The organism is Gilliamella sp. GillExp13 (assembly GCF_001690815.1).
GTDB classification, from domain to species: Bacteria; Pseudomonadota; Gammaproteobacteria; order Enterobacterales; family Orbaceae; genus Gilliamella; species Gilliamella bombi.
In genome coordinates, this window is sequence record NZ_LZHJ01000163.1 from 1 (window position 1) to 42,209 (window position 42,209).

At 35.2% G+C, this 42,209-nt stretch carries 35 protein-coding genes; 21 read left to right on the top strand and 14 right to left on the bottom strand.

Features of this window, described 5'->3' with window-relative positions; translation table 11 throughout:
• Positions 1–232 (top strand): IS30 family transposase (locus tag A9G37_RS11720; protein WP_141671209.1); only part of this gene is annotated, 232 nt, incomplete at its 5' end.
• Between the two features lie 352 nt (positions 233–584).
• Here the strand turns inward: A9G37_RS11720 and A9G37_RS11725 are convergent.
• A complete protein-coding gene (locus tag A9G37_RS11725) occupies positions 585–1,613 on the bottom strand; it encodes a hypothetical protein (protein WP_065575596.1) in 1,029 nt (342 codons plus the stop codon).
• 670 nt (positions 1,614–2,283) lie between these two features.
• Here A9G37_RS11725 and A9G37_RS11730 point away from each other — a divergent pair.
• Positions 2,284–4,605, top strand: coding sequence for a zinc/cadmium/mercury/lead-transporting ATPase (locus A9G37_RS11730; RefSeq protein WP_065575597.1), 2,322 nt, complete (start codon positions 2,284–2,286; stop codon positions 4,603–4,605).
• A gap of 73 nt (positions 4,606–4,678) precedes the next feature.
• Here the strand turns inward: A9G37_RS11730 and birA are convergent, their stop codons facing one another.
• From birA to murB, 3 genes are read right to left on the bottom strand one after another with little or no spacing between them, the layout of a single operon-like run.
• Entirely contained in the window at positions 4,679–5,632 is a 954-nt protein-coding gene (gene birA, locus A9G37_RS11735; protein ID WP_065575598.1) for a bifunctional biotin--[acetyl-CoA-carboxylase] ligase/biotin operon repressor BirA, read from the bottom strand.
• Complete coding sequence (locus A9G37_RS11740; protein ID WP_065575599.1) at positions 5,607–6,749, bottom strand: MFS transporter; 1,143 nt, start codon at positions 6,747–6,749, stop codon at positions 5,607–5,609. The genes birA and A9G37_RS11740 overlap by 26 nt, the downstream gene beginning before the upstream one ends.
• A gap of 58 nt (positions 6,750–6,807) precedes the next feature.
• Complete coding sequence (gene murB, locus A9G37_RS11745; protein ID WP_065575600.1) at positions 6,808–7,818, bottom strand: UDP-N-acetylmuramate dehydrogenase; 1,011 nt, start codon at positions 7,816–7,818, stop codon at positions 6,808–6,810.
• Positions 7,819–8,583: 765 nt separating this feature from the next.
• Here murB and A9G37_RS11750 point away from each other — a divergent pair.
• Both A9G37_RS11750 and ruvC read left to right on the top strand, forming a co-directional pair.
• Complete coding sequence (locus tag A9G37_RS11750; protein ID WP_034914149.1) at positions 8,584–9,327, top strand: YebC/PmpR family DNA-binding transcriptional regulator; 744 nt, start codon at positions 8,584–8,586, stop codon at positions 9,325–9,327.
• Positions 9,327–9,815 carry a crossover junction endodeoxyribonuclease RuvC gene (gene ruvC, locus A9G37_RS11755; RefSeq protein ID WP_034914152.1) on the top strand — a complete coding sequence of 163 codons (489 nt, stop codon included), beginning with the start codon at positions 9,327–9,329 and terminating at the stop codon, positions 9,813–9,815. The genes A9G37_RS11750 and ruvC overlap by 1 nt, the downstream gene beginning before the upstream one ends.
• A 164-nt stretch (positions 9,816–9,979) precedes the next feature.
• On the opposite strand, the gene A9G37_RS11760 is transcribed toward ruvC, so the two are convergent.
• Entirely contained in the window at positions 9,980–13,174 is a 3,195-nt protein-coding gene (locus A9G37_RS11760; RefSeq protein WP_065575601.1) for an efflux RND transporter permease subunit, read from the bottom strand.
• A gap of 18 nt (positions 13,175–13,192) precedes the next feature.
• Complete coding sequence (locus A9G37_RS11765) at positions 13,193–14,401, bottom strand: efflux RND transporter periplasmic adaptor subunit (RefSeq protein WP_065575602.1); 1,209 nt, start codon at positions 14,399–14,401, stop codon at positions 13,193–13,195.
• Positions 14,402–14,811: 410 nt separating this feature from the next.
• Between A9G37_RS11765 and zipA the strand changes: the two genes are divergently transcribed.
• From zipA to A9G37_RS11785, 4 genes are all read left to right on the top strand, one after another.
• A complete protein-coding gene (gene zipA, locus A9G37_RS11770; RefSeq protein WP_176701916.1) occupies positions 14,812–15,726 on the top strand; it encodes a cell division protein ZipA in 915 nt (304 codons plus the stop codon).
• 119 nt (positions 15,727–15,845) lie between these two features.
• Positions 15,846–17,924 (top strand): NAD-dependent DNA ligase LigA, encoded by a 2,079-nt coding sequence (gene ligA, locus A9G37_RS11775; protein WP_065575603.1) that lies wholly within the window; start codon positions 15,846–15,848, stop codon positions 17,922–17,924.
• A 70-nt stretch (positions 17,925–17,994) separates the two neighbouring features.
• Positions 17,995–18,513 (top strand): S-ribosylhomocysteine lyase, encoded by a 519-nt coding sequence (gene luxS / locus A9G37_RS11780; RefSeq protein ID WP_034914159.1) that lies wholly within the window; start codon positions 17,995–17,997, stop codon positions 18,511–18,513.
• Between the two features lie 9 nt (positions 18,514–18,522).
• On the top strand, positions 18,523–18,711 hold the full coding sequence (locus A9G37_RS11785; protein WP_034914162.1) for a 2-hydroxymuconate tautomerase: 189 nt from the start codon (positions 18,523–18,525) through the stop codon (positions 18,709–18,711).
• Positions 18,712–18,892: 181 nt separating this feature from the next.
• On the opposite strand, the gene ribA is transcribed toward A9G37_RS11785, so the two are convergent.
• On the bottom strand, positions 18,893–19,504 hold the full coding sequence (gene ribA / locus A9G37_RS11790) for a GTP cyclohydrolase II (RefSeq protein ID WP_034914165.1): 612 nt from the start codon (positions 19,502–19,504) through the stop codon (positions 18,893–18,895).
• Positions 19,505–19,610: 106 nt separating this feature from the next.
• On the opposite strand from ribA, the gene A9G37_RS11795 reads away from it, so the two are divergent.
• The 6 genes from A9G37_RS11795 to A9G37_RS11820 all read left to right on the top strand — a co-directional run bounded on the left by A9G37_RS11795 (position 19,611) and on the right by A9G37_RS11820 (position 25,315).
• Positions 19,611–20,330: a phosphatase PAP2 family protein gene (locus A9G37_RS11795; RefSeq protein ID WP_065575604.1), complete on the top strand. Its 720-nt coding sequence runs from the start codon at positions 19,611–19,613 to the stop codon at positions 20,328–20,330.
• 162 nt (positions 20,331–20,492) lie between these two features.
• On the top strand, positions 20,493–20,798 hold the full coding sequence (locus A9G37_RS11800) for a LapA family protein (protein ID WP_034914045.1): 306 nt from the start codon (positions 20,493–20,495) through the stop codon (positions 20,796–20,798).
• A 12-nt stretch (positions 20,799–20,810) separates the two neighbouring features.
• Positions 20,811–21,980, top strand: coding sequence for a lipopolysaccharide assembly protein LapB (gene lapB, locus A9G37_RS11805; RefSeq protein ID WP_034914041.1), 1,170 nt, complete (start codon positions 20,811–20,813; stop codon positions 21,978–21,980).
• A 22-nt stretch (positions 21,981–22,002) separates the two neighbouring features.
• Entirely contained in the window at positions 22,003–22,788 is a 786-nt protein-coding gene (locus A9G37_RS11810) for a YchF/TatD family DNA exonuclease (RefSeq protein WP_034914038.1), read from the top strand.
• Positions 22,778–23,890, top strand: a complete 1,113-nt coding sequence (locus tag A9G37_RS11815; RefSeq protein ID WP_034914033.1) for a ribosomal protein uL16 3-hydroxylase — start codon at positions 22,778–22,780, stop codon at positions 23,888–23,890. Before A9G37_RS11810 ends, A9G37_RS11815 begins: the two co-directional genes overlap by 11 nt.
• 183 nt (positions 23,891–24,073) lie before the next feature.
• Positions 24,074–25,315: an MFS transporter gene (locus A9G37_RS11820; protein WP_051634280.1), complete on the top strand. Its 1,242-nt coding sequence runs from the start codon at positions 24,074–24,076 to the stop codon at positions 25,313–25,315.
• A gap of 75 nt (positions 25,316–25,390) precedes the next feature.
• On the opposite strand, the gene A9G37_RS11825 is transcribed toward A9G37_RS11820, so the two are convergent.
• The 4 genes from A9G37_RS11825 to A9G37_RS11840 all read right to left on the bottom strand — a co-directional run bounded on the left by A9G37_RS11825 (position 25,391) and on the right by A9G37_RS11840 (position 28,459).
• On the bottom strand, positions 25,391–25,831 hold the full coding sequence (locus A9G37_RS11825; RefSeq protein ID WP_034914029.1) for a hypothetical protein: 441 nt from the start codon (positions 25,829–25,831) through the stop codon (positions 25,391–25,393).
• Positions 25,832–26,029: 198 nt separating this feature from the next.
• Entirely contained in the window at positions 26,030–26,557 is a 528-nt protein-coding gene (locus A9G37_RS11830; protein ID WP_051634279.1) for a hypothetical protein, read from the bottom strand.
• 216 nt (positions 26,558–26,773) lie between these two features.
• Positions 26,774–27,436, bottom strand: coding sequence for a hypothetical protein (locus A9G37_RS11835; protein WP_141671210.1), 663 nt, complete (start codon positions 27,434–27,436; stop codon positions 26,774–26,776).
• Between the two features lie 135 nt (positions 27,437–27,571).
• Entirely contained in the window at positions 27,572–28,459 is an 888-nt protein-coding gene (locus A9G37_RS11840; RefSeq protein WP_034914023.1) for an SDR family oxidoreductase, read from the bottom strand.
• A gap of 1,115 nt (positions 28,460–29,574) precedes the next feature.
• Here A9G37_RS11840 and ilvG point away from each other — a divergent pair.
• From ilvG to ilvA, 5 genes are all read left to right on the top strand, one after another.
• Positions 29,575–31,251, top strand: a complete 1,677-nt coding sequence (gene ilvG / locus A9G37_RS11850) for an acetolactate synthase 2 catalytic subunit (protein ID WP_065575605.1) — start codon at positions 29,575–29,577, stop codon at positions 31,249–31,251.
• A gap of 3 nt (positions 31,252–31,254) precedes the next feature.
• Complete coding sequence (gene ilvM / locus A9G37_RS11855; protein ID WP_065575606.1) at positions 31,255–31,485, top strand: acetolactate synthase 2 small subunit; 231 nt, start codon at positions 31,255–31,257, stop codon at positions 31,483–31,485.
• Positions 31,486–31,652: 167 nt separating this feature from the next.
• Entirely contained in the window at positions 31,653–32,582 is a 930-nt protein-coding gene (locus A9G37_RS11860) for a branched-chain amino acid transaminase (protein WP_065575607.1), read from the top strand.
• Positions 32,583–32,698: 116 nt separating this feature from the next.
• Positions 32,699–34,549, top strand: coding sequence for a dihydroxy-acid dehydratase (gene ilvD, locus A9G37_RS11865; RefSeq protein ID WP_065575608.1), 1,851 nt, complete (start codon positions 32,699–32,701; stop codon positions 34,547–34,549).
• Positions 34,550–34,551: 2 nt separating this feature from the next.
• A complete protein-coding gene (gene ilvA / locus A9G37_RS11870; protein ID WP_255306910.1) occupies positions 34,552–36,093 on the top strand; it encodes a threonine ammonia-lyase, biosynthetic in 1,542 nt (513 codons plus the stop codon).
• A 230-nt stretch (positions 36,094–36,323) separates the two neighbouring features.
• On the opposite strand, the gene A9G37_RS11875 is transcribed toward ilvA, so the two are convergent.
• The 3 genes from A9G37_RS11875 to A9G37_RS11885 form a co-directional block, all read right to left on the bottom strand.
• Positions 36,324–36,926, bottom strand: coding sequence for an IS3 family transposase (locus A9G37_RS11875; protein ID WP_218059379.1), 603 nt, complete (start codon positions 36,924–36,926; stop codon positions 36,324–36,326).
• 49 nt (positions 36,927–36,975) lie between these two features.
• On the bottom strand, positions 36,976–37,617 hold the full coding sequence (locus tag A9G37_RS11880) for an IS3 family transposase (RefSeq protein WP_141671211.1): 642 nt from the start codon (positions 37,615–37,617) through the stop codon (positions 36,976–36,978).
• Positions 37,618–38,208: 591 nt separating this feature from the next.
• Complete coding sequence (locus A9G37_RS11885) at positions 38,209–38,499, bottom strand: hypothetical protein (protein ID WP_065575611.1); 291 nt, start codon at positions 38,497–38,499, stop codon at positions 38,209–38,211.
• 636 nt (positions 38,500–39,135) lie between these two features.
• On the opposite strand from A9G37_RS11885, the gene mutS reads away from it, so the two are divergent.
• Positions 39,136–41,694, top strand: a complete 2,559-nt coding sequence (mutS, locus tag A9G37_RS11890; RefSeq protein WP_065575612.1) for a DNA mismatch repair protein MutS — start codon at positions 39,136–39,138, stop codon at positions 41,692–41,694.
• Between the two features lie 184 nt (positions 41,695–41,878).
• The coding region (locus A9G37_RS11895) for a helix-turn-helix domain-containing protein (protein ID WP_065575613.1) at positions 41,879–42,209 on the top strand (331 nt) is incomplete at its 3' end.

Genomic DNA, 42,209 nt, shown 5'->3' on the forward strand with positions numbered 1-42,209 from the left:
GTACTTTGCGGAGCCTTATAAAAGCTGGCAAAGAGGCACAAATGAAAACACCAATGGCTTAATACGTCAGTTTATACCTAAGTCAGCGGCCATTTCATTAGTTGACGACAAACAGATAAAGAAAATACAATATCTATTGAACACACGCCCAAGAAAACGGCATAAGTTTAAAAGCCCTGCCGATTTTTATTCTAAGGAGCTAAGAAGAATTGCACTTCATGGTGTAATCTAGGGTTTTCCACTTTTATTTTTAAATAAAATCAAACATTTATAGGCTGGTTATTTTTTTATTACGCTGAATTTGGCTTTTTAAGAAATAAGAAAAGCGCTTTTGTGATTTAATAATAGCTACTTAATAACAACTTGTTAATAACCGCCAGTTAATAACAAAAGCGTAAGCTTTCAAGTCGTATCGGTTGAAGCGTTGTTTTGGCTTTTCGTAATTAAAGCGCTAGGCTTGCAGGCTTTACCTACTTAGCGTCTAAACTAACTCAGGTACTTTATTCTTTTTTATATTGTCCTCTATTTATTGGCACCATAAGCGCTCCCCCATGCCCTTAGGATTAAGAACTAAACGCTAAAAGCTAAGGTGTGGTGCAAAGGCCAAGGCGGGGGGCCCAGGCACCGCTGCTGTCGACGTAGCCGTTGTACGCGAAGACATCGAGCTGGTCTCTACCTCTAGCGCCGCTCGTCCAGTAGAAGCTGCCGAAGAAGTCCACACCAGTGTAGCCGTACATGATGCCCCACTCCGTGAAAAAGCCAGCGCCTATGTAACGCTTGAAATGATTACCTGATGAACTAGGTGTTGCACCTAAATTATTATAGTTTGAATTGGTTAAATCACTTACCCGTGGCATTCGATAACCCAAACTATTACACCATTTGGTTTGATTAGAATGGTTATCATCCTTACGTCCCCGATTGACGAACCACTGCCTTAATACAAATCCATATTTTACTACCTCATCACCGGTTTTAATATCTCTACCCACTAACTCAAACGTCTGAGGTAACTTTGGCTTAGCAATTCGGCGAGGACGAGGATTGTACCATTGATTCTTTGCTTCTGGACCTGTTAGCTTAACACGGGCGACAACTTGTCCCTTGTCTTCATCACGAACCCAGTGATCATTAGCTACAACATTTGTCACTGTTGCAGTGATTCCCTCATGCGTGACTGGTTCCCATGTCAATTCTTCTGGTTCTATTCCTGTCATGAGTAAATCAAAATATAAATTATGCGCACCTGTAGTCGGAAAATTTAGGCTGTATGATTCAGGATTGGTTGATTGAACTAAAAAGCCCTTCTTAGGATTCCATATGTTAGCTGGACCTGCGAAGTCGTGAACACCCAGATCATCCAGCCTTGCATAATTGATAACTGCCGACGGTAGCAGTATTGCATCACTACGATTACCTGCTTGAGCCTTTTTACCATTCGCCTGTACATTCCATGACAATGACAATAACAGTGCTGATACTAGCAAAGCTGTTTTAGGTGATTTGAGCGATAATTTCGAAGATATAAATAAGTTTTGTGTAAAAACTCGTCGAATAGGATTATTTGATAAATTTAAGACATAGGTTTGCCCTGTGCCAAAATGATACTGCATATCACATTCCTTGTGCTAAATAATACTTTTTATTTAAATTTTTATAACCATTCGCTTATTTAATAAGCTTATTTTCCTACAGCGATAAAAGTATAACCATAAAAAAAATAGTTAGCTAGTTTTTTTGCGGACTTTTTTGCAAAGAAATGTAAAGATAAAAATGGTTAAGCTTTAGTGATAAGTGGATTTTATAATCAAAATAGGGTGTTAGCTTTAGGACATATTGGCTTTTGCGGAATGATTAATATTGCTAATAACATCTAAAACACAAACACACCCAACAGCCCTGTTTGACGTGCTAGCTTTACTTAGTTATTGGTATATTTTGATGCTGTGATAAGGCAAGCATATTAGCATTGTGGTGCTATAAGTGTGTTTTTTACTTTAAAATCGTTCAGGTAGACTATTGATTTTATTTGTTTTTTGTTTTAATTAAATCAAGTGATTATTGGCCGATTTCTGTTTTTATTACAATGTTTTTTCTGTGTTTTTTGTGCCTTGCACATGCTAATAATTAAAGCGAATTAATTAGTTAGTTCGTTATTTTTTGAAAAGTGTTACAGGTCAGTTTTGAAGTGATTTTTACTTTTTTTGCTACTAAAAGTAAAAATGATTTTCTTTTTTATTTTTTGGCGTACAATCAAAATCATCCATAAATAGAGGTAATGTTATGTTATATAATAACAAATACATACATCATGAACATCATCATGAGTGTTGTCATGGTAATTGTTTAAATATGGCACATAATCATGTTCATTTATCTCACGATATAACTTGTCATCAAGAATCAACACATAGTTGTGGGGGCGATACTCATACCACTACTTCTAAAAATGAGTTTGACGATCCCCCTGATGATCCCAACAGGCTAAGCGAGCAAATTAAATTAACTTGGAAAATAAAAGGCATGGATTGTGCGCACTGCGCTCAACAGATTGAAAACAGCCTAAAAACATTACCCAATATTAACCAAATTAAGATTATTTTTTCTACCAAAAAGTTGGTGGTATTTGTTCCTCAACATAATGAAAAAACCATTAAATTAATAGAAAATAAAGTTATCGAGTCAGGCTATAAACCTGTTTTTGAATCATCCCCAGAACATTCTCATCATCATGATCATTCCCACAGTTTTGATAAAAAGGAACTAATTCCTTTAGCGGTGTTAGGCACTTTAATTGTGGTGAGTTATATCCTTTTGTTATGGAATCAAACCGTTGGCGAATATGCCTTTATAATAACTGCAATTGTTGGGTTAATGCCTATTTTAAAAGAAGCGTTAGTCTTAATGCGTAGTGGTACACCATTTGCAATTGAGTCGTTAATGAGTGTGTCAGCTATTGGGGCTTTGTTTATTGGTGCGTCCGAAGAAGCAACCATGGTCTTATTTTTGTTTATGATAGGCGAAATGCTAGAAAGTGTTGCTACAAGTAAAGCTAAAAAAGGTATTTCGTCGCTCGCTGAGCTGATGCCTGAAGAAACTGTGATAATCATTGATGGGGAGCGAAAAACTGTTGCTAGTCATAGTCTGAAACCTGATGATATTATTGAAATTTCGTCAGGTGGTCGTTTGCCTGCTGATGTGATTTTGATAAGTGAGCAAGCCAATATTGATGAAAGTGCACTGACTGGCGAGTCGATCCCTGTTAATTATCTTTCAGGCGATAAGATTTTGGCTGGTTCGCTCGTGGTTGATAGTACAATCCAATTAAAAGTGGTATCAGAAGTTGGGCAAAATGCGGTAGATCGTATTTTACAGTTGATTGAAGATGCCGAGGAGCGTAAAGCGCCTATTGAACGATTTATTGATAAATTTAGTCGTTATTATACGCCAGCAATCGCTTTATTTGCTCTGTTAGTGATTATTGCGCCACCTTTGTTGTTCAATGCTGATTGGTATACTTGGTTTTATCGAGGTTTAACTCTATTGTTAATTGGTTGCCCTTGTGCGCTTGTGATTTCAACGCCTGCGGTAATAACGTCAGCCTTGTCTAATGCGGCAAAACAAGGCGTGCTAATTAAAGGTGGTGCGGCGTTAGAGCATATTGGTTCAGTTAAACTGGTTGCATTTGATAAAACTGGTACGTTAACCGAAGGTAAACCGCAAGTCACCGATGTGATTAGTCAAGATATTTCAAAAGAGCAATTATTGACGTTAGTTGCCGCTATTGAAAGTGGTTCGCATCATCCCATTGCTAAGGCTATTGTTGATTATGCATTGCAGAATCAATTAAATATCAATGAGGCAAATAATCGTAAAGCGATTGCGGGGGTTGGCGTTCAAGGCGAGGTTGATAATCAGACTTTTTATATTGTGTCACCAAGTAAGGTTGTAACAGTTTCGTCACCATTGAAAGATGAACATACCAAAATTATTGAGGATCTTGAAAACGCTGGTAAAACTGTCGTAGTTGCAGTAACAAGTCAACAATTGATGGGCATTATTGCATTGCAAGATGTGTTGCGGGCTGATGCAATTACCACAATGAATGAACTTAATAAGCTTGGCGTTAAAACTTTGATGCTGACAGGCGATAATGCGCGAGCGGCCAAAGCTATTGCCTCGCAATTGGGTATGGATTACCGTGCGGAGCTGTTGCCTGCCGATAAATTGGCAGAAATTGAAAAGATGCGTATATCAACGTCGATTGCTATGGTTGGCGATGGAATTAATGATTCTCCAGCCATGAAAGCGGCAACCGTGAGTATTGCTATGGGTAGTGGTACTGATGTTGCGCTAGAAGCCTCTGATGCCGCATTAACTAAAAATAGTTTGTTAAGTTTGCCTAAGCTAATTGGTTTAACCCGTTTTGCCTCTCGTAATATTAAACAAAATGTTACAATTGCGTTGGGGGTTAAGTTAGTATTTTTAATTACCAGCTTATTTGGCTTTACTGGACTGTGGCTGGCTGTGTTAGCTGATTCAGGTACAACTGCGATTGTGACAGCTAATGCGCTTCGAGTTTTGAAATTTAAGAATAAAAGTTAAAATTGGTTTAATTAACCTATTTCGTTTGTAGCAAGTGGAATAGGTTTTTTAAATGATTGTAGCAAATAGGTTATTATTCATCACTTCTTAATGAGATTTCGCCACCAATATGAGCTTCAATTTTACCATTTTGTTCTAGCAATAAGGCACCTTGGTCATTTATACCTTTTGCTATTCCACGAATAATGTTATCGCCAATTAATAGTTTTACAGGGCGGTTAACAAAGTTATCTAGTCTATTCCAATCATTAATAAATGGTACTAAGCCATGTTTTTCAAATTCTATTAATTGGCTTTTTAAGGTTTTGGCAACCTGCGCAACTAATAAGTTACGATCGACATTGCCTAAATTAGCCCATTTTTGGTTAACTATGTTTGTATCGGGGTTTGTCATGGTTAAATTGACGCCAACACCAATCACAACATGGGCACAGTCACCCGTTTTACCTGCAAGCTCGACTAAAATACCGGCTAGTTTTTGATCGTTAAGATATAGATCGTTTGGCCATTTAACTTTGATGTCTTGGCCAGATAATGCATGTAAGGTGTCGGCAATAACAATACCAACAACTAAACTCAATCCCATTGCCGCTGCAACGCCTTGCTCTAGTCGCCAATACATTGAAAAGTATAGATTAGTGCCAAAAGGTGAAAACCATTTTCGCCCTCGTCTTCCTCGTGCTTTGGATTGAAATTCGGCCACACAACAATCGCCCGATGTTAGTTGACCAATTCGATCCAGTAGATATTGGTTAGTTGAATCAATAATCGGTAATATTTCACATCGACTATTCGATTGGTAATGCTGGTCAATTTTGGTTTTATTAAGTAAATTAAGAGGAGCCACCAAACAATAGCCTTTACCCTGCACTGAGGTTAGCTCAATCCCCCACTCACGCAGTTGTTTGATGTATTTATTAATGCCAGCACGGGTTATGCCAAAAATTGTTGCCAATTCTTCCCCTGAATGAAATTGACCATCGGCTAGTATTTCAATTAATTTAAGCGGATTTTTGTAGCTGCGCATCCGTTCCTCTTTTTTTGGCTAATAATATAATGAAGTATAACGAAATTATAGCAAAACTAACAAATAAATAGGTATTACTTGTTTTATCCATAATGAATGCTATCACCGCAGGAGCAACTAAACTCCCTAATGTGTTAGTTAATAGCATTGCTTGATTCATCGTCACAATATCTTGCTTTCTAACACACGAGCAAGCCCAAGCCATGGATATAGGATAAATGGTGTAAATAGTGGCACCTAATAAAATAATCGCCAACGTATCAAACCAATCAAATATAAGCATGATGCATGCTGCCAACATGAGCAATGATTCAATTAGCAATACAAGTTGCCGTCCAAATTTGTCTGCACACCAGTTAGCAGGCATTTGCGCAATCACGCCTGATAAAATAAGTAAAATCATCCAATTAGCTACTTGAATATCACTATATCCTAAGTGTGAGTAATAGGCAGGTAAGAGCGAATATAACGATCCAATTAACATTCCTGCAATAACACAACCGGTTAACCCAAGTCGAGAGGATTTATTTAATATCATTGGCATAATGTTAAAGCTACTTTTTTTCCTTTTTGGTAATTTATAATGGGTCAGCAAAATAAATAAAATTGCTAACCCCATTAGTAACATAATCACTAATCCAAAATATAATATGTTTTGCGGAAAATACTGCAACAAAGCTTGCCCTAAAACCGTACCTAGGTAATAAGTGGTTAAATAAACTGCCAGCATTTTTCCTCGCGTACGCACAGGACCAGTGAGTAATATACAACTTTCTATAACCACCCAAGTGACCGCACAAGCAATGCCTATAAAAAATCGCCACATTATCCAGCTATAAAAATTCATTGAAAAACTTAATCCAATGGTTGCAATGGCAAAAATAATGCAACTATAGGTGTATGTGTGCCGAGCATTGAATTTATTAATAAACCAATTGGCGAAAATGGTACCTAGCAAGTTACCAGTAAAATAACTTGATCCGACAAGACCAATTTGCCCAAGCGAAAACTCATTACGCACTAACCACAATGGTACCTGTGTGTTTAATGCCGACAACGAGATTGTTACAAATAGCAAACTCGTTAATAAAATAGGGAATGAATACGAATGTTTCATAATGTTATCGCGTATAATTATGGGTTAAAATTTGCGGGCAATTATAATTTGGTGCTAATTATAAATAATTGTCTGCATTAATTTCGCCCGAGTTGCCGATAAATCGGATTTCTGGTGATAAATTCACCGAGAATTTTTGTAATACACATTTTTTTATATGTCGAGCTAATTCAACCACATCTTGTGCTGTTGCTTGGTCTTTATTAACTAAAACCAATGCTTGTTGTTGATGCACAGCCGCTCCACCTATTTGATAACCTTTAAGACCACACTGTTCAATAAGCCAACCTGCGGCTAATTTTGTTTGATGATTAGCTTGTGGATATATTGGCATGTTTGGATAAATTTCAAGTAGCTTGTCCGCTACAATTTTATCGATCACAGGGTTTTTAAAAAAACTTCCACCATTGCCTAAAACCTTCGGATCTGGCAATTTACTACGACGAATTTCGCATACTTTATCAAATATCATTTTTGCAGTAACAATTTTGGGATCAAAGTTTCGCAATTCCCCATAAGTTAAAATTGGCTGCCACTGTTTTGGTAATTTTATACCAACATTGATAACAGCATAACCTTGTAAATACGCTTTTTTGAAGATGCTTTCACGATATCCATATTGACCATCATTTACAGTGATAATTTTGCCTGTAGCTAGTTCAAGCAGCTCCACATAATCAGCAACTTTTTGAAACTCAACACCATAAGCACCAATGTTTTGAATCGGTGCCGAACCCACACATCCAGGAATTAATGCTAGGTTTTCAAGCCCTGATATATTTTGCTTGATGGTTGTTGATACTAAATCATGCCAAATTTCGCCAGCACCAACTTTCAAATGCCATGTTTGTTCTGTTTCGCTAATGGTGATACCTTTGATGCGATTAACAATAACAATACCATCAAAATCACAGGTAAAAAGTGTGTTACTGCCTTCGCCAATAATCATAATTGGTAAATTTTTGGAGTTATCTTGCCAAGCTTGTTGTAATTGTTCAAGACTGGTTACAGTAACAACTTTTTGCGCAAAAACAGTTAAACCAAATGTATTAGGAATTTTTTGTGTCATTGATAACTACCTTTATTTTTTGTGAAAATAGATGCCAGAAAATCAATCAATTTTTAGGTTATTTTTATAATTTGGAATCTATCGTATTTAATGTTTATATTACCACATTGGTTAGGAGCTGTTGATCCTTTGTATTAATCATAAGCCTCCTTTACATTCTTAGTCACATCATGCAATGTACTAATGCAATCATACTGATATAATTTTTTGCCAACTTATTGTAACGTGTTACTACATTCAATAATGTTTCATTTTTCAGTGATTATCTGTTAACAATTTTCCGAGCATAACAAATTGTTATTATTAGCATTTTGACAAAATTATATTATAACATCATCTTTAATAGCGTCTTTCTATTTTCTTTTATTGAAAGAGCAATTTCTTTTAGCTGTATTTGATATTTTAATTCATTGTTAGACGTGGCAAAGTGCTTAAAATGCAAGTGTTCAGTATACCTAATATGTAGAAAGACGCCTTATCCGTTTTTAAATGTTTGCTAAATAGGTAACAATTATTTTTTCTTGATGATATAGGAGTCATATCGGATATTTGTGATACGAGGTTAGTGCTTTTTTATGTATATTTATTATAGTAGCTTCTCTAACAACTGTGAACAACATGATTTCTGCATATAAATAAAAATTAAATCATTCCTAATAAAGAATAATTTACAGAACATAAAAACTTATCGGTATATTAGTAATGAATTTTAAGTAAATGTTTGCTAAAATATAGCGATTTTTTAATTATTATCTGGAGAATTTTATGGCAGGTCATAGTAAATGGGCCAATACGAAACACCGTAAAGCTGCACAAGATGCAAAACGGGGTAAAATCTTTACCAAAATTATTCGTGAGTTAGTAACTGCGGCAAAATTGGGTGGTGGCGATCCAGCGTCAAATCCTCGATTACGAGCTGCAATGGATAAAGCGTTATCTAATAATATGACCCGTGATACCATGAACCGAGCTGTTGCGCGGGGTGTTGGTGGGGAAGATGATAGCAACATGGAAACAATTATCTATGAAGGTTATGGACCTGCTGGCACAGCTGTAATGGTTGAATGCTTGAGTGATAATCGTAATCGAACTGTGTCCGAAGTACGCCATGCATTTACAAAAACAGGTGGTAACTTAGGTACTGATGGTTCAGTTTCATATTTGTTCACTAAAAAAGGCGTTATTTCATACCCAGCTGGTACTGATGAAGACCAAGTTATGGATGCAGCGCTTGAAGCAGGGGCAGACGACGTTGTGACTTATGATGACGGCGCAATTGACGTATTTACTACACCAGAATCATTTGGTGAAGTAAAAGATGCGCTTGATGCTGCAGGGCTAGTTGCCGAAGCCGCTGAAGTATCAATGATTCCAGCAACAAAAGTCGATCTTGATATTGAATCTGCACCAAAATTATTACGTTTAATTGATATGCTTGAAGATTGTGATGATGTTCAAGAAGTTTATCATAATGGTGAGGTTTCTGACGAGGTTGCTGCAACGCTCTAATGGCCATTATTCTTGGCATCGATCCAGGATCTCGTTTGACGGGTTACGGCGTAATCCATCAAACGGGACGACAACTTACCTACCTTGGTAGTGGATGTATCCGTACTGCTGTTGATGATTTACCTACTCGTTTAAAACGAGTATACGCTGGTGTTAGTGAAATTATTTTACAATTCCAACCTGATATGTTTGCTATTGAACAAGTTTTTATGGCTCATAATGCCGATTCCGCATTAAAGTTAGGTCAAGCAAGGGGAGCTGCAATTGTTGCTGCTGTAAATAATAATTTACCTGTTTTTGAATACGCAGCTCGTTTAGTTAAGCAGAGTGTAGTAGGAACAGGCGCAGCCGATAAAAAGCAAGTACAACATATGGTCAAATTATTATTAAAGTTACCAGCTAGCCCTCAGGCTGATGCCGCTGATGCTTTAGCTATAGCAATTACCCACGCCCATACCAGTCAGCAGTTACTAAAGCATCGCAAGTAAATATAACAAAATTCAATTTACGTATACGCATCTATATAAATAAAAAATGCGCCAAAAAACGGCGCATTTCGTTATTTTAATAGCTCGCTTAAGTTATATATGACCTATAGAACTATACATCAAGGCCATATATGTACCAAAACTAGCTATGTTAGTTATTGCTTTTAAGAACGGTTAACAGGTAACACTGCTTTATTTTTATGTTTTGTAAATAGTTTTGTTACAAATAAAAAGAACAAGGGAACATAAAATATTGCTAAAAATGTTGCTGTCAACATACCACCAATTACACCAGTACCTACCGCATTTTGGCTAGCGGAACCTGCACCGCTATTTAATGCTAGCGGTAACACCCCTAAAATAAAGGCAAACGAAGTCATTAAAATCGGGCGTAAGCGAAGGCGACAAGCTTCAAGTGTAGCATCAATCAATGATTTACCCTCTTTTTCCAAGGCATCTTTGGCAAATTCTACAATCAATATAGCATTTTTAGCAGATAACCCCATTGTCGTTAATAGTCCTACAATAAAGTAAATATCGTTATCAAGCCCTCTAAACATAGTTGCAAATACTGTACCTAAAATCCCAAGAGGAATAACAAATAAGATCGAAATTGGAACTGTCCAACTTTCATACAATGCAGCTAATGATAAAAACACAACAATAATCGAAATAATATAAAGTGTTGTTGTTTGTGATCCTGTCTGACGTTCTTGATAAGATATACCTGTCCAGTCAAAAGTAAATCCTTTTGGCAAATTTTTGGACAGCTCTTCCATCACAGCCATTGCTTGTCCAGAGCTTAGACCTGGAGCGGCTGAACCGCTTATCTCCATTGCTGCCACACCATCATAACGAACCAGTGAAGGAGAGCCATAAGTTTTTGTCGTAGTAGCAAATGCATCATATGGAACCATCTCACCATTTTTATTTTTAACATGCCAATAGCTAAAATCATCTGGTAGCATACGATATGGTGCATCAGATTGTAAGTATACTTTTTTAACTCGGTTATTATAAACAAAATCGTCAATATAAGCAGAACCTAAAGCTGTCGACAATACAGTATTTACTGAATTCACCGAAACACCCAATGCTTGTGCGGCTTCAAAATCAACATTAATTTTGTACTGTGGAACATCTAGCATACTTCCCGGTCTAACTTGTTGCAGTTTAGGATGATGAGAAGCTTGACCCAACATTTGGAAAAATGCGCCTACCAAAGCATCATGACCATAACTAGCCGTATCTTTCAGCACATAAGAAAAACCATTAGCCATACCTAATGCAGGAACAGCTGGTAAGTTGGTAACAATTACCCTCCCCTCGGTTATAGTAGAAGCAAATCCCCAACCGCTAGCGACTAAAGCATTAACTTTTTGATCAGCGCGTTTACGTTGTTCCCAATTTTTTAATCGAACAAAGCCTAGCCCCATATTTTGCCCACGACCAACCATACTAAATCCAGCTACAGTAAATATTTCCTCAACTGAATCAGCTTTTTGCTCAGTATAAAATTTTGCCGTTTTATTTAAAACTGACATAGTTTGCTCTAAAGTTGATCCTGGCGGTAGCTCAACCATAACTAAAAGCACACCCTGATCTTCATTAGGTAAAAAACCAGTAGGTAACCGATTAAAACCAAAGATTAATCCAACTAGAATTAAAGCATAACAAACAAAAGCTATTAATGGATAACGAAAAACTTTTATTACACCTTTTTCATAATGGCGTAAACTTTTTTCATAGAACTCGTTAAACCATTTAAAGAATTTTTTGGTGCCAACAGAACACCAACTAAATAGTGATATAGATTCTAACTTTTCACCTAATGAATTTCTTTTTAATTTACTTTTAGATGGTGCTTTTAAAATTTGAACACAAAGTGCTGGAGTTAATACAATTGCCATCAATACTGATAATGCCATTGCTGTTACAATGGTAATTGAAAATTGGCGGTAAATTCCACCCGCTGCACCTCCATAAAACGCCATAGGAACGAATACTGCAGATAACACGACTGCAATACCAACCAACGCTGAAGTAATTTGTTCCATCGATTTAACGGTTGCATCATAAGGTGATAAACCTTCATCATGCATAATACGTTCAACGTTCTCAATAACAACTATTGCATCATCTACCAACAAGCCTATGGCAAGCACCATTGCAAACATAGATAATGTATTAATCGTAAACCCACAGATATACAAAACAGCAAAAGTTCCTAGCAATACCACAGGTACGGTAATCGTCGGTATAAGTGTCGAACGAAGATTTTGTAAAAAGACATACATTACAATAACAACTAAAATAATAGCTTCAATCAATGTATGTACTACGTTATTAATTGATAATTTTACAAATGGTGTTGTGTCATATGGATAAGCATAGTGAATATCTTCAGGAAAGATTTTTGATAATTCAGCTAATTTTTTATCTACCTGATCAGAAGTTTCTAATTGGTTAGCTCCTGTTGCCAAATAAATACCAAGACCTGCAGATGCTTTACCATCATAATAAGAAATAAAGTTATAATCAGACGCACCAATTTCAACCGTTGCTATATCTTTTAATAAAAGATTAGAACCATCTGTATTTACACGCACTAAAATATTTTGGAATTGTTCGGGTGTTTTTAAACGTGATTGAGCAGTAATTGTCGCATTGAGTTCTTGTCCATCTGTTGATGGTAAGGCACCTAATTGCCCTGCTGTTACTTGCGCATTTTGTGCTTGAATAGCTGCAATGATTTCTTCAATTGATAAATTAAAATAGGTCAATTTATTTGGATCAAGCCAAATACGCATTGCATATTCAGAACCAAACAATTGAGTATCACCTACACCCTGTACACGTCTAATCTGATCTTGCACTGTTGAATAAACAAAATCAGCAATATCAGCTTGTGTTTTTTTAGGATTTGTTGAATAAAAACCCACAACCTTTAAAAAGTTGGTGTTATTTTTTGCAACAGAAACACCATTTTTTTGCACACTTTCTGGTAGCCTTGATTTAATACTCTCTACTTTATTTAACACTTGTACTTGAGCAAAATCGGGATTAGTTCCAGGAGCAAAGGTTAACGTCGTTTGAACAACACCTTGTGCACTACTGGTTGATTTCATATAAATTAGATTATCCAATCCAGTTAAATTCTGCTCAATCAACTGAGTAACAGTATTTTCGATGGTCTGTGCATCGGCACCTGGGTAAACAGCACTAACAGTTACAGCAGGAGGGGCAATGTCAGGGTACTGCTCAACAGCTAGTAGCTTTATACATAAAGCACCTCCTAGCATCATCATGATAGCAATTACCCATGCAAAAACAGGTCTATCAATAAAAAACTTAGCCATAATTCACCTACTCCTGTTTTATTTCATACTGTTTTTTATGATACTGTCTAATTGTTCTTGTGAAAGTGTATTAGGATCCCCGACTTTTTCTACTTTCATAGGTGGAGCATCTTTTTGAGGATTTTCAACAGAAGTTAAATTAAGTAATCCAGTAATAATAACCTCTTCACCAATGTTAATTCCCTTTGTTACAACCCAATAACCACCAACTCCTGTGTATACTTGAATATCTTGCCGATACTCTACTGTATTATCAGGTTTCAAAATTTTTGCAGTATATTGCCCCAACTTATTGCTGGTAATTCCTTGCTGTGGAACAAGCACTGCATTTTTGATATAGCCTAATGTCAACTGAGGCTTAACAAACATGCCAGGTAAAATTTTCCCTTCACTATTTGTAAATTGTGACCGCAAAGTTACTGTACCCGTTGTTTCATTTACAGTCATATCAGAAAATTTTACACTACCTGGATAAGCGTATTTAGAACCATCATTGAAGTATAATTCGACATTATTACCTTTTACTGGTTCATAAATTACGTTTTCATCCTGAATATATTTATTATAACGAGTAGCCGCTTCTGTCATATCGACATAAATTGGGTCTAGTTGTTGAACTAGTGCAAGTGGTGTCGATTGACCTGCCGACACTAATGCCCCTTCAGTCACACTTGATTTACCTATATACCCATCAATTGGTGAATACACTTTTGTATATTCTAAATTGACTTTAGCTGTATGCTCAGCTGCTTGTGCAACTAATACTGCAGCTTCAGCCTGTTTAGCATCTGCAGCTGCTTTATCGTAATTTTGTTGGCTGATTGATTTAGTGTTTAATAATCCAGCGTAACGCTTAAGAGTAAGTTGAGCAATATTTGCATTCGCTTTAGCGCTAGCAACACTTGCTACCGCACTATCATAATTAGCTTGATAAATAGCTGGATCTATTTGATAAAGAGATTGTCCAGCCTTAACATTCGAACTTTCGTCAAACTCGCGTTTTAAGACGATACCACCTACTTGAGGCCTAATTTCAGCAATTTGAGATGCAACAACCCTACCTGGTAAACCAATTTTTAATGTGTAATTCAATGGTTCCACTTTAAATACAGTTACCTTCGGTAATTTATTATTACCATTTTTTGAATTGCCATTATCACAACTTGTTAATAAAAGTAGGCTAGCACACGCCACAGGCAAGGCTAATAATAGCTTGTTAAATCTCATATAAAAATAACCTCAGTAAACTTAATAATTATTTTAATTTTTAATAATTGATCTTAGTTAAAAGTAATCGGCGATTTTACAAAAAATATGCATAGATTGTAAGTATCTTTACAAGTTAATAGCACAGAGTTCTAAAAAATAGCTAGTTAGATTATGATACTAAAAAAAAGTATTGCTAATTATGATTATTGCTACAAATAAAGTAATATAGAGTAATTGATTTTTTGTGCTATAAAGTATCTTAAATAAAATGTTATACTACAAATATCAAATATGGTTGCTTTAATAAATATTAATTCATATTGCTAATAAAGAATAAAAAATTTACATTACTGTACTCCGCAATCACTTTTTCAAAAGATGATTGAATAATTTGAGTCTATATTTAATTTAATACAGAGATGGTTATTATGGATAATTTACGTATTGTTCTAGTTGTTGTTGCATCCTTGGTCATTATTGCATTGCTCATCCATGGGTTTTGGATCAATAAAAAAGAACGTTCTTCGCTTTTTAGTTCAAATAAAAAAGGAAAATTTGAACAAAATACTCAACAATATCAAAACTATTCTATGAATGACATAGAAGAAGATGATGATGTTATCTTACTCAAACCTAAAACAACAAAAAGCAGTGAAACCGTTGAAAACGATGTAATTATTAATGAACTCACAAAAAAGCAAGAGAAAATACCTCAACAAGAAGATTTATTTGTTGATAATAACGACAAACAAGAGATTAATACTGAAACAACGAAAGAACCAGCTGTCAATGTTGAACTTGATCTTTTTGAGGATGAACAACAACCTGATTTAATTCTTACAACGAAAGAAAAACCATCAGATACTAATAATGAAATTAAACATAACGAGGAACCCAAAAAACTAAATATTGACACTGAACAATCCACAACCGAAATTATTGTATTAAATATCACAGGCATTAACGGAAAATTATTACAAGGTGATGTGTTACTCGCTAGCATTATGCAATCTGGTTTTCAGTTCGGTGATATGAGAATTTTTCACCGCCATGTAGATCCTGCGGGTAATGGAGCAATATTATTTAGTTTAGCCAATATGGTGACACCTGGATATTTGGATCCCGATACAATGCATGAATTTACCACACCTGGTGTGTCTATTTTTATGGTTGCGCCTACAGAGGGTAACAATCAGCAAAACTTCAAATTAATGTTGCAAACAGCACAACGCATAGCTGACGATGTCAACGGTGTAGTATTAGATGATGAACATCATATGCTAACCCCTCAAAAAATAGACAGTTATAAAGAACGTATTAAAAAGGTCAGTAACGAAATTTAACCGTAGTCTTTTCAGCAAATCTTTTAAAAAATTCCACCAACTTGGATTGGTGGATAAAAATGAATATAACCTATTTATAATATTCTCCCAAACCTTCGTTTTAATAAGAGCATATAACCATGTCGCTACATAATGAAACAAAAAATTCAGTAAATACACCTGAATTGAATAAAGACATAGCGAAGCAATTGACTTCACTACGCAACCTAATTAGACATCATGAATACTGTTATTATGTCCTTGATACACCAGAAATTCCCGATGTTGAATATGATAAATTAATAAAGCAACTACAAACATTAGAACAGCAAAACCCAGATCTTATTACTCCCGACTCACCAACCCAACGAGTTGGTGGTTCCCCATTAGCCCAATTTGCATCCATTAAACATGAAATACCTATGCTATCACTAGATAATGTCTTTGATGATGCTAGCTTTATTGCATTTAACAAACGAGTTAAAGATCGTCTTCATTTAAACGATGCTGAACAGGTTGAATATTGTTGTGAGCTCAAACTTGACGGACTTGCTGTCAGTCTTCTTTATGAAAATGGTCGTTTTATACAAGCAGCAACACGAGGAGATGGTACAACAGGAGAAGACATAACAGCCAATGTAAAGACTATCAAAACAATTCCACTAGTTCTAAGAGGCGATAACATCCCTTCTAGATTAGAAGTTCGAGGAGAAGTCTTTATGACACATAAAGGCTTCGAAAAACTCAACGCAGATGCAGAAAAGCATAACGAAAAAGTATTTGCCAATCCACGTAATGCAGCCGCTGGTTCATTAAGACAATTAGATCCTAAAATTACAGCAAAAAGACCATTAGCATTTTTTTGTTATGGTGTTGGTATTGTCGAAGGTACCACATTACCTGACACTCATTACGATCGTTTAATGCAATTTAAAGCTTGGGGGTTACCAGTTAGTAATAAAGTACAAAAACGCCAAGGGGTGCAAGCCGCTCTAGATTATTTTAAACTAATTGGTGAACAGCGTATGTCATTAGATTTTGATATCGATGGTGTAGTAATTAAAGTTAATAGTATTGAACTACAAAATCAGCTTGGATTTGTTGCTCGAGCACCAAGATGGGCCACAGCATTTAAATATCCGGCTCAAGAAGAAATTACAAAATTAAATAAAGTAGACTTTCAAGTTGGGCGAACAGGTGCAATTACTCCTGTAGCAAGGCTTGAACCTGTATCAGTTGCTGGCGTTATTGTGAGCAATGCGACATTACATAATAGCGATGAAATAATCCGATTAGGTATCCGTGAGGGTGACTATGTAACAATACGCCGAGCTGGTGACGTTATTCCTAAAATAGTAGCCGTCATAGTGGATAGAAGACCCGCCGACACAAAAGAAATCATCTTCCCGACACACTGTCCTATTTGTGGCTCGCAAATAGTTCGAGACGAAGGTGCAGCGATATCACGCTGTGCTGGAGGTTTGATTTGCCCAGCACAACGAAAAGAAGCCTTAAAGCATTTTGTTTCACGGCGAGCAATGAATGTTGATGGTATGGGAGAAAAAATTATTGAACAACTAGTTGATAAAGAATATGTCAAAACACCAGCAGATTTATATAAACTAAATCTACCAACGCTATGTAGTTTAGATAAAATTGGGGAAAAATCTGCCAATAACTTATTAAATGCACTAGAGGTATCTAAAAATACTACATTAAGCCGTTTTATATTTGCGCTTGGAATTCCGAATGTTGGTGAAGTTACTGCCGAAAATCTTGTTAACCAACTTGGTAGTTTATCAGCAATTGAGAATGCCTCACTAGAGAAACTACAATCAGTAAACGAAATTGGTGCCGTCATTGCAGAAAGCATTATTGACTTTTTTCAAGAACCACATAATCGCAATGTAATTGAACAACTAACCAGTAATGAAGTAGGCATTCACTGGCAAGATGTCATTCCACAGGTACAAGAGATCGCCATTAACTCACCTTTTTCAGAAAAAACTGTAGTATTAACTGGTACATTGTCGGTTTTAACACGAGATGAAGCCAAAGATAAATTAAAGCAACTAGGCGCCAAAGTAACAGGCAGTGTTTCGAAAAACACTGATCTAGTCATTGCAGGAGAAGCAGCAGGCTCTAAACTTAATAAGGCTCAAGAACTAGGAATAAAAGTTATTGATGAGCAAGAATTAATAAATTTACTTGATCAGTAAATATCAAATCTACTGGTACTTATTAGTAAATTGATTAGAATAACAATTATCAAATAACAAGGAGGAAATTATGCCTTTACTAGACAGTTTTAAAGTTGATCACACAAAAATGAAAGCACCCTTTGTACGAATTGCAAAAACAATGGTGACCCCAAAAGGTGACAGCATTACTGTGTTTGATCTACGCTTTACCATTCCAAATAAAGACAACCTTCCAGAAAAAGGAATTCATACATTAGAACATTTATTTGCTGGTTTTATGCGCGATCATCTTAACAGTGATAAAGTTGAAATAATCGATATTTCACCAATGGGATGTCGTACAGGCTTTTATATGAGCTTAATTGGCAAGCCCAATGAAGCACTAGTTGTAGATGCATGGCTAAAATCAATGCATAACGTATTAAATGTAAAATCACAAAATCAGATTCCTGAATTGAATGAGTATCAATGTGGTACCTATAAAATGCACTCATTAGATGAAGCTAAAGCCATTGCTGAACAAATTATAAAATCTAGCATTAGCATATGCCATAACGATGAAATCGCATTAACTGATGAACAACTTGCCCAAATTAATAATCACTAGGAGATATCTATGCCTAATGTCGTTATAGATTTTTTAGAAGGCCGCACTATAGAGCAAAAAAGAGAAATGGCAAAACGCGTAACTAATGCCATCGTTGAAACCCTTAACTGTAAACCAGAAGCAGTACAAATCATAATGCACGAATTATCTAAAGATCAGATTGCTAATGGTGGTGTGCTACGCAGCGATAAAAATTGATTTTAAAGGTGCCAAATAATTGGCAATTATCACATAAACCTAAATTAAAATTTTTCTCTTATTATCAAGTAACAAAAAACTCAAAATAATATTTTCTATTTTGAGTTTTTATTTCAACATTTTTACTATTTCGGATAAATTCAATTACAAACCAATAAGTTCTCTTGGTTAACTTAAATTTTTAGTGATTGCAATTATAGTGATGCAAATGAAGTAAGTGTCCCATTTTATTTGCTTTTGTTTCTAGATAATGTTCATTGTTTGGATTTCCACCAACTTCCAATGGCACCCGTTGTATAATTTTAATTCCTGATTGTTCAAGCACTCGTATTTTCTCGGGATTGTTGGTTAATAAGCGAATTTGTGATACGCCTAATAAAGTCAGCATATCTGCGCATAGAGTAAAATCTCGTTCATCTGCTGCAAACCCCAATTGCTCATTAGCTTCAACCGTGTCCAAGCCTTGATCTTGTAGCGCATAAGCTCTGATTTTATTCAATAAACCAATATTACGTCCTTCTTGCCGGTGATAAATTAAAATCCCTTTACCCTCCTTTGCAATTTGTTTTAAGGCTGCTTCTAACTGAAAACCACAATCACAGCGTAAGCTAAAAAGCGCATCGCCTGTTAAGCATTCAGAATGAATTCTTGTGAGAACTGGTGTATCGCCAGATATATCACCAAATACTAATGCCGCATGATCCTTTTTTGTTGCAATTTCTTCAAATCCAACAATAATGAAACACCCCCAAGGCGTCGGCAATTTCGCTTGTGCAACACGTTTTAATTGCATTATTATCTCCATTTTCAATAAGGATAAATAAGATTTTATAAAAATAAATTTATCTTCTATGCTAAAATATTAAGCAAAAGCAATTTATACTTAATTGAGTTTATAAATGAGGTTAGTAATAAAAAAAACAATAGCCCTATTGGCTATTTACTTAGCTGTTCCTTTTACTATTATAGCCATAAATTGGCATTGGCAACCAGCATCCTTAAATAATACATCTAAATGTTTATTTTTAATAACTGAAACAGCAAGTTTTCCTTGGGGAATTATCACCTCAACAATTTTATTCATTGTATTTTGTCTGCTATTACCCCAAAAAACAAAAAAAAGAATCATATTATTATGGTTGCTTCTTGTGAGTGCAATATTAAGTGGGCAAATAATTAAAAGCTTTTTAAAATCACAAACCGCTGAATCACGGCCTTATGTACTTTGGATGGCTCAGGAATATAATATTAGTGATCAACAATTTTATTCGAAATCACGTTCAGAAAGAAAAGAAATTATTCATCAATTATTTAACAATTCATCAACAATCCCCAGTTGGTTATCAAGCCACTGGCAAAATGAAACGGGATATGCTTTTCCTTCTGGGCATACCTTGTTAGCTGTAACTTGGGCACTATTGGCCTTAATATTACTAAAATTTAGACAACATTATGTGATAGTATCTTCTATCATTATTTGGTCAATATTAATTGAATTAAGCCGGTTATTATTAGGCATGCATAGTCCTATTGATCTAATAACAAGTATATTAATCGCATGGATAATCTCATTAATTTGCTATTTTTATGCTAGAAAATGGCATATAGTAGACAAATGATTATTAAATATTTTGAGAAAGTAACATTTACAACAAACAATATTATTTTTAGGCAATATAGTTAATAATCTAATTAACCAAATGCAAAAAGAAATTATAAGAATAGAAGAGTATAATAAACGAAAGAGTTTAACTAAAACAAAAAAAAGAAAGGTCAACATTATGAAATTTGTTATATCAATTTTATTGATAATTATCATCTTTGCCATCTCAATAGCAATAGGATCGGCTAATGATCAAATAGTAACCTTCAATTATTTGGTAGCTAAAACTGAAACCCGCTTATCAGTCTTATTAGCTATTTTATTTGGTTCGGGGTTTATTGTTGGTTGGATATTAACCGGCATTTTCTTTCTAAAATCTAAATTACAGCACTCATCAACAAAACGTAAACTAAATAAATTACAAAAAAAATATGATGAAGGCATGGCTAATAACCAGCAAATAAACACAACTAAAACTAATTAAGAATAGGTTACTATGTTTGAACTGTTATTTTTGTTACTTCCTATTGCCGCCGCATACGGTTGGTATATGGGTGACAGAAATGCAAAACAGAAACATCTAAATCAATCTAATCGACTATCTCGTGAATATGTTGATGGTTTGAATTTTCTTTTATCAAATCAAAAAGACAAAGCTGTCGATCTTTTCTTAGACATGTTAAAAGAAGACGATGGCACACTTGAGGCGCATTTAACATTAGGTAACTTATTCCGCTCTCGGGGTGAAGTTGATCGTGCTATCCGCATTCATCAAGCGCTATTAGAAAGCTCATCTTTAACATTTGAACAAAGACTATTAGCTATTCAACAACTAGGTAGAGATTACATGGTTGCAGGCTTTTACGATCGTGCTGAAGAGACATTTTTGCAATTAATTGATGAAGAAGAATTTCAACAACATGCATTACAACAACTTATTATCATATATCAATCAACCAGTGAATGGATAAATGCCATCAACATGGCAACTAAATTGGTTAAACTTGGTAATATAAAATACAAAACCGATATTGCACAATTTTATTGTGAATTAGCGTCAATAGCGATTGATAATGATGATCTTGATAAAGCCAATAGCCTATTACAAAAATCAGCAATTGCAGACACTAAATGTGCTCGTACTTCACTCATGTTGGGGCAAGTTCTTATGGTACAAAACAAAACAGAGCAAGCTATCAAATCTTTTCAGCAAATATTACAGCAGGACAAAGCTTTTATTGGCGAAGCATTACCTGCATTAAAAGAGTGCTACCTAAAGCTAAATAATCAATATGAATTTCAAGAATTTTTACAAATATGTGTCGATCAAGATACAGGTAATGTTGCTGAATTAATGCTTGCTGATGTTATCGAAAAAGAAAAAGGTCTAGACGCCGCACAATATTATATGTATCGAGAATTACTGAAACACCCTAATTTAAAAGGGTTCTATCGATTAATGAATTATCATGTTGCTGATGCAGAACAAGGTAAAGCTAAAGAAAGCCTTTTACTTTTACGCAACATGGTTGGCGAACAAATAAAAGCAGTACCCAATTATCGATGCCAGAAATGTGGATTCACAGTTAACTCACTCTACTGGTTATGCCCGGCTTGCCGTTCGTGGTCAACAATAAAACCTGTTCGTGATTTTGAACAACATTAAAATAAACAAAGAAGAGATTTTTATGTTTTTAATTGATTCTCACTGTCATTTAGATAGTTTAGACTTTAGTACTAAATCCATCAAAGATGTTTTACAAGAAGCTATCAACAATAGCGTTAAACATTGCCTAAGCGTGGCAACAACACTATCTGGCTATGAATCGATGAAACATAAGCTTATACCTTATCAAAATCAATGCTCTTTCTCATGTGGGATTCATCCACTTAATCTTGATGACGAAACCTACGATGCCGAACGCTTTCAAACTTTAGCACAAGAAGACAACGTCATTGCACTTGGTGAAACGGGGCTTGATTATTACTACCAACAAGACAACTTAGAACTACAACAAACTATATTTAAAGAACATATCCGATTAGGGCGAAAGCTAAGCAAACCCGTTATTGTCCATACACGTAATGCTAAAGATGACACTTTAAGAATTTTAAAAAATGAGCATGTCCACTCTGGTGTTTTGCACTGTTTTACAGAAGATATCGAAACAGCAAAACAATTATTGGATCTTGGTTTTTATATTTCCTTTTCAGGAATTATCACCTTTAAAAATGCCGAGGCTCTACGGGAAGTTGCGAAATATGTTCCACTTGATCGTATTTTGATCGAAACTGACTCACCTTATCTTGCTCCCGTACCATATCGAGGTAAAGAAAACCAACCTGCTTATGTTCGTGTAGTTGCGCAATATTTATCTGCTTTAAAAGGTGTTTCTTTAGAGGATATAGCCCAAAAAACCACCCATAATTTTTGCCAGTTATTCAATCTTCAAGGAAAATTAAATGAATTATAAATTAACTATTGATTGGGATGATTTTTTAAGAAAATTTTGGCAAAAAAAACCGGTAATCTTACGCAAGGCATTTGTTAATTTTATTGATCCCATAACACCAGACGAATTAGCTGGTTTAGCGATGGAAGAAGAAATTGATAGCCGAATTGTTTCTAATAAAGATGGTGTTTGGGATGCTAAATTCGGACCATTTACTCAATTCAATAACTTAGGTGAAGATCATTGGAGTTTGCTAGTACAAGCCGTTGACCATTGGCATGAACAAGCAGCGACCTTACTTAAACCGTTTAAATGCCTTCCACAATGGCAATTTGATGATCTAATGATTTCTTACGCAACCCAAGGCGCTGGAGTTGGACCTCATATTGATAATTATGATGTATTTATTATTCAAGGCATGGGTAGCAGGCGTTGGCAAGTTGGCAATTGCGATCCAAATTATAAACAATTTAATGCACACAAAGCATTATTACATGTCGAAGAATATCAACCAATCATTGACGAAGAGCTCACCACAGGCGACATTCTATACATTCCAACAGGTTGTCCGCATAATGGTATATCAATTGGTGAATCATTAAGTTATTCCGTTGGCTTTATGACACAAACATCACAACAACTATTAAGTAGCTTTGCTGATTATGTCATTGATAACCTACCAATTAGTATTTATTATCAAGATCCAGATTTAAAGCTACCTAATGATCCTCATCGCGTTCAACCTTATGAACTAACAAAGGTACAAGATCAAATTATTGATCTAATCAAAACACCTTCATTATTTAACGATTGGTTTGGTAGACACATTACTTTACCAATGCACGATCTAAATATTGTTCCAGTTGAACCACCATACAATTATGAAGAATTTGAATCATTACTAAAAGCTGGTGCAAAGCTACACCGTGTACTAAGCATTCGAATCTTTAAAGTAGGTGATTTTGGCTATATTCATGGTGAAAAAATTGACTTACCAATGCCTATCATAGATCTACTTTGTGAAAATGAAACACTATATTACGAACAGTTGCAGGATAAAAACACACTTAAAGTCATGCTTGATCTTGTCAACAAAGGTTATTGGTACTTTGCTGAAGATTAAATAAATCAACTGCCGATAACAAAATCGGCAGATAAAACGACTGTTCAGGGCATTAAGCTTGGCTTTTTACTAGTTTTAAGTATATACTTGCCCCGCTTTAATTTACCCTCCGTTTAATCACAAATTAAACATCATAAAACGCAAATTTTAAGTAACATCTATTTTTAAAAACTAGAGGTATACATGAAAACTGAAGCAAACACAGCCTTGCAAGCAGAAAGTGAAAACGAACATACAACCCCGTATCAAAAAAGAACCCTTTTTGCATCCACTGTCGGTTACGCACTTGATGGCATGGATATGATGATTTTAGGTGTATGTTTTAGTCTAATCTCGACTAGCTTTAACCTAACTAAGGCCGACTTAGGAACCTTAACATCAGTAACCTTACTTGGCGCAGTATTAGGTGGTATTTTATTTGGTATCCTTGCCGATAAATATGGTCGAGTAAGAGTCTTTTCATGGACTATTTTAATATTTTCTCTTTTCACCGGGTTATGTGCAATTTCACCTAACTATGAATGCTTTTTAATATTTCGCTTTTTAAGTGGACTTGGTCTTGGTGGTGAATTTGGAATTGGTATGACTCTAGTTTCTGAAAGCTGGCCTAAAAATAAACGCTCAAGAGCAACATCTATTGTAGCATTAGGCTTTCAAGTAGGTATCATCTTAGCCGCATTAACCGTTAATTTTATTGGTGAAATTTATGGTTGGCGCTGGGCTTTTGCCATGGGAGTACTGCCAGCTCTATTTGTTGCTTGGACACGTAAAGGTCTAAAAGAACCAGAAATCTGGCAAAATTTAAAAGCTCAAAATAAAAATAAAATAGCCATTGGTAAATTATTTAAAAATCCTCGAACCGTAGCAACTACAATAGGTTTAACTATTGCCTGTGCAGTACAAAATTTTGGTTTTTATGGGCTCATGGTTTGGATGCCAAATATGATTGCAACTGAACTCAAATTGCCATTCAAAAATACAATGTTCTGGACCATTTCAACAACAATTGGTATGTCATTAGGGATCTTAATTTTTGGTTGGTTATGTGATAAATTTGGTCGCCGTCCTTCTTATATCCTATTTTTATTCGTTTCGGCAGTTTCAATTTGGTTTTATTTTCATCAAACTGATATGTTTATATTAATCATATTTGGTTCAGCAATTGGCTTTTTTGTAAATGGCATGATGGGCGGATATGGTGCATTACTTGCTGAACATTACCCAACAGATGCCCGTTCAAGTGCTGAAAATATTATTTTTAATGTAGGTCGAGGAATTGCAGGAATATCGCAAGTTTTAATTGCATATTTAGCTACTGTTTATTCAATTAGCTACGCATTAGCTTTACTGTCTGCTGCTTATTTATTATCAGCGGCTGCATTTGTATTTTTAATACCCGAAACAAAAGGTAAAGAACTAGAATAACTCAAAAAAAACAGGGGAAATCACCCTGTTTTATATCACATTAATAAATTATATCAAAAATTAAAACAAACTACTTTAGTTAGCAGTACAAGAAGCTGGTGTCAATTTAACACTAAATAATTGCTCATCATTTATATAATAATTATGACTAACACCATTTGGGAATGCATCCCTAAGTTGTTTAACTTGTGAGCTATTACTACAATAAAGTGTTTTTAGACTTTCTGTCGTCATTTTTTGAGTATCAGGAATTGATAACTCATCTTTTGAACTATCAATTACATATTTATAATTAATTAAATCATTATCTTTAGTTATATCAATCAAATTAGTTTTTGCATCAACTTTAACTGGAAGCATTTTTTTTGCTTCGTTAATAATAGTTTCTTGCAAACGACTTAATTCAGTATTTTTTGAAGAATCACCAACTGCTTTATTAGCATCAGATTTTGAATTATCACAACTACAAAGAACCAAGCTTATCAAAATTGCTGACACTGTTTTTAAACTTTTCATTATTATTCCTTTGAGTAAATTTTATAAATTACATATCGACCACTTATTTAAAAAGTGGTCAATAAATTGTAAAATATCAGTGAAAAAAGTACATAAAAAAATTTACAATTTAAAACAAAAAATAAATAAAAATAAGCTTTAATAAGCCCCACCCATTTAGTGCTGATGATTTCTACTATTTTTTAAGTTGATTAATGGTTATTTAGAATCACAATCACTCGGTTTCAAATCAAACGACATAATTTTCTCATTTTCAAGATAATAATTATGACTTACTCCATTTGGAAATATGAGTTTCAACGCTTCAACATTTGGGTCATTACCACAATATAAAGTAACTATCGTGTTTAATACAGATTGCTGATTTTGCTTTAGCAATATCACATCTTTAGGCAAACCTTTTATAATATATTTATAAATAAGTTTATTGTTATCTTTTGATATGTCATTGAACATCGTAAATTTATCAATCACAATGGGTAACTTTTCTTTTATACCTGCAACAACCGAATCTTGAGCAAAACTATAATCACCATCTTTTTGCTCATTAAATTCTTTGATTTTTTCAGGTGTTGATTGAGCAATAATATTTTGTCCTCTTTCAACAATATCCATATTCTCTTGAATACTAGTTCGCTGAGTACCCATAACTTTTGCTTCTGAATTATTAAAACCAAATAATATTATTCCCATTAACATCACAAATGTTACTTTCATGCCTTTCATGTTTATTCCTACCCAAGCTAATTCATCACTACCTGATATCTTTTAAAAGATAAAACTATAAAAATACAAAAACAGTAATAATAATAATACTAATTAATCTTTAAAAGAGCTGTAAAAGAACTCTATTAAGAAAGAGCGTCCAAAATAAAAAGGGCTTCAATCAGCCCTTTTATATTAATAAAATTTAACTATTTATCCAAATTAATAAAAATATATTTAATCATCATCATCACAATCACTTGGTTTTACATCTACTGAAAATACCTTATCATCATTGATATAATAATTATGGTTAGCTCCTCTAGGGAATACTAATCTTAAAGTCTTCATGCTAGAATCATCACCACAATAAAACTCAACCAATTTATCTTGTAAACTCTTTTGACTAGTTTTAGCCTGTAATGTATCTTTAGTGATATTATTCACAATATATTTATAATTAATTACATTGCCATCTGACGATACATCAACTAAAGTTACACTTGAATCAATTGTTGCAGGTAATTTTGTTTTAATTGCCTTGATCATCAAACCTTGAGCAACATTATAATTACCTTCTTCAATCTTATTAAGCATCTCATCTTTTTCTGATTTTGTTTGTTGATACAAATCTTTAGCTTTATCACTAATGGCTGAGCTTACTTGCTTAACTTGGTCCTCAATTTTTGCATTTAATTGGCTAGCCTTATCACCAATTTCTGAGCTTAATTGATTGGCTTTATCGCTAATTTCTGCACCTGCTTGATTGGCCTTGTCACTTACTTCTGAACTTATTTGTTTGGCTTGTTGTTTAATATCATCAGTTTTTGATTTTGAATTATCACAATTGACTAAAAAAAGCCCTAACACTACTAAAGTGATCACTTTAAAAAGTTTCATTTTTATTCCTTTTTTATTTAATTTTTTGACTACCATGAATTAACTCATAACAACTATTTTATTTTAAAAGTTAATTTTATCTAATGTTAATAGTAAAAGAGTTTAAATAAACTCTTTTACTATAACAAATATCAATTAGTTAATATGCATACCGCCTGTAACACCATAAGTTTCGCCAGTTGTATAACTTGATTCTTCAGATGCTAAGTGCACATAAACACCAGCAAGTTCAACAGGTTGACCAGCTCGTTGTAAAGGAGTTTGTTTACCAAATTCAGGAATAGCGTCACTTGGTTGACCACCACAAATTTGTAATGGTGTCCAAACTGGACCTGGGGCAACAGAATTTACACGAATACCTTTATGACCTAATTGTTTAGCTAATCCACGTGTAAATGCGATAATAGCTGTTTTTGTTGAAGCATAATCTAATAAATTACTGCTAGGTTGATAAGCCTGAACAGATGAAGTTGTAATAATGGTTGATCCTGGTTTTAAGTAACCTAAAGCCGCTTTAGTTAACCAAAAAAGCGAAAACACATTAACTTCAAAGGTTTTCTTAATTTGCTCGGTAGTAAGTTCCATAATATCTTCAACAGCAACCTGCTTACCAGCAACCAGTGTCAAATTATCCAATCCATCTAATTGATGGTGTGCCTCTTCAACTAATTTTTTACAAAAAGTCTCGTCACTCAAATCACCGGGGATCAATACAGCTTTGCGCCCAGCCGCTTGAATAACCTTAGCAACATCTTCCGCGTCTTTTTGCTCGAAAGGAAGGTAATTTATTGCTACATCCGCACCTTCTTTAGCATAAGCAATCGCTGCCGCTCGACCAATACCAGAATCGCCACCAGTAACAAGCATTTTACGTCCTTCTAGGCGTCCATGGCCTTGATAGCTTTTTTCACCACAATCAGGGGTTGGGGTCATTTCACACTGTAAAGCTGGTGCAACTTGTGTTTGTTTTGGGAACTTATCATGATGATATTTGGTAAGTGGATTATAGATTTGTTTGCTCATAATTTTCTCCTAAGTTAAACATGTATTTGAAAACAAATTCAATATAACTTAAATAAAATCAATTAATAATCACAAAATCCTATTGATAAACCTATTTTAATCTTTAAAATAACTAATTAATTCAATAAATTATATTTACTGACAACAAAAATTAGAATATTCTTTTTTAAACTTAATAGCATTGCTCAATATCATCCCCAAAGATTTTTAAACAAACAAAAACTGAGGCTAATAATAAACAAAGGCGGCTTTCTATGATTGGCTTGGTGAGGTCATTGAAATTAGTAAAGCCGAAACCTTAAATATTGCATAATCTTGCACTGAACTAAGTGTATCAAATTAACATATACGAAGCTAGTAAAAGAAAATTTAAAAAACAGATTGCTTTTATTTACAACATATTGATTTTAGATAAATTATTATGATTTTTTTATTATTTATATTGTAGTGATAGTTAACACCATTTAGAAAATTTTTTAAGCTCATTCATCTCATTACTATTTTCACAATATGCGTTAAGTAATTTTTGAAGGATTGGATCATTGACTGAACTTTGAGAATCATTAAGATCACCATTTTCCAAATCCGCGGTAGACGTATCTTGTGAAGTTTTTTAGCGTTATCAAAGTTTATTAAAACCAATTTAAAAATAACAAAAATAATTAGTTGCAATATTTCCATACTGATATCTTTTTTTAATTATTTGATATTTCTTTATATTACTTATATTTATTTTTTATACACTGACATTGCAAAAACATCAGACCAAACTATTAAAACCGATATTTTTATACTAAAACACAGTGTTTCCTGAAACTTTTTCACAAACTATTTGTGCTAAATAGCAAAAGCAATAAAAAACTGTTGCACTTTTTTTAAAAACGAGTATTTTGTTAAAAATATTTTAAAAAATGATAAAAAGTTAATCATCCAACATTATGAAATTTTCACTCAAAATCGTCCTCATCAATATCATTGTCAGCGTAGTCATTATTCCTGCGCGGGGGCGTTTTTGAATAAAAAATATGTTTATACATAAATCAGAAAACCCCCGCTCCCCAAAAGCGGGGGTTTTTTTATGGTTAATGGACAAGTAAAGTACAAGCGAGGAATAAATGTTAGGAACACAGTGGATAGTAAAAACCTTAAAAGAAAAAGGTGTAACCACCGTTTTTGGATATCCTGGTGGACAAATTATGCCTCTATACGATGCACTTTATGACGGGGGTATTGAACATGTACTATGTCGTCATGAACAAGGTGCTGCCATGGCGGCTATTGGTTACGCTCGTGCAACAGGAAAAACTGGTGTTTGCATTGCTACCTCGGGTCCTGGTGCAACAAATATCATTACAGGTCTTGCTGATGCTTTGATTGATTCAGTGCCGATTGTTGCTATAACGGGTCAAGTACCAACCAAACTTATTGGTACAGATGCCTTTCAAGAAGTTGATGTTTTGGGATTATCTCTAGCTTGCACCAAACACAGTTATTTAATAGATGATGCACACGATTTACCCAATATATTAGAAGAGGCGTTTAACTTAGCCAATTCGGGAAGACCGGGACCAATATTAATTGATGTTCCCAAAGATATACAGCTTGCAAACCTAGATTATCATAACTATTTAACACCATCCTCATTAAAAATTGCACAGAATAAAACTCAACTATACCCAATCTTGCCTGATGATATAAAACAAGCCAAACAAATGATCACCCAAGCCCAAAAACCAATGCTTTACATTGGTGGAGGTGTTGGGCTTTCAGGAGCAATATCCGAACTTAGAAACTTTATGGAATTAACACAAATTCCAAGTGTATCAACATTAAAAGGGCTTGGTGTTGCCGATATTAATAATCCCTATTATTTAGGATTAGTCGGCATGCATGGAACAAAAGCAGCCAATTTAGCAGTGCAAGAGTGTGACCTACTAATTGCCCTAGGAGTACGATTTGATGACAGGGTTACCGGCAATCTTAATGAATTTGCACGACATGCTAAAGTACTTCATATTGATATTGATCAAGCTGAAATCAACAAATTACGCCAAAGCCATTTAGGATTACAAGGCGATATAAGGCAAGTTTTACCACGAATAAATCAAACAGTTTCAATTGATAAATGGCATAAAAAAATTAATCAATTAAAAGCACAACATCCAACTCGCTATGATCACCCCAGTGAAGCTATTTATGCACCAACTTTATTAAAAACTATCTCTGAGCGAAAATCAGCTAATACTATTGTCACTACCGATGTGGGACAACACCAAATGTGGACAGCACAACATATGTGCTTTAATCACCCTCAAAACTTCATTACATCAAGTGGACTTGGCACAATGGGATTTGGTTTACCATCGGCCGTTGGCGCACAAATGGCAAGACCCAATGACTGTGTAATTTGTGTATCAGGTGATGGATCTTTCATGATGAATGTCCAAGAATTAGCCACTATAAAACGTAAAAAATTGCCAATAAAAATCGTATTAATTGATAATCAACGCCTAGGTATGGTTCGCCAATGGCAAGAATTATTTTTTAACGAAAGATACAGCGAAACAAATTTATCAGATAATCCCGACTTTTTAATGCTAGCTAAAGCATTTGATATACCTGGGCAAACTATCAACAAAAAGTCACAAATCGATACTGCGCTCGATAACCTATTTAATTCAAAAGGTGCTTATCTTTTACATGTATGCATAGATGAATTAGAAAACGTATGGCCACTGGTACCACCTGGAGCAGCAAACGAAAACATGCTAGATAGAAGTTGTGAGGAGTAAGCAATGAACGAACAAACACAATACCAATTAGTCATAAAAGCTTATGACAAATTGGGGGCACTTGAACGTATATTACGGGTTATCCGTCATCGGGGTGGTCATATTAAATCAATGCAAATGCAAACGGTTGAAAACAACATACTAATTATGACATTAATATTAACCACCGAAAGAGCGTTTTCGACACTACAAAATCAAGTATCAAAATTAGAAGATGTAATAGTAATTGAGTAATAATAATCTCAAACAACTTATTATTAAATAATAAGTTAAATCAAAGATGGTAAATAATTTAACAGTTAAATAAACAAATAAGTGTAGTATAATGCTTGACCGTTAAAGCAAAAATACCGAAAGCAAAGTACATACTTAACAAATTAAAAAATAAAGAGGGAAACAAAATGAGTTCTACAGCAAAATCTGATTATATTTGGTTGAATGGTGACATGATTCCATGGGCAGATGCAAAAGTTCATGTAATGTCACATGCTTTACATTATGGAACTTCAGTATTTGAAGGTGTACGTTGTTATGACACCCATAAAGGTCCTGCCATTTTTCGCCACAAAGAACATGCACAACGGCTGTTAAATTCAGCAAAAATTTATCGTTTCCCTGTACCTTATTCTCTTGATGAAATCATGGAAGCTACACGCCAAACTATCAAAAAAAATAATTTAAAAAGCGCTTATATTCGCCCATTAGTCTTTATTGGTGATGTGGGTATGGGCGTTAACCCACGTGAGGGCTATAAAACCGATGTTATGATAGCTGCATTTCCATGGGGGGCTTATCTAGGCGAAGAAGCATTAGACCAAGGTATTGATGCAATGGTCTCATCTTGGCATCGCGTTGCATCAAATACAATTCCTGCCGCAGCTAAAGCAGGTGGTAACTATTTATCATCATTATTAATTGGTTCTGAAGCGAGAGCAAATGGCTTCCAAGAAGGTATTGCGTTAGATGTTCATGGTCACTTATCTGAAGGTGCTGGTGAAAATCTCTTTATTATTAAAGATGGCATTTTATACACTCCGGTTTTATCGTCATCGGCGCTACCGGGTATTACACGTGATGCAGTATTAACACTAGCACGTGATATTGGTATTGAAGTGCGAGAACAAACACTATCACGCGAATCACTTTATCTGGCAGATGAAGTGTTTATGACAGGTACTGCAGCGGAAATTACACCTGTGCGCAGTGTTGACCGCATCCAAGTTGGCATTGGCCGTTGTGGTCCAATCACCAAACAAATCCAACAAACATTCTTTGGTTTATTTAATGGTAAAACTGAAGATAAATATGATTGGTTAGATCTTGTTAAATAATAAATAAAATCAAAAATCCGCCAACTATGTTGGCGGATAACTTTTTAACTTGGTGATTAATATTAAAAACTACAAACCGTTAAACACGGTTACTTGCATAAAATTGGGAGCAGGAAATGCCTAAATATCGTTCAGCAACCTCGACCGAGGGTAGAAACATGGCTGGTGCACGCGCATTATGGCGTGCAACTGGTGTTAAAAATGAAGACTTTGGTAAACCCATCATTGCGGTGGTTAACTCATTCACACAATTTGTACCAGGACATGTCCACCTAAAAGACATTGGACAGCTAGTTGCCAAACAAATTGAAGCATCAGGTGGCATTGCCAAAGAGTTCAATACAATCGCAGTTGATGATGGTATTGCCATGGGACATGGTGGAATGCTTTACTCACTTCCTTCAAGAGAACTCATCGCTGATTCTGTCGAGTATATGGTTAATGCACACTGTGCCGACGCCATGATCTGTATTTCTAACTGCGACAAAATCACACCGGGAATGTTAATGGCTTCGCTTCGTTTAAATATCCCAACCATTTTTGTTTCAGGTGGACCGATGGAAGCAGGCAAAACAAAACTATCTGACCAAATCATTAAATTAGACTTAGTTGACGCAATGATTCAAAGCGCTAACCCAAATGTTAGCGACGCAGATAGCAAAGCCATCGAAGAATCAGCTTGCCCTACTTGTGGTTCTTGCTCAGGTATGTTTACGGCTAACTCCATGAACTGCTTAACCGAAGCATTAGGACTTTCATTACCGGGCAATGGTTCACTTATTGCCACTCACAAACAACGTGAACAACTCTTTTTAAACGCAGCTAAACGCATTGTTGAAATCACCAAACGTTATTATGAACATGATGATGTATCTTACCTGCCTCGTTCAATTGCAACAAAAGCGGCATATGAAAATGCTATGTCATTAGACATTGCTATGGGTGGCTCGACCAACACCGTATTACATTTGTTAGCCACTGCACAAGAAGGCGAAATCGACTTTACCATGTCAGATATAGATAGATTATCGCGAAAAGTCCCACATTTATGTAAAGTAGCGCCAAGTACAGCGCAATATCATATGGAAGATGTTCACCGAGCTGGTGGGGTTGTGTCAATTATGTCAGAACTAGATAAAGCAGGATTACTAAATCGCAATGTACACAACGTTCTAGGACTAACATTACAAGAAACTTTCACCAAATACGACATAACTCAAACTACCGACGAAGCAGTAAAAAAAATGTATCGTAGTGGACCTGCAGGCATTCGCACCACTAAAGCTTTTTCACAAGATTGCTATTGGGATTCACTTGACGATGACCGTATAAATGGTTGTATTCGTGATAAAGCTCACGCCTATAGTCAAGACGGTGGACTTGCAACACTCTATGGTAATGTGGCACAAGATGGCGCAATTGTTAAAACCGCAGGCGTTGCTGCTGAAAATTTAATTTTCCGAGGTCCAGCAAAAGTATTTGAAAGCCAAGAAGATGCTGTTGATGGCATATTAGGAGGCAAAGTGGTTGAAGGTGATGTCGTTGTCATCATTTATGAAGGACCAAAAGGCGGACCGGGTATGCAAGAGATGCTCTACCCAACCAGTTATTTAAAATCCATGGGTCTAGGCAAAAAATGTGCATTGATAACAGATGGACGATTTTCTGGTGGTTCCTCTGGCTTATCAATTGGTCATATTTCTCCAGAAGCAGCAAATGGTGGCGTTATAGGCCTTGTTCGTGATGGTGATATTATTGATATTGATATCCCAAATCGTAAATTAGTACTAGATGTCCCAACTTCTGAACTTGAACGTCGACGAGTTGCAGAACTAGAACGAGGTGAAAAAGCATTTACGCCTCATAATCGAGATCGTTACGTCTCATTTGCGCTTAAAGCTTACGCCAGTTTAGCAACAAGCGCAGACAAAGGTGCCGTACGAGATAAAAGTAAATTAGGTGGCTAATTGTGAAACAAGAAAATACTCAACTTACCGGTGCAGATTATTTAAAAGCAACACTTTGTAGCGCCGTATACGATGTGGCAGAAGTAACTCCACTTGAAAAAATGGAAAAGATCTCAGCAAGAATACACAATCAAGTTTTTGTCAAACGCGAAGACCGCCAACTCGTCCACAGTTTCAAAATCCGTGGAGCACAAGCCATGATAGCCAGCTTAAGTGAAGAAGAACGCAAATGCGGCGTTATTGCTGCGTCGGCTGGCAACCATGCGCAAGGAGTGGCTTTTTCGGCTACAAAATTAGGCATCAGTTCTTTAATTGTTATGCCACTAACAACTGCCGATATCAAAGTTGAAGCTGTAAAAAGTTTTGGTGGTGAAGTATTACTTTATGGTGCCAACTTTGACGAAGCCAAAGCCAAAGCAATGGAACTGGCTAAAGAACAAAATCGCATCTTTATTCCACCATTTGATCATCCATTAGTAATTGCTGGGCAAGGCAGTATTGCTATGGAACTATTACAACAAAATGCCAAATTAGACCGAATCTTTGTACCTGTTGGTGGTGGAGGGCTTGCCGCAGGCATTGCAGTATTAATCAAACAAATCATGCCATCAATCAAAGTTATTGCTGTTGAGCCTAAAGACTCAGCTTGCTTAAAAGCTGCATTAGATGCAGGTCACCCTGTTAATTTAGATCGTGTCGGACTCTTTGCTGAAGGCGTTGCTGTCAAACGAATTGGCAATGAAACATTCAGACTTTGCCAACAATATATTGATGATATTATTACCGTGAATAGCGACGAAATTTGCGCGGCAGTGAAAGACTTATTTGACGATGTACGTGCAATAGCTGAACCATCTGGCGCAGTAGCATTAGCTGGACTAAAAAAATATGTCGATCAGCATAACATCTGTGGTGAAAAACTTGCTCATATACTGTCAGGCGCTAATTTAAACTTCCACAGCTTGCGCTATGTATCAGAACGCTGTGAATTAGGCGAAAAACGTGAAGCGCTATTAGCAGTCACCATCCCAGAAAAGAAAGGCAGTTTTTTAAGTTTTTGTCAGCTATTAGGTGGACGCGCAGTAACCGAATTTAATTACCGCTATCATGATGAAAAATCTGCTTGTATTTTTGTGGGAATAAAAATCTCGAAAAGTGAAGAAAAAGATGAAATTATGCAAGAACTTGCTGCTGCAAAATACCCTGTAGTGGATCTAACCGAAGACGAAATGGCAAAACTACATGTACGCTACATGATTGGTGGCAAACCTTGCAAACCGCTTCAAGAACAAGTATACAGTTTTGAGTTCCCTGAATCGCAAGGAGCGTTGCTTAAATTCTTACAAACGTTAGGGACTAATTGGAATATATCAATGTTCCACTATCGTAGCCACGGTACCGATTATGGTCGTGTACTTGCCGCGTTTGAAATCGACGAATCAACCCTTAACCAGTTTAATCAACACCTAACTGAACTCGATTATGGTTTCCACAATGAAACACATAATCCTTCGCTTAAACTATTTTTAACCAATCAAGGTTAAAATTAGTAACAACTATTCACCTATAAGGTGGATTAGCGAAGAGTACTTTTTTGTTGTAGTAAGTTTTATTTTTTTGAAAAGCGCTTTTGCTACTCAGTTGCAAAAGCGCAAGAATCGCAGACTTTGTCTTTTATATGCTCCTATGTATTGGTTGATGGCGTTGTAATATGATCCTCGCCAAAATATTAGACAGTGCCCGCCTCTATCATTTTTTCGTTTTGGTAATATTGTTATTCATATTGTTCAGATGATACCCAGCCATTGGCTGAATGACGGCGTATCCGATTATAATAGATTTCAATATATTCAAATAGTGCTTTATTAGCCTGCTTCCTCGTTTTGTAGTAACAGTCATGAATAATATGGTTTTTGAGTGTATGAAAAAAACTCTCAACAACCGCATTATCAAAGCAGTTTCCTCTTCGACTCATGCTTTGCCTTAGCCCATATTGTAATAATAATTGCTTGAAATCAGCACTGCAATATTGGCTTCTTTGGTTACTATGAATGAGTACATTTTTAGGAAAGTGACGCCGAAATAAGGCTTGTTTTAATGTATTACACACTAAATGACGGTCTATGTAGCGACTGGTTTGCCTAGCAATCACTTTTCGTCCATATAAATCGATAATCACCGACAAATATAACCAACCTTCCCCCGTTTTGATATAAGTAATATCGGTTACCCATGTCGTATTCGGCTTATCAGGGTTAAATTGCCTATCTAACGTGTTGGGCACAATATTGTGATGAGCCGTGTCTGTTTTATACTTGAATTTACGTGCTGCTTTACTATGCAATCTCAAACTACGACGTAATCCCCATTGTTGCAAAACACGGCTTATAAATACCCCAAACTTAGTACACAACTCACGTAGAAAATTAAGCTGCTTGTTTTAGTGTTTTATACTCAATCGGTGTCATGTTATTTAATGCCTCATGCAGTCTTTCGGTGTTATAAATCGTTAGCCATTCTTCGGTTATTCTCCTTGCTTGTGCTAAGTTGTTAAAAAGATATAAATCGAGTACTTCAGTACGATAGGTACGATTAAATCGTTCAATATAGCCATTTTGATAAGGGCTACTAGGCTTTATATAATCAATGGCTATATCATGTGATTTAGCCCAGTTTATAAAGGTTTTTCCTGTAAATTCTGGCCCATTATCGACCCGTATTTTTAATGGATATCCATGATATTCGGCCAGTTTATCTAAGTAACGGGTAATCCTTCCTGCTGGTAAGTTGACTGCAATATCAATACCTAACGCCTCACGATTAAAGTCATCGATGACATTGAATGTCCTAAAGCGACGTTGATTACGGCTACTGTCACTCATAAAATCCATTGACCAACATTCACCTTGTTTATTAGGCACAAATAGCTTTTCCGGACATCGTGGAGGAATGCGTTTTTTTCGTTTTACTCTGAGATTAAGCTTTAATTCACAATACACCCGATAAACACGCTTATGGTTCCATTGATAGCCGAGCTTTCTGATATGATTAAAACATTTTGTAACTATCCCCTAAAATAACACAGAAAAAAAGTAGAAAATTCTCTGTGATAAAAGAAAAGGGGATTTAATGATGAAAAAAATGACTGAACATCAAATCGTAGCTATTTTAAAAGAAGCTGAAGCAGGTATTCCTGTCAAGGTGTAAATGCCCAAACTTAGTACACAACTCACGTAGAAAATTAAGCTGCTTGTTTTAATGTTTTATACTCAATAGGTGTTCACTAGTGCCTTGATATTTGCGTCCATTATCAGAATAAATACATGTAGTGGTATAAGGACACCAGGCTAATACATCGTTTTGTAAAAATTGTGCTTCGCTAAATTGGAACGTATCAGGGTAAATACTAGCATAAAGATCACGTGAAAAATCATCAATGCCAACAAATAAATATTCTCTAGTTAGTTTTGTTTTTTATGTATATTCATTACAGTAGTTTCTCAAATTACTGTAAACAACGCTAGTAAATCCTACAATTTATATTAATTATTTACGTTTATAAATTTTTGTTAAACGACATGTTCCGTTACGATAATTAGAATGATATTCATCTTTAATTAAATCATATTGCCATAGTAAAATATCACTCCCTATTCCACTCATAAAGCTATGTACAATGTCATAACTTTGTTTTCTCTCGTCATCGTGATAAAAGAATTTATGATTAATATAACGTATTTTTTTATTGCTCCGATTCCATTTTCTTGAATATCCATAGAAAAACTAATAGAAGCAAAAGCACCTTTGTTTCGATAAATAGCAAAAAATTTTATTTGAGAAAATAAAATTTCTTTTTTTCCCAATTTAGATGATATAAATGTTATCTTTTCATTATCATAAAATATTTCCAAATGTTCATCTAAAAAATTTTCTGCTATAGCTTGATACATTATACCAATCAATGCTGCAAATAAAAAAGGTAAGAACAAAGGAAAAAGAGAATGAGAGAAACTATTTGTATAATTACACAAAGAAGTAAAAAAATTGCTTATACTACAATCATTGACCAATAGATTAGGAAAAAAGCGAAATACCTTTGATAATTTACTGAATAAAATTGATAATAACGATCCATTGGTTACTTTTGCCCATTTTATTAATCTAAAAGTCTTAACTAATCATAAAAAAGAATTGAATTGTAAATATCTGGTTATTAGTACAAAAATGATATAAAAATTATGTGGCAACATGAAGATAACAATTTTTTTATATTCAATATTGTTGAATAACCAAACCACATAAAAAAGTACATAATTTAGAATAATGAGCTCGTAATGAGTCCAATTCTTTAATTAAATGCAAGCATATCCATTTTACATTAAGCCCCAAATAGCCCTCTGTAATAAACCAATAATCAGTTATAATAAAATTATTATATAAATTATTACATTATACAACTTACATTTATCATAATTTATAATTAAACTAAAAATAAGAACCAGTACGAATTTATGCTTTTTAATGGTTCTTTGTTAGACTAATGAATTTACTTATTACGTTGAAGGATAAAAAAAAGAAAAACCACCATGACTAATAAAGACAATTTTGCCAACCACACCCCAATGATGCAGCAGTATTTAAAACTTAAAGCTGAAAACCCTGATATTTTATTATTTTATCGTATGGGTGATTTTTATGAGATGTTTTATGATGATGCCAAGCGTGCCTCGCAACTTTTAGATATTTCGCTCACAAAGCGTGGTTCGTCAAATGGTGAACCAATTCCTATGGCGGGAGTGCCTTATCATGCGGTTGAAAGTTATTTAGCAAAGTTAATTGCACTAGGTGAATCAGTTGCTATTTGTGAACAGATTGGCGATCCAGCTACTAGTAAAGGACCAGTAGAACGAAAAATTGTCCGTATTGTAACTCCCGGTACAGTAAGTGATGAGCTATTATTAGAAGATCGCAAAGACAATTTACTGGCATCAATTTGGCAATATAAAAATTATTACGGCTATGCCACACTCGATATCAGTTCAGGACGATTTTATATTTTTGAATGTGACAATTTCGAGGAAATGCAAGCCGAATTACAACGTACAAGTCCTGTCGAATTACTATATCCAGAAGAATTTCAATCCATGCCATTAATTGAAAATAACTCTGGATTGCGCCGTCGTCCACAATGGGACTTTGATCTTGAAACAGCAAAACAACAGCTTAATCTACAATTTGGCACTAATGATTTAATTGGATTTGGTGTGGAAGACTGTAATTATGCACTTTGTGCAGCTGGCTGTTTGTTACAATATGTTAAAGATACCCAACGCACTGCTCTACCTCATATACGTTCAATTGTCAAACAGTCGGCTTATGATTTTGTCGTGTTAGATGCCGCAACACGTCGTAATCTAGAAATCACCGAAAACCTATCTGGTGGAACTCAAAATACTGTAGTTGAAATACTTGATAAAACTCAAACACCAATGGGTAGCCGTATGCTTAAACGTTGGTTGCATTCACCAATTCGTAATCTGACTATATTACAAAATCGACAACAAGCTATTGGCGAATTGCAAAATTATATTAATGAAGTTAATCCATTATTAAAACAAATTGGTGATTTGGAACGTATTTTAGCAAGACTTGCATTACATACGGCTCGACCTCGTGATTTTGCTCGTTTACGTGATGCTTATAATTTATTACCACAACTACAAACACTACTAAGTGGTCTTACTTCACCTGCGTTAATTAACTTGCGTAAAAAAATAAATCAATTTGACCGTATAGCCGAAATATTAAATCAGGCTATTGTTGAAACACCGCCGGCAATTATTCGTGATGGTGGGGTTATTGCTACTGGTTATAATGCAGAACTAGACGAACTACGAAGTTTAGCGGATGGTGCAACCAATTATTTAGAACAGTTAGAAATCCGAGAACGTGAAACCTTAGGCATTGACACCCTAAAAGTAGGCTTTAACGCCGTACATGGTTACTACATCCAAATCAGCCGTGGGCAAAGCCATTTGGCACCAATTCATTATACTCGTCGTCAAACACTGAAAAATGTTGAGCGATATATCATCCCCGAACTTAAAGAGTACGAAGATAAAGTACTAACTTCCAAAGGACGAGCATTAGCACTCGAAAAGCAACTTTACGAACAGCTATTTGATCTATTAATGCCAGATCTAGCCACTATGCAAATCAGTGCTGAAGCCATTGCCGAACTTGATGTGCTTACCAACCTAGCGGAACGATCATTAACACTTAACTATCAAAAACCAACACTATCAACCGACTCAGGAATAGAAATTAAAGATGGCCGACATGTGGTGATTGAGCAAGTTTTACAAACACCATTTATTGCAAACTCGCTCTCATTATTACCAAGCAGACGTATGTTAATTATTACGGGTCCAAACATGGGCGGTAAAAGTACTTATATGCGTCAAACTGCTTTAATTGTATTACTGTCTTATATTGGTAGCTTTGTCCCTGCTTCAAAAGCAGTCATTGGACCTATTGATCGCATTTTTACACGTATTGGCGCTTCTGATGATTTGGCATCTGGTCGCTCCACTTTTATGGTCGAAATGACCGAAACCGCTAACATTATGCACAATGCAACTCAACAAAGTTTAGTATTAATGGATGAAATTGGTCGGGGAACTTCAACATATGATGGGCTTTCATTAGCTTGGGCTTGTGCCGAAAATTTAGCAAATGAAATCAAATCAATGACGCTTTTTGCCACTCATTACTTTGAATTAACCCAATTACCCGAGCATATGCAAGGTGTTTATAATATCCATTTTGATGCTATTGAGCACGATAATACCGTTGCTTTTATCCACGAAGTATCTGAAGGCGCAGCGAGTAAAAGTTTTGGTATTGCTGTTGCAGGACTTGCCGGTGTGCCTAAGACAGTATTAAAGCGAGCTAAACAAAAATTGAAAGAGCTCGAGATTATTTCAAAACAAACGGCTAACAGTGGTGTTGCTCAATCTCAACTTTCTTTTATCAACGCGCCTGAACCTTCAGAGGTTGAAGAAGCGTTAAAACAGATTGAGCCTGATGCACTAACACCCAAACAGGCTTTAGAGGTGTTATATCAATTAAAAAATTTATTATAATGAAATAATTCGATAGCAGCTTATCTATTAAGCTATAAATTGTAGAATTTACTAGCATTATTTACAGTAATTTGAGAAACTCCTGGATTCAAACATGAAGTGCAATTTTAAACACGGTGGAGTGAAGAAAGTAGAAAGGTGATTTATACTAGCACCTTCGCACCACCACAGTTTGGAGATTGCTATGTATTATAATCACCTTTCTAGGAAGGAAAGATACCAAATTTTCGTATTATTACAAGCCGGAAAGAATAAAAAAGAGATAGCCCAGCTACTCAATAGACATCCTTCGACAATAAGTCGAGAGATAAAAAGAAACTCAAAACCTAATCAAGCCTATCAAGCACATGATGCGGTAACCCTAGCTAGGAAAAGGCGAAAAAACAGCGGTAATGGTAAGCCAATAGAGTCTTCGGTATGGCGCCAAGTTGAAAAATACCTCATGCTTTATTACAGCCCAGAGCAGATTGCCGCACGTTTAAAGAAAGTCTGTGTCCAAAATCAATCTATAACTA

Coding starts and splice junctions, on each gene's coding strand:
- A9G37_RS11725 (WP_065575596.1), bottom strand. CDS start 1,613: ATGCAGTATCATTTTGGCACAGGGCAAACCTATGTCTTAAATTTATCA.
- A9G37_RS11730 (WP_065575597.1), top strand. CDS start 2,284: ATGTTATATAATAACAAATACATACATCATGAACATCATCATGAGTGT.
- birA (WP_065575598.1), bottom strand. CDS start 5,632: ATGCGCAGCTACAAAAATCCGCTTAAATTAATTGAAATACTAGCCGAT.
- A9G37_RS11740 (WP_065575599.1), bottom strand. CDS start 6,749: ATGAAACATTCGTATTCATTCCCTATTTTATTAACGAGTTTGCTATTT.
- murB (WP_065575600.1), bottom strand. CDS start 7,818: ATGACACAAAAAATTCCTAATACATTTGGTTTAACTGTTTTTGCGCAA.
- A9G37_RS11750 (WP_034914149.1), top strand. CDS start 8,584: ATGGCAGGTCATAGTAAATGGGCCAATACGAAACACCGTAAAGCTGCA.
- ruvC (WP_034914152.1), top strand. CDS start 9,327: ATGGCCATTATTCTTGGCATCGATCCAGGATCTCGTTTGACGGGTTAC.
- A9G37_RS11760 (WP_065575601.1), bottom strand. CDS start 13,174: ATGGCTAAGTTTTTTATTGATAGACCTGTTTTTGCATGGGTAATTGCT.
- A9G37_RS11765 (WP_065575602.1), bottom strand. CDS start 14,401: ATGAGATTTAACAAGCTATTATTAGCCTTGCCTGTGGCGTGTGCTAGC.
- zipA (WP_176701916.1), top strand. CDS start 14,812: ATGGATAATTTACGTATTGTTCTAGTTGTTGTTGCATCCTTGGTCATT.
- ligA (WP_065575603.1), top strand. CDS start 15,846: ATGTCGCTACATAATGAAACAAAAAATTCAGTAAATACACCTGAATTG.
- luxS (WP_034914159.1), top strand. CDS start 17,995: ATGCCTTTACTAGACAGTTTTAAAGTTGATCACACAAAAATGAAAGCA.
- A9G37_RS11785 (WP_034914162.1), top strand. CDS start 18,523: ATGCCTAATGTCGTTATAGATTTTTTAGAAGGCCGCACTATAGAGCAA.
- ribA (WP_034914165.1), bottom strand. CDS start 19,504: ATGCAATTAAAACGTGTTGCACAAGCGAAATTGCCGACGCCTTGGGGG.
- A9G37_RS11795 (WP_065575604.1), top strand. CDS start 19,611: ATGAGGTTAGTAATAAAAAAAACAATAGCCCTATTGGCTATTTACTTA.
- A9G37_RS11800 (WP_034914045.1), top strand. CDS start 20,493: ATGAAATTTGTTATATCAATTTTATTGATAATTATCATCTTTGCCATC.
- lapB (WP_034914041.1), top strand. CDS start 20,811: ATGTTTGAACTGTTATTTTTGTTACTTCCTATTGCCGCCGCATACGGT.
- A9G37_RS11810 (WP_034914038.1), top strand. CDS start 22,003: ATGTTTTTAATTGATTCTCACTGTCATTTAGATAGTTTAGACTTTAGT.
- A9G37_RS11815 (WP_034914033.1), top strand. CDS start 22,778: ATGAATTATAAATTAACTATTGATTGGGATGATTTTTTAAGAAAATTT.
- A9G37_RS11820 (WP_051634280.1), top strand. CDS start 24,074: ATGAAAACTGAAGCAAACACAGCCTTGCAAGCAGAAAGTGAAAACGAA.
- A9G37_RS11825 (WP_034914029.1), bottom strand. CDS start 25,831: ATGAAAAGTTTAAAAACAGTGTCAGCAATTTTGATAAGCTTGGTTCTT.
- A9G37_RS11830 (WP_051634279.1), bottom strand. CDS start 26,557: ATGAAAGGCATGAAAGTAACATTTGTGATGTTAATGGGAATAATATTA.
- A9G37_RS11835 (WP_141671210.1), bottom strand. CDS start 27,436: ATGAAACTTTTTAAAGTGATCACTTTAGTAGTGTTAGGGCTTTTTTTA.
- A9G37_RS11840 (WP_034914023.1), bottom strand. CDS start 28,459: ATGAGCAAACAAATCTATAATCCACTTACCAAATATCATCATGATAAG.
- ilvG (WP_065575605.1), top strand. CDS start 29,575: ATGTTAGGAACACAGTGGATAGTAAAAACCTTAAAAGAAAAAGGTGTA.
- ilvM (WP_065575606.1), top strand. CDS start 31,255: ATGAACGAACAAACACAATACCAATTAGTCATAAAAGCTTATGACAAA.
- A9G37_RS11860 (WP_065575607.1), top strand. CDS start 31,653: ATGAGTTCTACAGCAAAATCTGATTATATTTGGTTGAATGGTGACATG.
- ilvD (WP_065575608.1), top strand. CDS start 32,699: ATGCCTAAATATCGTTCAGCAACCTCGACCGAGGGTAGAAACATGGCT.
- A9G37_RS11885 (WP_065575611.1), bottom strand. CDS start 38,499: ATGTATCAAGCTATAGCAGAAAATTTTTTAGATGAACATTTGGAAATA.
- mutS (WP_065575612.1), top strand. CDS start 39,136: ATGACTAATAAAGACAATTTTGCCAACCACACCCCAATGATGCAGCAG.